At 30.6% G+C, this 57,671-nt stretch carries 46 protein-coding genes and 2 tRNA genes (1 of these 48 running past the window's edge); 26 read left to right on the top strand and 22 right to left on the bottom strand.

Translation table 11 applies throughout. The features are described 5' to 3' along the window. A protein-coding gene (locus L3J35_08310) for a hypothetical protein (protein MCF6366189.1) crosses the window boundary here: on the bottom strand, window positions 1-886 show its 5' portion. Its footprint begins 194 nt before the window's first position; 886 of the gene's 1,080 nt are visible here — the first part of the coding sequence; the start codon lies at window positions 884-886; its stop codon lies beyond the left edge, outside the window. Window positions 887-1,108: 222 nt separating this feature from the next. Between L3J35_08310 and fusA the strand changes: the two genes are divergently transcribed. Next, window positions 1,109-3,175 (top strand): elongation factor G, encoded by a 2,067-nt coding sequence (fusA, locus tag L3J35_08305; GenBank protein MCF6366188.1) that lies wholly within the window; start codon window positions 1,109-1,111, stop codon window positions 3,173-3,175. 62 nt (window positions 3,176-3,237) lie between these two features. Here the strand turns inward: fusA and L3J35_08300 are convergent, their stop codons facing one another. From L3J35_08300 to L3J35_08290, 3 genes are all read right to left on the bottom strand, one after another. Beyond that, window positions 3,238-4,425: an aspartate aminotransferase family protein gene (locus tag L3J35_08300; protein ID MCF6366187.1), complete on the bottom strand. Its 1,188-nt coding sequence runs from the start codon at window positions 4,423-4,425 to the stop codon at window positions 3,238-3,240. A gap of 1 nt (window position 4,426) precedes the next feature. Then, window positions 4,427-5,098, bottom strand: coding sequence for an RNA methyltransferase (locus tag L3J35_08295; GenBank protein MCF6366186.1), 672 nt, complete (start codon window positions 5,096-5,098; stop codon window positions 4,427-4,429). A gap of 117 nt (window positions 5,099-5,215) precedes the next feature. Further along, complete coding sequence (locus L3J35_08290) at window positions 5,216-5,488, bottom strand: HU family DNA-binding protein (GenBank protein ID MCF6366185.1); 273 nt, start codon at window positions 5,486-5,488, stop codon at window positions 5,216-5,218. A gap of 281 nt (window positions 5,489-5,769) precedes the next feature. Between L3J35_08290 and L3J35_08285 the strand changes: the two genes are divergently transcribed. Next, window positions 5,770-5,858, top strand: a tRNA-Ser gene (locus L3J35_08285). Between the two features lie 58 nt (window positions 5,859-5,916). On the opposite strand, the gene L3J35_08280 is transcribed toward L3J35_08285, so the two are convergent. After that, window positions 5,917-6,765, bottom strand: coding sequence for an SDR family oxidoreductase (locus tag L3J35_08280; GenBank protein ID MCF6366184.1), 849 nt, complete (start codon window positions 6,763-6,765; stop codon window positions 5,917-5,919). Window positions 6,766-6,925: 160 nt separating this feature from the next. On the opposite strand from L3J35_08280, the gene L3J35_08275 reads away from it, so the two are divergent. The 6 genes from L3J35_08275 to hisS all read left to right on the top strand — a co-directional run bounded on the left by L3J35_08275 (window position 6,926) and on the right by hisS (window position 16,173). Beyond that, a complete protein-coding gene (locus L3J35_08275; GenBank protein ID MCF6366183.1) occupies window positions 6,926-8,737 on the top strand; it encodes a Na+:solute symporter in 1,812 nt (603 codons plus the stop codon). Further along, window positions 8,721-9,860: a hypothetical protein gene (locus L3J35_08270; GenBank protein MCF6366182.1), complete on the top strand. Its 1,140-nt coding sequence runs from the start codon at window positions 8,721-8,723 to the stop codon at window positions 9,858-9,860. The genes L3J35_08275 and L3J35_08270 overlap by 17 nt, the downstream gene beginning before the upstream one ends. A gap of 127 nt (window positions 9,861-9,987) precedes the next feature. Then, a complete protein-coding gene (gene rimP / locus L3J35_08265; GenBank protein MCF6366181.1) occupies window positions 9,988-10,467 on the top strand; it encodes a ribosome assembly cofactor RimP in 480 nt (159 codons plus the stop codon). Window positions 10,468-10,481: 14 nt separating this feature from the next. After that, on the top strand, window positions 10,482-11,732 hold the full coding sequence (gene nusA, locus L3J35_08260) for a transcription termination factor NusA (protein ID MCF6366180.1): 1,251 nt from the start codon (window positions 10,482-10,484) through the stop codon (window positions 11,730-11,732). A 105-nt stretch (window positions 11,733-11,837) separates the two neighbouring features. Next, window positions 11,838-14,738, top strand: a complete 2,901-nt coding sequence (infB, locus tag L3J35_08255) for a translation initiation factor IF-2 (GenBank protein ID MCF6366179.1) — start codon at window positions 11,838-11,840, stop codon at window positions 14,736-14,738. Between the two features lie 70 nt (window positions 14,739-14,808). Beyond that, window positions 14,809-16,173 (top strand): histidine--tRNA ligase, encoded by a 1,365-nt coding sequence (gene hisS / locus L3J35_08250; protein ID MCF6366178.1) that lies wholly within the window; start codon window positions 14,809-14,811, stop codon window positions 16,171-16,173. A gap of 89 nt (window positions 16,174-16,262) precedes the next feature. On the opposite strand, the gene L3J35_08245 is transcribed toward hisS, so the two are convergent. The 4 genes from L3J35_08245 to wtpA are packed head-to-tail and all read right to left on the bottom strand — an operon-like array spanning window position 16,263 to window position 20,346. Then, window positions 16,263-17,300, bottom strand: coding sequence for an ABC transporter ATP-binding protein (locus tag L3J35_08245; GenBank protein ID MCF6366177.1), 1,038 nt, complete (start codon window positions 17,298-17,300; stop codon window positions 16,263-16,265). A 2-nt stretch (window positions 17,301-17,302) separates the two neighbouring features. Beyond that, a complete protein-coding gene (locus L3J35_08240; GenBank protein MCF6366176.1) occupies window positions 17,303-18,100 on the bottom strand; it encodes an ABC transporter permease in 798 nt (265 codons plus the stop codon). A 5-nt stretch (window positions 18,101-18,105) separates the two neighbouring features. After that, complete coding sequence (locus L3J35_08235; protein ID MCF6366175.1) at window positions 18,106-19,362, bottom strand: alginate export family protein; 1,257 nt, start codon at window positions 19,360-19,362, stop codon at window positions 18,106-18,108. A 3-nt stretch (window positions 19,363-19,365) separates the two neighbouring features. Then, entirely contained in the window at window positions 19,366-20,346 is a 981-nt protein-coding gene (gene wtpA / locus L3J35_08230) for a tungstate ABC transporter substrate-binding protein WtpA (protein ID MCF6366174.1), read from the bottom strand. A 147-nt stretch (window positions 20,347-20,493) separates the two neighbouring features. On the opposite strand from wtpA, the gene L3J35_08225 reads away from it, so the two are divergent. The 4 genes from L3J35_08225 (at window position 20,494) to L3J35_08210 (ending at window position 25,144) form a co-directional block, all read left to right on the top strand. Then, a complete protein-coding gene (locus L3J35_08225; protein ID MCF6366173.1) occupies window positions 20,494-21,618 on the top strand; it encodes a helix-turn-helix domain-containing protein in 1,125 nt (374 codons plus the stop codon). Window positions 21,619-21,798: 180 nt separating this feature from the next. Continuing rightward, a complete protein-coding gene (locus L3J35_08220; protein ID MCF6366172.1) occupies window positions 21,799-22,545 on the top strand; it encodes a hypothetical protein in 747 nt (248 codons plus the stop codon). Window positions 22,546-22,646: 101 nt separating this feature from the next. Next, window positions 22,647-22,784, top strand: a complete 138-nt coding sequence (locus tag L3J35_08215; GenBank protein ID MCF6366171.1) for a hypothetical protein — start codon at window positions 22,647-22,649, stop codon at window positions 22,782-22,784. A 2-nt stretch (window positions 22,785-22,786) separates the two neighbouring features. Then, entirely contained in the window at window positions 22,787-25,144 is a 2,358-nt protein-coding gene (locus L3J35_08210) for a TonB-dependent receptor (protein ID MCF6366170.1), read from the top strand. Here L3J35_08210 and L3J35_08205 read toward each other — a convergent pair. Next, entirely contained in the window at window positions 25,141-25,872 is a 732-nt protein-coding gene (locus L3J35_08205; protein MCF6366169.1) for a hypothetical protein, read from the bottom strand. The genes L3J35_08210 and L3J35_08205 overlap by 4 nt on opposite strands. A 16-nt stretch (window positions 25,873-25,888) precedes the next feature. After that, window positions 25,889-30,049, bottom strand: coding sequence for an ankyrin repeat domain-containing protein (locus L3J35_08200; protein ID MCF6366168.1), 4,161 nt, complete (start codon window positions 30,047-30,049; stop codon window positions 25,889-25,891). 218 nt (window positions 30,050-30,267) lie between these two features. Here L3J35_08200 and L3J35_08195 point away from each other — a divergent pair, with 218 nt between their 5' ends. After that, window positions 30,268-31,647: a tryptophanase gene (locus L3J35_08195; protein ID MCF6366167.1), complete on the top strand. Its 1,380-nt coding sequence runs from the start codon at window positions 30,268-30,270 to the stop codon at window positions 31,645-31,647. A 53-nt stretch (window positions 31,648-31,700) separates the two neighbouring features. On the opposite strand, the gene rimO is transcribed toward L3J35_08195, so the two are convergent. The 5 genes from rimO to rpmB all read right to left on the bottom strand — a co-directional run bounded on the left by rimO (window position 31,701) and on the right by rpmB (window position 34,904). After that, a complete protein-coding gene (gene rimO / locus L3J35_08190) occupies window positions 31,701-33,008 on the bottom strand; it encodes a 30S ribosomal protein S12 methylthiotransferase RimO (GenBank protein MCF6366166.1) in 1,308 nt (435 codons plus the stop codon). A gap of 224 nt (window positions 33,009-33,232) precedes the next feature. After that, window positions 33,233-34,180 (bottom strand): signal recognition particle-docking protein FtsY, encoded by a 948-nt coding sequence (ftsY, locus tag L3J35_08185; GenBank protein ID MCF6366165.1) that lies wholly within the window; start codon window positions 34,178-34,180, stop codon window positions 33,233-33,235. 109 nt (window positions 34,181-34,289) lie between these two features. Beyond that, window positions 34,290-34,445, bottom strand: a complete 156-nt coding sequence (locus tag L3J35_08180; protein MCF6366164.1) for a DUF4295 domain-containing protein — start codon at window positions 34,443-34,445, stop codon at window positions 34,290-34,292. A gap of 12 nt (window positions 34,446-34,457) precedes the next feature. Then, a complete protein-coding gene (rpmG, locus tag L3J35_08175) occupies window positions 34,458-34,643 on the bottom strand; it encodes a 50S ribosomal protein L33 (protein ID MCF6366163.1) in 186 nt (61 codons plus the stop codon). A gap of 18 nt (window positions 34,644-34,661) precedes the next feature. Further along, window positions 34,662-34,904 (bottom strand): 50S ribosomal protein L28, encoded by a 243-nt coding sequence (gene rpmB, locus L3J35_08170; protein MCF6366162.1) that lies wholly within the window; start codon window positions 34,902-34,904, stop codon window positions 34,662-34,664. Window positions 34,905-35,105: 201 nt separating this feature from the next. Between rpmB and L3J35_08165 the strand changes: the two genes are divergently transcribed. Continuing rightward, the gene (locus L3J35_08165; GenBank protein MCF6366161.1) at window positions 35,106-36,827 is read left to right on the top strand and encodes a GAF domain-containing protein; all 1,722 of its coding nucleotides are present in this window, start codon (window positions 35,106-35,108) and stop codon (window positions 36,825-36,827) included. 28 nt (window positions 36,828-36,855) lie between these two features. On the opposite strand, the gene nadE is transcribed toward L3J35_08165, so the two are convergent. Continuing rightward, a complete protein-coding gene (gene nadE, locus L3J35_08160) occupies window positions 36,856-37,692 on the bottom strand; it encodes an NAD(+) synthase (GenBank protein ID MCF6366160.1) in 837 nt (278 codons plus the stop codon). A gap of 121 nt (window positions 37,693-37,813) precedes the next feature. Here nadE and L3J35_08155 point away from each other — a divergent pair, with 121 nt between their 5' ends. The 3 genes from L3J35_08155 (at window position 37,814) to L3J35_08145 (ending at window position 39,833) form a co-directional block, all read left to right on the top strand. Beyond that, entirely contained in the window at window positions 37,814-38,065 is a 252-nt protein-coding gene (locus L3J35_08155) for a type B 50S ribosomal protein L31 (protein ID MCF6366159.1), read from the top strand. A 103-nt stretch (window positions 38,066-38,168) separates the two neighbouring features. Continuing rightward, window positions 38,169-39,356 (top strand): GlmU family protein, encoded by a 1,188-nt coding sequence (locus L3J35_08150; GenBank protein ID MCF6366158.1) that lies wholly within the window; start codon window positions 38,169-38,171, stop codon window positions 39,354-39,356. Between the two features lie 36 nt (window positions 39,357-39,392). Beyond that, window positions 39,393-39,833, top strand: coding sequence for a phospholipase D-like domain-containing protein (locus tag L3J35_08145; GenBank protein MCF6366157.1), 441 nt, complete (start codon window positions 39,393-39,395; stop codon window positions 39,831-39,833). A 6-nt stretch (window positions 39,834-39,839) separates the two neighbouring features. Here the strand turns inward: L3J35_08145 and L3J35_08140 are convergent, their stop codons facing one another. Then, complete coding sequence (locus L3J35_08140) at window positions 39,840-40,889, bottom strand: low specificity L-threonine aldolase (protein MCF6366156.1); 1,050 nt, start codon at window positions 40,887-40,889, stop codon at window positions 39,840-39,842. A gap of 113 nt (window positions 40,890-41,002) precedes the next feature. On the opposite strand from L3J35_08140, the gene L3J35_08135 reads away from it, so the two are divergent. Both L3J35_08135 and L3J35_08130 read left to right on the top strand, forming a co-directional pair. Continuing rightward, the gene (locus L3J35_08135; protein ID MCF6366155.1) at window positions 41,003-41,998 is read left to right on the top strand and encodes a hypothetical protein; all 996 of its coding nucleotides are present in this window, start codon (window positions 41,003-41,005) and stop codon (window positions 41,996-41,998) included. A 160-nt stretch (window positions 41,999-42,158) separates the two neighbouring features. After that, complete coding sequence (locus L3J35_08130; protein ID MCF6366154.1) at window positions 42,159-44,618, top strand: Smr/MutS family protein; 2,460 nt, start codon at window positions 42,159-42,161, stop codon at window positions 44,616-44,618. Between the two features lie 25 nt (window positions 44,619-44,643). Here L3J35_08130 and L3J35_08125 read toward each other — a convergent pair whose 3' ends face one another. Both L3J35_08125 and L3J35_08120 read right to left on the bottom strand, forming a co-directional pair. After that, entirely contained in the window at window positions 44,644-44,868 is a 225-nt protein-coding gene (locus tag L3J35_08125) for a hypothetical protein (GenBank protein MCF6366153.1), read from the bottom strand. 80 nt (window positions 44,869-44,948) lie between these two features. Further along, window positions 44,949-45,371 (bottom strand): DUF1573 domain-containing protein, encoded by a 423-nt coding sequence (locus L3J35_08120; GenBank protein MCF6366152.1) that lies wholly within the window; start codon window positions 45,369-45,371, stop codon window positions 44,949-44,951. A gap of 333 nt (window positions 45,372-45,704) precedes the next feature. Here L3J35_08120 and L3J35_08115 point away from each other — a divergent pair. The 3 genes from L3J35_08115 (at window position 45,705) to L3J35_08105 (ending at window position 48,230) form a co-directional block, all read left to right on the top strand. Next, a tRNA-Pro gene (locus L3J35_08115) sits at window positions 45,705-45,779 on the top strand. Window positions 45,780-46,025: 246 nt separating this feature from the next. Beyond that, window positions 46,026-47,363 (top strand): NADP-specific glutamate dehydrogenase, encoded by a 1,338-nt coding sequence (gdhA, locus tag L3J35_08110; GenBank protein MCF6366151.1) that lies wholly within the window; start codon window positions 46,026-46,028, stop codon window positions 47,361-47,363. A 72-nt stretch (window positions 47,364-47,435) separates the two neighbouring features. Further along, window positions 47,436-48,230: an inositol monophosphatase gene (locus tag L3J35_08105; protein ID MCF6366150.1), complete on the top strand. Its 795-nt coding sequence runs from the start codon at window positions 47,436-47,438 to the stop codon at window positions 48,228-48,230. On the opposite strand, the gene L3J35_08100 is transcribed toward L3J35_08105, so the two are convergent. Next, the gene (locus L3J35_08100) at window positions 48,222-49,172 is read right to left on the bottom strand and encodes an ROK family protein (GenBank protein MCF6366149.1); all 951 of its coding nucleotides are present in this window, start codon (window positions 49,170-49,172) and stop codon (window positions 48,222-48,224) included. The two genes, L3J35_08105 and L3J35_08100, sit on opposite strands and share 9 nt — an antisense overlap. 2 nt (window positions 49,173-49,174) lie before the next feature. Continuing rightward, on the bottom strand, window positions 49,175-50,524 hold the full coding sequence (locus L3J35_08095; protein ID MCF6366148.1) for an MATE family efflux transporter: 1,350 nt from the start codon (window positions 50,522-50,524) through the stop codon (window positions 49,175-49,177). Between the two features lie 222 nt (window positions 50,525-50,746). Between L3J35_08095 and L3J35_08090 the strand changes: the two genes are divergently transcribed. From L3J35_08090 to cas2, 4 genes are all read left to right on the top strand, one after another. Then, window positions 50,747-55,327: a type II CRISPR RNA-guided endonuclease Cas9 gene (locus tag L3J35_08090; GenBank protein MCF6366147.1), complete on the top strand. Its 4,581-nt coding sequence runs from the start codon at window positions 50,747-50,749 to the stop codon at window positions 55,325-55,327. Between the two features lie 92 nt (window positions 55,328-55,419). Next, window positions 55,420-56,052 carry a hypothetical protein gene (locus L3J35_08085; protein MCF6366146.1) on the top strand — a complete coding sequence of 211 codons (633 nt, stop codon included), beginning with the start codon at window positions 55,420-55,422 and terminating at the stop codon, window positions 56,050-56,052. Window positions 56,053-56,106: 54 nt separating this feature from the next. Beyond that, window positions 56,107-57,066: a type II CRISPR-associated endonuclease Cas1 gene (cas1, locus tag L3J35_08080; protein ID MCF6366145.1), complete on the top strand. Its 960-nt coding sequence runs from the start codon at window positions 56,107-56,109 to the stop codon at window positions 57,064-57,066. Between the two features lie 10 nt (window positions 57,067-57,076). Then, window positions 57,077-57,418, top strand: coding sequence for a CRISPR-associated endonuclease Cas2 (cas2, locus tag L3J35_08075; GenBank protein ID MCF6366144.1), 342 nt, complete (start codon window positions 57,077-57,079; stop codon window positions 57,416-57,418). The last annotated feature ends 253 nt before the right edge of the window (window positions 57,419-57,671 follow it).

Here is a 57,671-nt window from a genome sequence, read left to right as displayed (position 1 = left end):
TCGGAACAAAAACTTCACCGAAGAAAGAAAATCCTTTATTCAAATTAGGATTTCCGTTAAAATAATATATTCCGTATGTATCTCCGTTGCCGATGTAATATTGCCCCGTTAAAGTTAAATATTTACTTTCGGAAGAAACAAAAAACAAATGCATACTAAAATCCGGCGGATTTTCATCAATATTTGCTTTCCCGAAAGAAGTCCCGTATGTAAATTGCAAACCCGGCATAAAATCGGGTAAAGGTCTGTAAGAAATTCTTGCTTCAACTGTTTTATTTGAATTTAATTCATTATCGTGATACCCTGCACCGTTAAAAACCCCGAAAGAATAACTTCCGTATTTTCCCGCATTATGTTTTCCCGTAATGTTGTTGTCAAGTTTTTTTCCTATTAAACCGCTGCAAAAAATTCCAAAATCTGCCGAATTAATTATTCCCGATTTTTCAATATACATTCTGCCTTGCGACCTGTAAACATTTATTCTTTGCTCAAATTCTAACCAAGGTCGAGGCACTAACCCAAATTCAGCATAAGAATTTTTCATAAAACCCTTATCAAAAGGCTTTACTTGCATATATAAATACTTCATTCTTATTTCAACATTTCCGGCATCTGAACCCTCTCTGTCTAATGTAATATCTTGTGTATATCTTACAGAAATATTAGGATTTAATTCTGACCTAATTGTTAAATACCCCCGTCTTAAATAAAACTTATCAAGGTTATCAGTTATGTTATATTGATTTGCCAGAAACCATTGACCTGAAATTTCAGTTTTTTTTATAAAACTTTCAATTTTAGAAGTGTCATTTTGTGAAAATAAAGAAGTAAACCCGAAAAGAATAAATAAAATTACCGTCAAGAACTTCTCATTTGTTAATTTCATAACCGAATATTTTTATCTTAAATTCGGAATACAAAATTACAAATGATTTGTGTTGTTTAAAATTATTCTTATTAACAAATTATTAATTAATCATTAATCAAGTTAATATTAAAAAAACATTTACAATAATATGTATATTTAAAAAAAAGTCTTTCCTTTGCGAACTTTTTAATCAAGGATGTTAAAAAACATACAAATAATTTAATGAATATTATATAAATAATGAAACTTCAAAAATTAAGAAACATTGGTATTGCTGCTCATATTGATGCAGGAAAAACAACAGTAACAGAGAGAATATTATTTTACACAGGTGTAACTCGTAAAGTAGGAGAAGTTCACGATGGTGAAGCTACCATGGATTTCATGAAACAAGAACAAGAAAGAGGAATTACGATTGCCTCTGCTGCAATTTCTTGTAATTGGCAAGATTCTCAAATAAATATTATTGATACTCCCGGGCACGTTGATTTTACTATAGAAGTTGAACGTTCACTTCGTGTAATTGACGGTATGGTTGCATTATTTTGTGCTGTCGGAGGGGTTGAACCTCAAAGTGAAACTGTTTGGAATCAAGCTGACAGATACCGAGTTCCGAGAATAGCATTTGTGAATAAAATGGACAGAACAGGTGCTGATTTTGGTGCCGTTGTTTCTCAAATGAATGAATATTTAGATGCAAACGCTGTTCCTTTTCAACTACCTATGGGTTCGGAAGAGGACTTTACGGGCTTAATTGATGTAATTAAGAATAAAGCATATACATTCGGAGAAAATGAAAGAACTGAAATTGAAGTTCCTGAACAATACAAAGCGGAAACAGATAAAGCAAGAGAATTTTTAATAGAGAAAATTTCTGATTTTAATGATGAAATAATGGAACTTTTTCTTGATGAAAAGGAAATCCCTTATGAGTTATTGAAGAGTGTTGCACGAGAAGCAACCTTAAAGCTTATGATAACTCCTGTTTTTACCGGAGCTGCATATAAAAATAAAGGTGTCGAATTATTATTAGATGCAGTTGTTGATTATATTCCTTCTCCGATTGATGTCGGAGCTGTTGTGGGAACAGATGTAGATGACCCCGAGAAAACTCATACAAGAAACCCTTCTTGTAAAGAACCTTTTTCCGGCTTAGCATTCAAATTAATAAACGATCCTTATGTAGGTCAACAAACTTTTATCAGAATATTCTCAGGTGAGATAAAAAGCGGAATGCCTTTATTGAATTCAACCAAAGGAAAAAAAGAAAGAGTCGGTCGCATTTATAAAATTCGCGCAAAAGAAAGAGAGGAGATTTCTGTTGCCGGTGCCGGTGAAATAGTTGCTTTAATAGGAATGAAAACAACAAAGACAGGTGATACATTATGTGATGTTAATGATAAAATTTTATTAGAAAATATTCATATTCCGCCTTCGGTTATTGAAATGAAGATAAATGCCGCTAATAAAAATGAAAGGAAAAAACTCGGAGAAGGATTGGCAAAACTTTCAAACGAAGACCCTTCATTTCATGCAAGGTATAATAACGAAACAGAGGAGACTATTGTTGCCGGAATGGGAGAATTACATTTAGAAATAATTATTGACAGGTTAAAGGATGAATTTAAAGTTGATGTTGAAGTCGGAGAACCTGCGGTTGCATTACGAGAAACTATTTCAACGGCAATTGAACATAAATATCGGCATTCTAAACAATCAGGAGGTAAAGGTGAATTTGCAGAAGCAGTTATCAGATTTGAACCGAATAAAGGAAGCGGATATGAATTTGTAGATTTAATTAAAGGAGGTGCTATTCCCCGAGAATTTATTCCTTCGGTAAGTAAAGGTCTTCAAAAAACTATGGCAGAAGGTATATTGGCTAAATTCCCGATTGTTGATATTAAAGCCGTGCTTCTTGACGGCGGTCATCATGCAGTTGATTCGTCTGACAGAGCATTTCAAACTTGTGCTTCTGTTTTGTTTAAACAAGCATTTGCTAAAGCAAGACCTATTTTATTAGAACCTGTTATGAAAATTGAAATTACAACACCCGATGATTATATAGGAAATGTTGTCGGAGATTTAAACAAGAGAAGAGGAAAAATTGATGTAATGAGACGTTTCAGAAAAGGTTCGCAAAAACTCAGCGGTTATGTTCCTTTAATGGAAATGTTCGGATATGCAACTACATTAAGAAATATAACAAGCGGGCGAGCAAATTATTCTATGGAATTTTACCAATATGAGCCGCTTCCTAAGGCAGTTCAAGAAGATTATATGAAAAAGCAAGAGGAAAAGGAAAATTAAACAAATAAAAAACCGGTCTTGAAAAAGATCGGTTTTTTATATTTTAAGAAGATATTGTAAAATTAAATACAGTTCAAAGCTTTTATCACTAATTCAACAGATTCTGAAATTTCATCATCGGTAATAGTTAACGGAGGAGCAATACGAAATCGCTTATTATCAAATAAAAAGGGATCGCTTATAAAACCGAGTTCAACACCTTTATTAATTACTTTTTCAACAGTTTCGGAACCTTCTAACTCAAAAGCCAAAAATAACCCTTTGCCTCTTACTGATTTGATTTTCGGATTATTTTTTAAAGCATCAATATAAATTTTACCTTTTCTGCTTGCTTCTTCTGCTAAATTTTCGTCAAGAATAATTTCTAAACTTGCTAAAGCACCGGCAGCAGAAACCGGATGTCCGCCGAAAGTAGTAATATGCCCGAGCATCGGATTATATGTTAGAGTGTTCATAACATCTTTATTTGCAATGAAAGCACCAATCGGCATTCCGCCGCCCATTCCTTTTGCCGTTGCAATTATGTCCGGAACAATTTCATAATGTTCAAAGGCAAAAAGTTTCCCTGTTCTTCCGAATCCTGTTTGAATTTCATCAATAATTAATAAAGTATCGGTTTCGGTACATCTTTTTCTTAATTCAGTCATAAAAGCTTTATCGGCGGGAATTATTCCGCCCTCTGCTTGTATTGCTTCAATAATAACGGCTGCCGTTTTCTTTGTAATTTTATTTAGTTGAACAACATCATTAAAATCAAGAAAAGATATTGCCGGAACCAGCGGTCTGAATGCTTGTGTTAAACTTTCATTATTCATCAAGCTTAAGGCTCCGTGTGTACTGCCGTGATAAGCATTTTTGAAAGCAATAATTTCAGCATTCCCGGTATATCGTTTAGCAAGTTTCATAGCACCTTCAATTGCTTCGCTGCCTGAATTTACAAAATATACCGAATTCAAATTTTCAGGGAGATTATCAGTAAGTAATTTTGCATATTTAACCTGAGGGCTTTGAATATATTCACCGTAAACCATAAGGTGCATGTATTTATCTATTTGGTTTTTAACGGCTTGTACAACTTTTGGATGTCTGTGTCCTACGTTATTTACCGAAACTCCGGAAACTAAATCAATATATTTTTTTCCGTTTTTGTCATACATATAAATTCCTTCAGCTTTCTCAATCTCGAGAGCAAGAGGCGAACCTGATGTTTGCCCTACATGTTGAAAGAATAATTGTCTTTGAGAAATCATTTTACTGTGTTTTTGAAAGAAAATCTGTTACAATCATATCTGATTTTTTTATACTTCGCTTTAACCATTCAAGAATTATTTCGTCTTGCTCTTTTTCAGAAAGTTGATAATTAATTTTTGAATGTCTTATTTTTGAAGTTAAAGAATTTAAAATTATTGCTGCCGAAACGGAAATATTAAAACTTTCCGTAAAACCGTACATAGGTATTTTTAAGAATTCATCAGCATTATTTAGCGCAATTTTACTTAAACCCGGCTGTTCAGAACCGAACATCAAAGCAAATTTCCCTTTTGTTATATCAAAACTTTCTAAATTTACATCTTTTGTATGAGGTGTTGTGGCAATAATTCTGTATCCTTTTTCTTTAAGTTTATTAATTGTGTTTAAAGTATTATTTTCATTTTCGTTATACTTAAATAAATTTAACCATTTTGAAGAACCCAAAGCAACCAGCGGGTTTACATTATATTCATTTTCATTTTCAATTATATGAACATCTTGAACACCGAAACAGTCACAAGAACGCAATACCGCACTGGCATTATGCGGCTGAAAGATGTCTTCAAGTACAACTGTAATATAACGAGTTCGGTCTTTAACAATTTTGTTAAATAATGTAAATCGTTCTTGAGTAATGAGTTGACTCAAATGTGTAATTATTTTTTTTCTCATTACATATTAAAAGTAATAATTTTGAATTTACAAATATAGGAAAGAAATATTTGTTTTTTGAAAATAAAAAAAAGGAACACATTGTGTTCCTTTTAAAATTAGGTTGCAAATAGTTGCTTAATTAACTTTTCTGCTTAAATCAGAACCTGCTTTAAATTTTACAACTTTTTTAGCCGGGATGTTAATTTCTTTACCTGTTTGAGGATTTCTTCCTTTTCTTGCTTCTCTTTTGTTTACTGCAAAAGAACCGAAACCAACGAGTGCTACTCTTTCGCCTTTTTTTAATGCTCCTTCCGTTGCTTCAATAAATGAATCTAAAGCTCTTCTTGAGTCAGCTTTAGTTAATCCTGAACCTGATGCCATTGCATCAATTAATTCTGCTTTGTTCATAAAAATAATTTTTTAGTGATTAGATAATATTAATTCGTATGCAAATATAGACTAATTCTACTATATAGCAAATTTTGAGCAATGTTTTTTCATAAAAAAGACAAAAAAAATATTCTCGCTATCCTTGTGTTTACAAGGCTTGCCAAATAACATGCTCATAATCAGCGCTATGCCAAGGCAAATGTGTTAGTCGTTAATTATCAATGTTATAAAACTTATTTAAAAAAAATAAATATTTTTGTTTGTTTTTAAAGATAGTTTATATATTTGCAGCCGCTTTCGGAGAGATGGCAGAGTGGTCGAATGCGGTAGTCTTGAAAACTATTGTACCCACAAGGTACCGGGGGTTCGAATCCCTCTCTCTCCGCCACAAAAAAACTCGAAACAATTTGTTTCGAGTTTTGCTTTTTTAAACTTTATGAAATTTCCTATTCAAGACTTTCGATATCTATTGGGTTATCCAAAGCTTGATTATACATTGTCATAGCTTTTAAACTCATTCCCATACTAGAGAAACCTCCGTCATGAAATAAATTCTGCATGGTAATCTTTTTGGTTAAATCAGAAAATAGAGTTATACAGAAATCAGCAAATTCGTCGGCAGTTGCATTTCCAAGAGGAGACATGCGCTCTGTGAAATCAAGCAAACCGTCAATTCCTTTAACTCCGCTTCCGGCAGTTGTCATGGTAGGAGATTGTGAGATTGTGTTTACTCTGATTTTTTTCTCTCGACCATAGATGTATCCGAAACTTCTGGCAATGGATTCCAACATTGACTTTGCATCTGCCATATCATTGTAGCCGTATAAGGTTTTTTGTGCAGCAACATAAGATAATGCAACTACTGACCCCCATTCATTTATTGCATCTTTTTTTTTTGCAACTTGCAATAATTTATGAAAAGAAATTGCAGAAATGTCTAACGTTTTATTCAAATAATTGTAATTAAGATTATCATATTTTCTGCCCTTCCTTACATTCATAGACATTGCAACAGAATGCAAAATAAAATCTATTTTACCTCCGAAATGCTCCATAGTTTTATCAATCAAGTTCTCTATATCTTCAACATTTGTAGCATCAGCCGGAACGACAATAGAATTACATTTTTCGGCTAATTCATTAATTTTACCGAAACGCATTGAAACGGGTGTATTTGTAAGTACGAATTCTGCACCTTCTTCATAAGCACGTTCTGCAACTTTCCATGCTAATGACTTGTCATTCAGTGCACCGAATATTATTCCTTTCTTTCCTTTTAATAAGTTATACATAATTTATTTCTGTTTAATATTACATTGCAAATATATAAAGAAATCTAAATCTCAATGTTTTTTAACATGTTTTAAGTTTTTATGTTTAAAAAAGCTTTATTGTTATTATTTTAAAATTATTAGTTTTGTTGAAATTATTTCTTACTAAAAAAATAAACAAAAGATGAACCTGGTAATAGTTGATTGGTTAATTATAGGAGTATATTTTATAATTAGTTTAGGAATTGGCCTATTGATGTCAAAACGTGCCGGAAAAGGAATGGATGATTTCTTTTTAAGCGGAAGAAAATTGCCTTGGTATATAGCCGGAACAAGTATGGTTGCAACTACTTTTGCAGCAGATACACCTTTGGCTGTTACAGAACTTGTTGCACAAAACGGTATTGCCGGAAACTGGTTATGGTGGAATATGCTGTTCGGCGGAATGTTAACTGTATTTTTCTTTGCAAGATTATGGAGACGCTCCGGTATTTTGACCGATGCCGAGTTTGTCAGTATCAGGTATTCAGGCAGACCTGCAAATTTTTTAAGAGGGTTCAGAGCTGTTTATATAGGAATTGTTATGAACACAATTGTGATTGCATGGGTAAATCTCGCAATGGTTAAAATATTAAAAGTTTTATTTCCTGAATTTACTGTTTTCGGTGCACAAGAATTTTCTTTTCTCGGAATTGAATTTAGTTCTCATCTGATTGCAGTTGCAGGATTAATGTTGTTCACAACAGTATATTCCGCTTTGTCCGGCTTATGGGGTATTTCATTAACGGATAGTTTTCAATTTATAATTGCAATGACCGGTAGTATTATATTGGCTGTTTTTGCGGTTAATCATATTGATGTAGGCGGAATTCAAGGTTTAAAAGAGAAATTGCCTGAATGGAGCTTTGATTTCTTTCCTGATATAACTTCCGGTTCTCCTGAATCCGACGGAGCATCAGGAATATTAAAAATGACTGTAACAGCATTTGTTGCTTATCTCGGTGTTCAATGGTGGTCAAGTTGGTATCCGGGAGCAGAACCCGGCGGCGGCGGATATATTGCACAGCGTATGATGTCTGCCAAAAATGAAAAGCATTCTGTTTTAGCAACACTTTGGTTTCAAATTGCACATTATGCTTTACGACCTTGGCCTTGGATTATCGCAGCTTTTGCCGCATTAATTCTTTATCCGGATGCTGCAGATAAAGGTTCGTCTTATGTTATGTTAATCAGAGATTTATTACCTGCAGGCTTGTTGGGTTTACTTTTTGCCGCTTTTCTGGCAGCTTATATGTCAACTATTGCATCACAAACAGTATGGGGAACTTCTTATATAGTTAATGATTTGTATAAACCGTTTATAAATAAAGATGCAGGTGAAAAAAAGTATATTAAAATATCCAGAATAACAACTTTTATATTAATGGCTTTTTCATTAATTATTACGACACAGTTTGACAGAATCAGTGATGCATGGAAATTTGTGATTGTAATGAGTGCCGGCATCGGTTTAGTTTTATTGTTAAGGTGGTTTTGGTGGCGAATTAATGCTTGGTCTGAAATTTCTGCTATGATTGCACCTTATATTATATATCCTGTCTTAACTTTCGGATTTGATTTGGATGTGATTCAAAAAGACTTTGAAATTAGTTTAATTATTATTGTTATATGGTCAACGATTGTATGGTTATCGGTTACTTTCTTAACAAAACCTGAGAAAAAATCAAAATTAAAATCATTCTATAAAAAAGTACATCCGGGAGGAAGAGGTTGGCGTAAAATATCGGTTGAAATGCCTGAAGTAAAAAGTGATACCGGATTCGGAAGAATGTTTTTCAATTGGTTTGCAGGCAGTTTAATGGTAATGTCAGCCTTATTCGGAATCGGTAAAATTATTTTTGCAGAATATATTGCAGGATTTTCATTTGTTGCACTATCAATAGCCTTAGGGTTTATTATTTCATATAATTTATCAAAACTTGAATCGGAAGAATAATAAAAAAATATTAATAGCACCGCTTGATTGGGGATTAGGGCACGCAGTCAGAGATATTCCTTTGATACATAAATTAAGCGGTGCAGGTTATGAAATAATATTAGCCGGCTCCGGATCTTCTTTAGAATTACTTAAATCAGAGTTCCCTGATTTAAAACATTATACATTGCCTTCTGTATTAATGAAATACTCAGGGAAAAGTTCTTTTTTTATATTTAAACTTTTGATTCAAACTCCTAAATTTATTTTTAATATAAAAGAAGAACAAAAACAACTAAAAAAAATAATTGTAAAAGAAAATATTGATTTTATAATCTCAGATAATCGATACGGAGTTTATTCAAGAAAAATTCCGAGCATTTTTATTAGTCATCAAATTTTCCTTAAGCTACCGAAACATTATAAGTTTTTTGAGAAACTCATTAATAATATTCAAAAAAGATATATACATAAATTTGACAAATGTTTAATACCTGATTTTAGTGGTAAGATTAACTTATCAGGAGAATTATCTCATAAAACAAAACTGCCGGATTTTTATAACTTTATCGGTACTATTTCAAGGTTTAAAACAAGTACAAAAAAGTATGAAAAAAAATATGATATTATTTTTATTCTTTCAGGTCCCGAACCTCAAAGAACTATTTTTTATGAAAAAGTATATTCGCAAATAAAAAAAACAACTTATAAAACTTTGATTGTTTCCGGTAAACCTGAGAATAAATTAGCGTTCAAAGATAAAAATATTGAACATATAAATCATTTGTCCGGAAATGAACTTCAAGAAGCAATTTTATCTTCCGAAATTGTAATAACTCGTGCAGGTTATACTTCCGTTATGGATTTTGTGAAATTAAGAAAAAAAGCAATATTAATACCCACTCCCGGACAAACTGAACAATTGTACCTCGCAGAACATCTTAAAAATAAAAGACTCTTTGTATTTGAAAATCAAGATAACTTTAAATTAACCCAATTAATTAATAAATTAAACAAATTAACACCCGATTTCAGTATATTTGATAATCTTCAAAAAGAATCTTTTATTGATATTATCAAAACTTCATTTAATCCCGATTATTTAGATACTGAAAAATGCATTACAAAAAATCGAAAAAGCTGAAAACCAAAAAAATAAAAAACTATATATAATTTTGATGTATTAACATATTTATTTACCTTTGCACGCAGAAAATGGTTTGATTGTTTCAGGGGGGCTTGCATTAGTCCCCTGTTTTATTATCAAATAAATGATAAACAAAGAACAAATTGTAAATATTTCAAATAAAATATTAAGTCTTGAAATTGATAAATTTCAAGATAGTGATATATTTTTTGTAGATGCAAAAGTTTCTAATGATAACAGAATAACTGTTTTTATAGATAGTTTTAACGGAGCAAAAGTTGCAGATTGTGCAATGTTGAGCAAAAATATTGAAGAAAAATTAGATAGAGAAAATGAAGATTTTGAACTTGTCGTTTCTTCTGCAGGTATAGACAAACCATTTAAAGTTTTAAAACAATACAAAAAAAATATCGGAAAAACGGTTGAAGTGCAAACAGCAGAAGGAGACAAACACATAGGGGAACTTATAAAAGTTTCTGATTCTGAATTCACAATTAAACCGAATAATAAAAAAGTAAAGAAAAAAGCTGAGACTGAACTTGAAAAAGAACAAATTTTTAAGTTCGAACATATTAAACAGGTAAAAGTTATAATAACATTTTAAAAATATTACAAGCAATGGATAATCTTAACTTAATTGATACTTTTGCTAATTTTAAAGAAAATAAAGACATTGACAGAGCTACAATGATGGGAGTTCTGGAAGAAGTTTTCAGAAGTGTATTTGAAAAGCAATATGGTACTTCCGATAATTATGATTTTATTATAAATATAGATAAAGGAGATTTTGAAATCTGGCGAAATCGTGAAGTAGTTGAAGACGGTAAAGTAGAAGATGAAAATATGCAAATTTCAATAAGCGATGTTCATAAAATTGATGAAGATTATGAAGTTGGTGAAGAGTTTGCGGATGAAGTAAAATTAGCAGACTTCGGAAGAAGAAGTATTCTGTCTTTAAGACAAAACCTTTCATCTAAAATTTTACAATTAGAAAGAGAGAATATCTATTTAAGATACAAAGACAGAGTCGGAGATATTGTTACCGGAGAAGTTTATCAAGTATGGAAAAAAGAAATGCTAATACTTGATGATGAAGAAAATGAAATGATATTACCTCGTACAGAGCAGATTCCTTCTGATTTTTTCAGAAAAGGAGATACATTAAGAGCTGTTGTTGAGAAAGTTGAAATGAAAAACAACACACCTTTAATTATATTATCCAGAACATCATCGACTTTTTTAGAACGACTTTTTGAACTTGAAGTACCTGAAATTTATGACGGTTTAATCACTATCAAAAAAATTGTAAGAGTAGCAGGCGAAAGAGCAAAAGTTGCAGTTGAATCTTATGACGACAGAATTGATCCCGTCGGTGCTTGTGTCGGAATGAAAGGAGCTCGTATTCACGGTATCGTTAGAGAACTTAAAAACGAAAACATTGATGTTATTAATTATTCCGAAAACCTGAAATTATATATTCAAAGAGCTTTAAGTCCCGCTAAAATTAATAAAGTAATAGTAATTGAAGACGAATCAAGGGTTGAAGTGTACTTGGATCCGGAAGAAGTTTCAAAAGCTATCGGAAAAGGAGGGATGAATATCAAACTTGCCGGAAAATTAGTAGGTTATGAAATTGATGTTTTTAGAAATGTCGATGAAGGAGAAATTGAAGAAGATGTTGATATAATGGAATTTAGAGACGAAATTGATGAATGGGTTTTAGAAACATTTAAATCAATAGGATGCGACACGGCAAAAAGCGTTCTTAAAATATCAAGAGAAGAATTAATAAAAAGAACTGATTTAGAAGATGAAACAGTTGACAAAGTGCTTGAAGTTCTTAATAAAGAATTTGAAGAAAACAAGTAAATTTGTTTTCATAAAAGAAAATTTGTATTAATATTGCCTGATACAGAGGTAAATTGATTTTAAATAGAGTCATTTTAAAAGATTCTGAATTTGTTAAAAATTTATATGGCTGAGATTAAAAAAATAAAAAGATTAAATCAAATAGCAAGAGAACTTAATGTTGGTATTGAGCATCTGATTGAACATCTTCAAAACAACAGTATTGAAGTTGAGGCTCGACCTAATGCAAAAGTTTCCGCAGAAGGATATGAATTGTTATTGAAAAAGTTCAGTTCAGATAAACTGGTAAAAGAAGAATCTGAAAAATTATTAAGACAAAAAAAAGAAAGAGAAGAAAGTGTTGAAGAAAATCCAGAAGAACTTATAGAAGATGGTGTTGAAGAAATTGTTTTTGATAACGAAAAAATTGTTGAAGAAAAAGAAAATAAGATAACCGAAAAAGATAAAAGTGAAGAAGTAAAAAAAGTTGAAGTTTCAATGCCGGTTGAAGAAGAAAAAAAGTCGAAAAAAACCGCAGATAAAGCCGAAAAAAAAGAAACAGAAAAAACTGCAACTAAAAAAGTCGAAAAGAAAAAGGAAGATGTTGTAGTTGAAAAGAAAGAGACAGAGAAAGAAGAAAATGCAATAAAAATTAAAGGAAAAATAGATCTGGATAAGATTAATACAAAAACAAAACCTGATAAAAAAACAGCAAAAGAGAGAAAAGAAGAAAGAGAAAAAAGAAAATTAGCTACAATAGAAGCAAATGAAAAAGCATTAATTGAAAAGCAAAAAGCAGAAAAAGAGCAAATAAAAATTGAAGCAGAAAAAATTGAAGCAGAAAAAATATTAGAAGAAAAAAGGAAAATTGAAGCAGAAGAAAAAAACTTTATAAAAACAGAAGTTAAACAACTGACAGGACCCAAAGTTGTCGGAAAAATTGTAATAGAAGAAAAAAAGAAAAAAGATCCGAAAGCTGCAAAAGATAATAAAAATGCAAGTATTGAAAGCAGAAGAAAAAAACGCAGAAAAAGAATAAGAAAACCGGTTAATGCCGCCGCCGGTGCTGTTGCAGAAAAAACCAAACAAACAAGTAAAAACCGAAGATACAAGAAAAAAGAAGAAGTCAGCCAAGAAGATGTTCAAAAACAAGTAAGAGATACTCTTGCAAAATTAACCAATAAATCCAAAAAAACATCTGTAAAACACAGACGTAAAAAAAGAGAAGAAGTTCAACAACATATTCAAGAAGAAATTCAACTTCAAGAAAAAGAAAAGTCTATTCTTAAAGTAACAGAATTTATTTCTGCCAATGAACTTTCAAAACTAATGGATATTTCTGTAAATGAGGTAATTAAAACAAGTTTTGATCTCGGAAAAATGGTTACGATAAATTCACGATTAGATGCCGAAGTAATAGGTATCATTGCTGAAGAATACGGATTTGAAATACAATTTATTTCAGCAACAGAAGGTGAAGATATTGATACATTCGTTGATAAAGAAGAAGATTTAGAATCAAGACCCCCTATTGTTACGGTTATGGGGCATGTAGATCACGGAAAAACATCACTACTTGACTTTATTCGAGATGCAAATGTAATTGCAGGCGAAGCCGGAGGAATAACTCAACATATCGGTGCATACAGCGTTGTTATAAAAGGCGGTAAAAGAATTACTTTTCTTGATACTCCCGGTCACGAAGCATTTACCGCAATGCGTGCAAGAGGTGCAAAAGTAACAGATATTGCAATAATTATTGTCGCTGCCGATGATAATATAATGCCGCAAACAGAAGAAGCAATAAGCCATGCAAAAGCTGCTGATGTTCCGATTGTATTTGCAATTAATAAAATTGACAAGCCCGGTGCAGACCCTGAAAGAATTAAACAAGAATTAGCAGAAAAAAATCTTTTGATTGAAGAATGGGGAGGTAAATACCAATCTGCCAACATTTCCGCAAAGCACGGAACAAATGTTGACAAATTAATGGAGGAAGTAGTTTTAGCCTCAGAAATGCTTGAATTAAGAGCTAACCCTAACAGACCGGCAAAAGGAACAATTATTGAAGCTGAACTTGACAAAGGCAGAGGCTATATATCAACAATTTTAGTTCAAACCGGAACATTAAAAATCGGAGATATTTTATTAGCAGGTGCTCATTCAGGCAAAATTAAAGCAATGTATGACGAGCGAAATAATAAAGTTCAGGAAGCAGGACCTTCTACTCCCGTCCAAATTCTCGGTTTAGACGGAGCACCGCAAGCCGGCGAAACTTTTTATGTAATGAAAAGCGAGAAAGAAGCAAGAGAAATTGCAATTAAAAATAAACGAATACTCAGAGAACAAACATTCCGTACACATAAACACATTACACTTGATGAAATCGGAAGAAGACTTCAATTAGGAAACTTCCAAGAAATTAATATTATTATAAAAGGTGATGTTATCGGTTCTGTTGAAGCAATTGCTGACTCATTAGTAAAACTCGGAACAGACGAAATTCAAATAAAAGTAATACATAAAGGTGTAGGTCAAATTTCAGAAGCAGATGTTATGTTAGCAGCAGCTTCCGATGCAATTATTGTAGGATTCCAAGTAAGACCTGCTCTTGCAGCAAAAAAACTTGCAGAAAAAGAAGAAGTTGATATCAGACTATATTCTATTATATATCAAGCAATTGAAGAATTAAAACTCGCAATGGAAGGTATGCTTTCTCCTGAAATTAAAGAAGAAATTACTGCTACTGTTGAAGTTCGTGAAGTATTTAAAGTTTCAAAATCAGGTAAAGTTGCAGGTTGTTTTGTTCTTGACGGAAAAATTCACAGAGATGATAAAATCAGATTAATTCGCGAAGGTATCGTAAAGTATCAAGGAGAACTCGGTTCGTTACGAAGATTTAAAGATGAGGCAAAAGAAGTTGTTTCAGGAATGGAATGCGGTTTAAATATCGAAAATTTTAATGATATTAAAGTCGGAGATATTGTCGAATCATACAGAGAAACTGAAACTGCAAGAAAATTGTAATAAATATTTTTAATACATAAAATGCTCTGTATCTTTGCAGGGCATTTTTTTTGAATTACGAAATTTTAATATGGCAAATTTACCCGGAATACCGAAAGGAACAAGAGATTTCTCCCCAAGAATATTAGCAAAAAGAAATTATATCTTCGATACAATCAAAGATGTGTTCAAAAAATTTGCATACAAGCAATTAGAAACACCGGCAATGGAAAACTTATCAACCCTAACCGGAAAATACGGTGAAGAGGGAGATAAGTTATTATTTAAAATATTAAATTCAGGCAATTTTTTAAAGAAAGTTACAGATTCCGAACTTTGCGACAGAAATACTGCAAAAATGGCACATCTCGTTGCCGAAAAAGGTTTAAGATATGATTTAACCGTACCTTTTGCACGTTACGTAGTTCAACATCAAAATGAAATAACATTTCCGTTTAAACGTTTTCAAATTCAGCCTGTTTGGCGTGCCGACAGACCTCAAAAAGGACGTTACCGAGAGTTTTACCAATGTGATGCAGATGTTGTAGGAAGCAATTCTTTAATAAATGAATTAGAGATTGTTCAAATGATTGATGAAGTTTTTACAAAACTGAACCTAAAAGTGACAATTAAAATAAACAACAGAAAATTGCTTGCCGGAATTGCAGAACGAATCGGTTATCCCGAAAAACTAACGGCAATTACGACAGCAATTGATAAATTAGATAAAATAGGACACGAAAAAGTTTATCAAGAATTAGAACAAGCAGGAATTACGGGCGAAGCACTTAATTTGCTCGAACCGATGTTTAATATCGGTGGAACTTATAATGAACAAATGCAATGTATCGAAAAGTTTCTCGGAGAAACCGATTCGGGTGTCAGCGGAATTGTTGAAATTGAAAAATTATTTTCGTATTTAAGTCTGTTTAAATTCAACAATAAAGTTGAACTTGATTTAACACTGGCAAGAGGTTTATCTTATTATACCGGTGCAATTTTCGAAGTTGTTTCTGATGAAATTCAAATCGGAAGTATTTGCGGAGGCGGCAGATATGATGATTTAACGGGTATTTTCGGTCTTAAAGATGTTTCAGGGGTGGGAATCTCCTTCGGAGCTGACCGCATATTTGATGTTTTAGAAAATCTTAACCGATTCCCGAAGGAAACTTCATCAAACGTGAAATTAATGTTTGTAAATTTCGGCGATAAAGAAGAAAAATATTGTTTGGCAGCTTTACAAAAACTCAGAGAAAAAGGTATTAACTCTGAAATTTTTCCTGATAACAGCAAAATGAAAAAACAAATGAAATATGCAAATAACAATAAAATTCCTTTTGTTGTACTTGCCGGAGAAAATGAAATAAATGAAAATAAATTTACATTGAAGAATATGGAAACAGGAGAGCAGAAATTGGTTTCTGCCGAGGAAATGATTGAAGCAGTTTTATTGTAAGTTTTACGGTTAACCAAAATATCTTTTTATGTATATTTACCACAGCATATAACAATAAAGGGTTGCAAATTTTATATTTTACATGAAATTTATATAAATTTAACCGAATTAACTTTAAAACTTAGCCAAATTTCTTTTCCTTCTGCTAAATTGAGATTTTGAGTTGATTCTTCCGTAATATTAACTGAAATAGGAATTCCTATATCAACTATAATTTCTTTTCCGTATCGTGAGGATATTATATTTATTATTATACCTTTAAAATTGTTAATTGCACTTGACTTTTGCTCTTTCTCAGACAAAACAATTGTTTCGCCGGGAATCATTACATAACCTTCATGCATTTTTTCATTCGGATTAATTCTGATACTTAATTTATTCTCAACTAATACCTTATTTATTGAAGTATATTTTGCTTTAAAGAAATTTTTAATACCCGTAAATTTAGCTACAAACTCATTTTTAGGATTTTTAAAAATATATTCAGGTTTTCCTTCTTGAATAAGTTTTCCTTTATGAATAACTGCAATCTTGCTTGCCAAACTTAAAGCTTCTTCGTAATCATGCGTTACATGAATAATTGTTTGACCTTGTTTATTCAACTTTCGCAATAAGTTTTGTAAACTTTCTTTTATTTTAATGTCTATTGAGCCAAAAGGTTCGTCTAATAATAAGCATTTAGGTTTTAAAATTAAAGTTCGGGCAAGAGCAACTCTTTGCAGTTCTCCGCCTGAAAGTGTTGTTGTTTTTCTTTTTATTAAGTGTAATATCTCAACTTTTTCGGCGATTTCTTTAACTTTATTTTTAATTTCCTTTTTTGACAGATGTTTGTTTTTGAGGGAATAAGCAATATTGTCAAAAACATTAAAGTGCGGAAAAATTGCATAGTCTTGGAAAACAAGTCCGAAATCTCTTTTCTGAATGCTCGTTTTTGTAATATCTTGTTCTTTAAAATGAATAGTTCCCGAATCAGGCATAAACAGACCTGAAATAAGTTCTAAAATAATTGATTTTCCGGCTCCTGATTCACCCAGCAAAACAAAATAATCTCCTTCATTTACTGAAATTGAAAAGTCATTTAATGAAAAATCACCGAAATCTTTATAAATATGTTTTAAACTAAGCAAATCTATACAGTTTTATTTATTCTTAATTGATTTTTTTTAGAAGTCAACATTCTTAATCCTATAAAAACCACCACACAAACAATTATAAAAACCACAGAAACCGGACGAGCATATTTTAATCCGAATGCACCGAAACGTTCATAAATTAACACCGGTGTAATCATCGGATGATATGCAACAATGACAACAGCACCGAACTCACTCATTCCTCTTGCAAACATCATAATTAAACCCGAAACAATATTTCGCCACGCTAAAGGCAATGAAATCGTGAAGAAAACTCTTGCCGGCGATGCCTTTAAAGTTAATGCCGCTTGTTCTAACCGAATCGGAACAGCTTTAAAACCGTCGTGTGCGGCATTAATTAAAAACGGAATACTTACAAAAGCCATTGCTAAACCAATTCCGATAGGATGCCCCACAAAATTAAGTCCTACCGAATCAGCTGCTTTACCGAGCATTGAATCTCTTGAAATAATTCCGAGAATAGCAATACCGGCAGCCGAGTGCGGAATAACAATCGGTAAATCAATAATGCTTTTTACTAATTTCTTAAAAACGAACTCTTTTCTTGCTAACAAATATGCAAAAGGGATTGATGCTGTTGCAAAAAATAAAGTTGCCCCCATTGATATTCCTATTGTCAGCCAAATACTTTTTTGAACTTCTTCATCTTTTACCGTTTCAACAATTTCAATCGGAGAAGTTGCAATGAACATACTTACAAGCGGTCCGACTATGAACAGCAAAACTAATGCTCCCAAAAATGTAAAGAATAAATGTAACAGGTTAAATTTCAAAATGTTTAATTATTTTTTGATTTAAAGAAAGTTGGGTTAATCGAAAGCATCATATAAAACCAATGATTAAAAAGGTCCTTATTCCCCCCTTTAATAATTTCAAGACTTTCGGTTCCTATTATAAATGAATAACCTGTTTCAAAACTTACATCTTTGCTGAGTTTATGTTTAAGCACAAAATCAATTTCGTGAGCAAGAAATTTATCAATTACGGTATTATTACTTAAATAATTATTTTGTAACATAAAATGATGATATTCGGCAAGCAAGCTTGTTTGCTTTGAGAATTTATAATTTGCTTTAAAGTATGAATCAATTAAACCTGCACCTTTTGTAGTGGCAGGAATACTGAAATAATCAATTCTTCCGTTAAATTTATGCCGTCCTCCGTAAATAATATCAAATGCTTTACTTGTTTTATTTAATGAATCGAGAGCATTATTTCCGCTTTTTATTTCATTTCCTGTTGCAAGTTTAATTTTATCGGAAACCGAATAAATAAAATCAATATTTGTATAAAATGCTTCAACTTTTTGTGTATTTTGCAATTCTCCGGTTTGCCCGAAAATACGTGCAGTTATATGAAATTTATTTGTTTTATATTCCGGAACAATTCCTCCCGTAAAACGAAAATGTTGTAATTCAGGTTTTGTTAAATCTTGATTTCCGTCTAAAACATTTAATGAAGATATTGTAAATTTATTAAACTTCTTCCGTAGCCATAAAAAATTTAGCGATTTATAATATGAGTCGCTGAAAGTATAGTCTGTTCCGAATTTGTTTTGAGTAGATTGATTCCAGGCAGTTCCGAAATCAATTAATAATTTTTCGCTTCTGTATTTAATTAAAAGAGCATCGTGTGCTGTACCTATTTGATTCCAATTTACGGGTGAAATTAATCGGCTGTTATCGTATTTAAGTTCTTGCCTTCCCAATTTTATCGACCACGCCTCATTAAAATTAATTTTTGCCCACGCTTCGTGCAAGCCCATTGATGCAATATCTTTTTTCCAAACTTGATCGCCCCAAACTCGAAAATCAAATATTGAAAATTTTGTTTCTAATTTATCAGTTTTATATGCAAAATTCAACCTGCTTCTTTGAGAAACAAAGGCTGCCGGAGTGGTTGTATCATTTCTCATGCTGCTGTATCCGTTCCTGAATTCAAATCTCGGACGAATAATACCTTGAACTTCAAATTGGGCTTTTGTTGATGCACTTATAATTGTCAGAAATAGCAGAATTAATAACTTTATTTTCATAATTTATTGTTTTACAAATTTTTTTAAAGACTCAGGTATTTTATTGTATATTTCACTTTTAGAGGGTATTAGAGAAGGTTGTCCGTTTTCTTCCATTATTTTCATACCTTTATTTTTTTCTAAAACAAATTGAACAAACTTTTTAGCTAACTCGGGGTTCGGTGCATTTTTAGGAATTGTAATTCCGTAAACCATAGGAGCTCCTTTTTTTGTAATCATTTCGCCCGGTTTTTTGCCGGTAATTTTTGTGTTTACGTTTGCATAATAATCTTTTAATTCAGGTAATTTTAAATTAACAGAATCCGGAAGAATAAGATATTGCATTCCGTGTTGTTGGGCAACAGAGCGATAAAGAAAAATGTAATCAATTGTATTTGATTCTAATAAAGCCAATAAGTCTGTTTCTTTCGGTCGAATATAATTAATGTCTTTTTCTAATATCTTTTTGCTTAAACCTTCTTCTTTATAAAAGTTTTCTGCTAATTTAGAAGTTAAAACTGCTCTGTAACCGCAAGGGTCAGAGTTCGGGTCTGAACGACCGAATGCTGCATCATCTTTTAAAAGTATTTCATACCAATTATTTGCATTAATCTCTTTTGAATATCTCGAATTTTCATTAAAAACTATTGTCATTTCATTGCTTGCAAATTTAATATTCCAATCGGCAAAATTAGGAATTAATAGTTCATCAATTACTGTATAATCTGCTGATGCCATTACATCGCATTGTTTATTTAAATCTGTGATTTTTCTGGCACATTTTCGGCTGCCGTCTGCTTCAAGCAAAACTTTAACCCCGGGATTTTCCTTCTCAAACTCTTTTGCTATAAGTTTAAACGGAACAGACAAACTGCCGGCATGGAAAACAATAAGTTCTTGTTTATCGTTTTTGTTTGTTTCTTTTTCTGAATTATTTTCTTTGCAAGAGGGCAGTATTAATACTGTTGTAATAAATACAAGTGTTATTTTTTTGAGATATTTCATATTTTAAGATTTGGATATGCAAATATAAACATATCGGTTTCAGAAAAAATATGTTATAAATCATATAATGATAAAAAATAGTATTAATCAAAAACTGTATTAGTTTTATCCGGAATATTATATTTTTGTATGCAATAATTTTTTTCAATGAAAGCAATTTTCTTAGTAGGAGCAGTACAGGCATTTTTTCTGGCAATTTTATTAGTTTCAAAAAAGAACAAAATAACTGCTGATTATATTCTTTCTGTTTGGCTTATTATAACAGCAATTCCGCTATTTTTATATTTCATTAACTATGAAAGTTATTCATATATTCTGAATAATTCAAAGAGTATCCCTACTTATTTAATGATTATTAATATTCCTTTCTTACTTGTTCAGAGTCCGTTTTTATTTATTTATGTGAATACAATTATAAAAGGAACAAAGAATTTTAAATTATCTTATTTATTGCATTTTATACCTGTTCTGTTATTTTTTCTAAGCTTCTATATCGTAATTGGTTTTAGGGCAGAAGATAAAATGACATTTAACCTTTTTGATTATAAATACCACCAACTTATTATTTCCTTTTTTCCGTTTACTTTAATTTTGGCATTCTTCTATATTATTAAGTCTTATTTAAAAATTGAAAAATATAAAAAAACACTTTACAAACAATTTTCATATACTGAAAATATTGATTTTAATTGGCTGAAAAACTTAATTTTAATTACATCTTCCGTTTGGATAGTTCTTGGAATTTTTGCATTTATGTTTAAAAAAATACATACCGAAGTTAACATACATGATATTGTATTAATTTCTGCTTCAATTGCAATATTTATAATCGGATATTTCGGCTTTTTAAAAACAAATGTTTTTTTTAACAAAGAACTTCTGATAAAGAAAAACAGTATTGAAAAAAAGAAAAATGTTATTCCCGATGAAAATATTGAAAAATTGATTAAAAAAGTTAAAGCATTTATGCTCGAAGAAAAACCGTATTTAGAAAGTAAATTATCTATTAAACAGTTGGCTGATATGTTATCAATACAAACTTATCAATTGTCCGGTATTATTAATGACTATTTACACAAGAATTTTTTTGATTTTGTAAATGAATACAGAGTAGAAGAAGTTAAAAAGCAAATGCAAAAAAATAAAAATTATACATTATTAGCCATTGCTTATGATTGCGGTTTTAATTCAAAAAGCTCGTTTAATCGAATTTTTAAGAACCTCTCCGGATTGACCCCCTCCGAATATCAAAAAAAGAATAAACTTCAATAGACTGTATGTGAGTTGGCTAAAAGTCCCGTTTTTTTATCGGGACGTATTTAAAGCTTCAAAATTGTCCCATATTGCTTATTGGGACGACCGGTATTATATTTCAATATAGTTTTGCTTGCAAGAAATTTGAAGATCAACTTTCATGTAAACATTTTATTAATTATTAAATTTAAAAAGATTATGAAAAAAACAATTAAGTATTTGGCAATTATTATTATCGGAGCAAGTTTTTACGGATGCAATAAAAATGATAAAACAGAACTTGATAATGTTTCGTCAGACGAAGCAGCAGAAATTATCGCTGCATCTCTCAGTTCAGATAACGGAGGAACAACTGCACAATTTGAAGATGCCGCAAAACTTTCAGAAGAAATAAACAGCACACAAAAAGGAATTGCGGAAGAAGTTTTTGATACAACATTTATTGTAAGTAACAGAGAAGGAGCAAGAATTACATTTGAATATACCATACACTATGAATACGGTATTACTTATAATGCGGATTCCGGACAATTTCAATTTTATGCAAACTTCGATACAGACGGAACATTAGAATCTCCGAGAGTAAGTATGATTGATAATTCCTACGGAACACTTACATTAACCGGATTGGAACAAAGTGATGATTTTTATACAATTTCAGGTTCGGCATCAAGACAAGGAAGTCAAACCACAAAAACAAATGACGGGAAAACTGTAAAAAGCACAATAGACTTAAATTTTGATTCAATTAAAATAAATAAAACAGATTATAGTATTGACAGCGGAAACGGAGAAGTTACAATTACCGGAAAAACTTCGGAAGGAAATGATTTTTCATTTACGGGAACTTTAGTTTATAAATCTGACGGTACAATTATTTTAACTGTTAACGGTGAGGAATATATTATTAATACTGCATCGGGAGAAATAGAGAACTTATTATAACTATTGAAAAGCTAAAAAGGTAAGTTTTATATAAGATGTGACTCCGAGAACTTACCTTTCGGCTTTTTAAAAATAATTTCAACAATATAAAACCTAAAAGAATGAAAAAATTCATTATTATTGTTAGGCAGTTTAATTACGAAGAAAGACGGGCAACTACTAATGAATATAAAATTGCCGTAAGATATGCCTTAGAAGCAATACTTGCAAATAAAGGAAAAAGTGTAAAAATTAAATGAATATGAAATATAGGCTTCTGTATTTAGTAATATTGTTCTCGATTTGTTCTCCTGCAACTTTTTCTCAAAATCATTATACGCAAAATATAAGAGGAAAAGTTATCGATCAAGATTCTCGAAGTTCAATTCCCGGTGTAACTGTTTTAGTTGCAGGTTATAACAATAAATTTGTTTCCGTTACTGATTCGGAAGGAATATTTCGGATTGAAAATGTACCCGTAGGAAGAATAACAGTTCAAGCAATGTTTATAACTTATAATTTTGTTGAATTAAGAGATATTGAGCTAAAATCGGGGAAAGAACTTATTTTGACAATAGAAATGGTTGAAAAAGTTGAAAATATTGAAGAAGTAATTGTAACTGCAAACAGAAAAGACAAAGCAAGTAACGAAATGGCAACCGTAAGTGCTCGCTCTTTTACGGTTGAGGAAACTGAACGATATGCAGGAACATGGCTTGACCCCGCACGTATGGCTGCAAATTATGCCGGTGTTATGGCAGTAGGCGACCAACGCAATGATATTATAATAAGAGGTAATTCACCCTTAGGTTTATTGTGGAAGTTGGAAGGTGTAAGTATTCCTAACCCCAACCATTTCGGAACTCTCGGTACGACAGGAGGACCTATAAGCATACTGAATAATAATTTATTGGATAATTCTGACTTTTTTACGGGAGCTTTTCCTGCTGAGTACGGCAATGCACTTTCAGGGGTGTTTGATTTGAAATTAAGGAAAGGAAATAATGAAAATTATGAATTTACTGCACAAGCCGGAATGAACGGTTTGGAGTTCGGTGTCGAAGGTCCTTTTTCAAAAAAATCAAAAGCATCTTTTTTAATAAATTACAGATATTCTACATTAGCAATTTTTGATTATTTAGACATCCATTTTGGTGTAAGCGGTGTTCCCGAATTTCAAGATTTATCATATAAAATAAATTTTCCGACAAAAAAAGCAGGTACTTTCTCTTTTTTCGGTGTAGGAGGCATAAGTACTATTGAAGTTTTTTATGAAGATAAAAAAGAAGATGACTGGACTTTCGGAAACAATAATTTAAATTTTAAATTTGCTTCGGGAATGGGTGTAAGCGGCGTATCTCATTTTTATGCATTTGATAATACTTCCTATTTAAAAACTGTTGTTGCAGTTTCCGGAACAATGTCTTCCGCAAGAGCAGATTCTGCAACAACGGAAACCGAAACAGTTTATTACGGAGACAATTCAAATGAAGTTAAATATTCGCTTACTTCAAAATATACGAAAAAGTTTAATGCAAAAAACACAATGAATATCGGTTTCAACATTGATGTATATGATGTTCAATATGAGGACAGTGTTTTAAGACCCGATGAAACTTATTATTACCTGTCGGAAGTAAGTGATGAAAAAATGATGCTGATAGGAACATATTCGCAAGTTAAACATAAATTTACAAATGATTTAGCTTTAACGGCAGGTGTTCACTTTATTGATTTTACAATGAACGGAAGTTATTCTGTTGAGCCGCGTTTAGGTGTTAAATGGAATTTAAATTCAAAACAAAGCCTGAGTTTCGGAGCCGGAATTCACAGCCAATTACAACCTCGATTATTTTATTACCAAAGAACCGTAATAAATGATGTTGATTATTATACTAACAAGAATTTAGATTTTTCAAAAAGCAACCAAGCTATTTTGTCTTATGATTACTTGATTAACAGAAACTTACGTGTTAAGTTTGAAGCGTATTATCAGTATTTGAATCAGATTCCTGTTGAGCAAAATTCTTCACATTTTTCAATGATAAATTACGGAACTTCTTTTTTTGAAGCAAGAACAGACAGTTTAATAAACAGCGGGACAGGAGAAAATTACGGTATTGAATTTACATTAGAAAAATTTTTAAGTGATAATTATTATTTTTTGTTTACATCTTCAATATTTGAATCTACATACAAAGGAAGTGATGAAGTAAAACGTAATACAATTTATAACGGAAATTATGTGTTTAATTTTTTAAGCGGCTATACCTTTAAAATAGGAAATCATGCAAGTTTAAATATTGACGCAAAAACTGTTTATGCCGGAGGTAAGCATTATATTCCGGTTGATTTGGAAAAATCGGAACTTGCAGGTACAAAAATATTGGATTATTCGCAAGCTTATGAACCTAAGTTTGATGATTATTTCAGAATAGACGGAAGAATAGGTTTTAAATTAAACAGTAAGAAATTTAATACTGAATTTGCATTTGATTTGCAAAATATTACAAATCATAAAAATATATTATTGCAATCTTATGATGTTGATACAAATTCTGTTGTTTATGATTATCAATTAGGTTTGTTTTATGTCTTTTTTATAAGGTTTCAATTTTAGTTTAAAGGTTTTATATAGTTCTTATAATAGTCAACTGCAACATTCGTATATGAATATTGATTTCCGGGATACTTTGTTCCGTACGGAAAGAATTTTGCGTTAATATGGTTTTGTATTTCTTTTTTAGATTTATCAAAACCGAAATTATATGCAGAAGCAATAAATTTTATTTTTTCAACTTTTGATTTTTTGCTTAAATCAAACCGATTTGTAATAATATCATAAAATGCTGAAATATAGTGTATTTGATAAGATATTTTTGTTAGTCGGATTACACGTTCTTCCCTTTCTTCTTTTTTTGTTAATTTATTTATAGGTAAAAAAGAGTATTTTGTTTTTAGTTTATCATTTTTAGTTATTTCGTGTTCAATTTTTTCTGCAAACGACGGTTTTAATTGAAAATCTCCGATTGAAAAATCTACATATTTTGAGCCGTATTCTACATAAATAACTTCTAAGGCTTTTGTTTCTAAATAATTTTTGATTATTGAATATCTTATTCTTTCCGGAAAAATAACAGGTATAATAATTTCTTTGTCAATATTGTGTTTGTTAAAAGTTAAGTTGAGTAAAGGCATATTTTTATCAAAATAGTTAAGAGCCTCGGTATAATCTTCCTTAAATATTTCGTAATATTTGCTTTGTGCTTCATTAATATTCTGTGAAAATACCTTACTGTTTATATTTATAATTAAGAATAAGCAAAAGAAAATGATTACATATTTCATAAGAACTTGAGATTAATTAAAACCTTTTACTTTCATCAAAATAAACAACAAAAGGGATTATCTTTTTATATTTATTATTTTCTGAATAATAAATAACGGGAGCAATACCTACAACTTCTTTTTTCATACTTAAATTTTTTTCATCAACATACCAATTCTCAATAAAAATAAATGAATTAATATCTTTCGGATTAATTTTGTCTTGAACTGTTTTCTTGATAAAATCACCTGTTTCAGGATCAACATCTTCAATTATATAAGCCGGTAAATTTAAATTTTGCATTAAATCATCAGAAGATAATTTTTTACCTGAGTAAAAATTATATGCATTTATTTCGCCTTTTACGGCAGAATTAAAAATCACTTCTTTAAATGTACTTTGATTATAACTGCTCCAAAATAAAGGTCTGTTTTTTTCAATTTCAGGTATTACGGGAATTTCTTTCTGCATCGGATTTTCTGTCCAAAATTCATATTTTACTTTTTTGAATAAACTCATTTTATTTATCGGCTTATTGCTTTGATTATTAAGGATATATCCGATTAGTTTGTATTTCGGTTCATCGAAATAAATATCATCATCACGGTAAAATCTTATACCCGGTGAATATGCAAATATTTCTTTATTGAAAGTAAAGTTTTCTTTATTGAAATTCCATTTTTCATGTGAATGAATTACCGAAACAGAATCAGTTCCGTATCCTTCTCGTTTTACTATTTTTTCTATGTTTTTATCTGTTTCGAGGTTTGTTTCATAAATTGTATCGTTATAAATTCCTATATTTTTTAGAATATCAATAGTATTGTATAAAAGATAATTGGATTCTGTATAATTCCCGAATTTATCTTCAAAAATTTCTTGTTGATATAATTTTACTTCGCCTGATGTTGTTTTTTCAATAAATAGTTTTTTGAAATCAACTTTATTTATATTTTTTTCAAAATAATAGTTATCAAAACAAAAGAATGAGTTTAAAGTTCCGGTGTTATTGTCAATCGGAGTATTTACGGTAATTTTTCTTTCATCATAAACATTTTTATTTACATCTTTAAAATAAACAACAAACGGAATTGAAACTTCTGACTCGGGAATATCAGATTCTTCATAGTTTTCATAACGCCTGACGGGAGCAATACCGATAACATTTTTTACAATTTGCAATGTTTTTTTATCTAAATACCAATCTTCAATAAAAATTACCGATTTTATTTCATCAGGATAAATTTCTTTTTTATATTTAATTACTATCTCATCACCGGTATTATAATCATAATCCCATACTTCAATTTCTTCATTTGCACCAAAACGTTCGTATATATCCGTAATTTTTAATTTTTGTCCGGTATAAAAATCATAGGCATCAATTTTTCCCGATAAAACTTTATTTAAAACAGATTTTACTATTTTTTGTTTAGAAAAACTTGACCAGAAAGGTGCTTCTTCTTTTTCATATTTTGATAATTGAAAATTAATATCAGGATTAATATTATTTTTATTTAAATAAGCATCTTCATTATAAAGAAAGAATTCGTATTTTACCTTTTTAAACAGTTCAGCTTGTTTTTTTATGCTTTTCTTAGATTTTTTATTATTATATTTTTCAAAATTAATAAATGCAATTTTTTTATATCTTGATTCTGCTTCATCAAAATAATCTTCGGGAAGATAGTGCCTTATCGGGCTATATGAGAATACATTTTTATTAAAAATAAAATCTTTGTCATTATAAAACCAATCATCGTAAAATTCAATTCCGTCAATCTCATTAAGATTTGCTTCCGCAGTAACTTCAATGGGGTATTCTTCTCCGGTTTCAACATCTACCATGTATAATGTAATTAATCCTGCTCCGAATTTTTCATTTATTTCTTTCTCAGATAAGGCAGGATTATAGATATTGTTTTTTTCAAATTTTGTTAAATATGGTTTGTAATTTGAATAAGCTTTAATTTCTCCTTTTGTAATTTTATTAAAATATAAGTTATTGAAATTTACATTTCCGAAATCTTCACAATAAAAATGCAAGTTGTTATGTAGGTCATTATCATATATGTATGATTTGTAATATGTAGAATCTAATGGTATTATATCATTTAAGATTAAACAATCGGGGAACAAGTTATTTTTATTATTTTCGTTTCTTTTGCTTGAAAGTTGTTTTTTTAATAATTCTGCGGATTCAATATTTTCGTTTCTTAAAGCATAATGTAAAGGTGTTTTATAGTTCTCATCAATTGCGTTAATATTTGCACCGTTTTCAATTAAAATTTTCACAGTTTCGTAACCGTCTTTGTATTTTGCAGCATAATGTAAAGGTGTTGTGGCTGAGTTTCTTAATTTAACATTTGCACCGTTTTCGATTAATAGCTTAACAATATCAAGTTTTTCATTGATAATTGCAGCCAAAACAGGTGATTTATAATTATTGTCTGCTACATTCAAATTTGCACCTGCTTTAATTAACAGTTCAATGATTTCTTTATTACCTTCGCTTGAAGCAATTATAATGGGTACATTTTTGTTTTCGTCAGGTTTGTTAACGTCAACTCCTTTTAGAATCAATAATTTTACAATTCCGAGATTATTATTTCTTATGGGTTCAATAAGATTTATATTGCTTAAATCTGCATTTTTATTTATTAAATACTTTGCAATATTTGAATAATTGTTTTTTACGGCAATTTCTGTTGCATTGCCTGAATAATACCTTTTTACATTAATGTCGGCATCGGCTTCTGCAAGAATCTTTACAATTTCAAAATTATTTCTTTTAACGGCATTAATTAAAGGTGTAGAATTATTTGTACTCCTTGCATTAATTTCAGCACCTTTTTCTAATAATAATTTAATCGTATTAATATCTTTATAATTTGATGCAAGATGTAAAGGTGTTTCCGATGAAGAGTTCTCAGCATTAATATCTAAACCTTTTTTTAATAACAATTTCACTAAATCAAATGAGTTATTGTTTCTTACGGCTGTATGCAATAATGTATTATCTGATAAATCTTTTGTATTAATATCAGCTCCGTGTTCAATAAATAATTTTACGGCTTTATTGTTTCTGCTTTTAATTGCGTAATAAAAAGGTGTTTTTCCGTTATTATCCGAAATTTTCTGATTTGCTCCTTTTTTTAACAGATATTCAAGTGCTTCAGTTGCTTCAGTATTTTCTGCTGCATAGTGTAATGCTGTTTTGTTTTCATTATCAACAGACTCAATATCAATTCCCTTTTTAATAATTAATTTTATTGTTTCAATATCAGAGTAGCTGTTTTCTGCATAATCATATTCAAAAGAACAAAGTATATGAAGAATTGTTTTTTCTTCCCGGTTTTCAGTATTAATATTAACACCTTTGTCAATCAAGTATTTAATTATATCTTTATTTTTTTCTTTATCTCTGCAGGCATAAAAAATAGGAAGATAGTCTAAATAATCTTTTTTATTAATGTCGGTTCCTTTTTCAACAAGTAATTTTACCATTTCAAAGTTATGTTCTCCTATAGCAACATTAATCGGTCTTATGTGTTTTTTTAATGAGTCGGGAGAGCTGTAATGCCTTGCAATTTCAAAGTTGTCGTTCAATATTGCAATATCAAGAACATTGATATAATTAAAATTAAGGTCAACGCCTTTTTCTGTTAAAAAATTAACAATTTTGATTCCGTCTTTTTTTCGACAAACGGCATAATCTAAAACTGTATATCCTAATTTGTCAGGTTTATTTATTTTATAAATATTTTTATTTATTGCATCTTTAAGCTCATCAAAAGTTCCGTATTTCGCATAAAAATAAATATCATACTTTATATCTTTCAAAAAATTGAATATAGATTTATTGTATTTCTTTTCTGAAATATCAATTGCTGTTTCCCCTTTATTATTCTCAATATTAATATTTGCATTATTAAAACACAGCAATTTAGCTAAATCAAGATTATTATAGTTAACTGCCAAATGTAATAAAGTATTACCGTTTTTATTTTTTGCGTTAATATCGGCTCCTTTCTTAATTAAATCAACAACATTTGCATAGTTATAATATCGATTATAATAATATCTATAAGGAGTTTTGAATAATTCTTTATTTAAACTATCTGTTTGAGAGTAACTTACATTAAGCAAGGTTGTTGTCAATATAAAAATAGTTAATAGGTTTTTTGCTTTCTTCATAACCGGAATTTTATTGTAAATTACTTCAAATATACTAAAATAAAATGTAAATTTGTATATTATATTTTACTGATATGTTACTTTATAAAAACGATTTAACAAGAAAACAGTTGTTTAAATGCATTAAACAAAGAGATAGTTTTATTTTTCTTGCCTCTTAATACTTTTCATATTCTTATTTGATTATCAGTTTTATAAATTCTAAAAAAAGAAATATTATGCAATTACCTTATGCAGAACCCTATAGAATAAAAATGACGGAGCAAATTTACCGAAGCACACAAAAAGAGCGTGAGCAATGGATTAAAGATGCAAACTATAACCTTTTCAATTTAAGAAGTAATCAAGTTTATATTGATTTATTAACTGATTCCGGAACAGGAGCAATGTCTGATAAACAATGGTCGGCAATGATGCTGGGAGATGAAAGCTATGCAGGAGCATCATCGTATTATAAAATGAAAGACGCAATTAAAAACATTTTCGGTTTTGAATATTTTCTGCCTACGCACCAAGGCAGAGCAGCAGAGAATGTATTATTTTCGGCAATGGTAAAAGAAGGCGATGTCGTTCCCGGAAATTCACATTTTGATACAACAAAAGGGCATATCGAATTCAGAAAAGCAAAGGCAATTGATTGCACGATAGATGAAGCTTTTGATACAACATTAAATTATCCCTTCAAGGGGAATTTGGATTTAAACAAGTTAGAAGCAGTTCTGAAAAAATACCCGAAAGAAAAAATACCCTTAATTATTGTAACAATTACAAATAATTCATCAGGCGGGCAACCTGTTTCTTTGCAAAATATGAAAGACGTTAAAAAACTTGCAGATAAATACGATATTCCGGTATTTTATGATTCTGCACGATTTGCGGAAAATGCATATTTCATTAAACTGCGTGAAGATGAATATAAGAATAAAACAATTAAAGAAATTGTAAAAGAAATGTATTACTATGCCGACGGAATGACCATGAGCAGTAAAAAAGATGCAATTGTTAATATGGGCGGTTTTATTGCAATGCGAAGTAAAGAATTGTTTACAAAAGCATCTGTTTTTAATATTATGTTTGAAGGTTATATTACTTACGGCGGTATGTCAGGAAGAGATATGAACGCATTAGCACAAGGGTTAGATGAAGGAACTGAATTTGAAGTTTTGGAAGCAAGAATAAAACAAGTTGAATATCTCGGGAATAAACTTATTGAAGCAGGTATTCCGATTCAGCAACCGATAGGCGGACATGCAGTTTTTATAGATGCAAAACGTTTCTTGCCGCAAATTAAAAAAGAAGAATACATTGCTCAAACTGTTGCAGTTGAGTTATATATCGTAGGCGGAATAAGAGGAGTTGAAATAGGAACTATTTTAGCTGACAGAGACCCGGTTACACGTGAAAATCGTTATCCGGATTTGGAACTCGTAAGACTTGCAATTCCCAGAAGAACATATACAAACAGCCATATGGATTATGTTGCGGCAGTTTGTAAAAAAATATTTGACACAAGACACGAAGCAAAACACGGTTTAAAAATTTTGGAAGAAGCATCTATTATGAGGCATTTTACGGTAAAATTGGATAAGATTAAATAATAATTAATCAAATGGTTTAAGCATTTATCTCGAAAACTGTGTAAAGTCGATATTTAAATCGGCTTTTTTTTATGGTTTAATTTACCGTATAAATCAAAATCTTCCGCAGAAATTATTTTAACGGAATAAATCTCACCTTTTTTAAGTTCTTCTGTTTTGCTTATTAAAACTTCGTTATCAACTTCAGGCGAATCAAATTCAGTTCTGCCTACATAGTATTCTTCGGTTTCTTTGTCAATAATTACTTTGAAAGTTTTGCCTATTTTTTCTTGATTTATTTCATAAGAAATTTGTTGCTGAATTTCCATTATTTCATCGGCACGTTTTTGTTTTATTTCCTCCGGAACGTCATCATTATAATTATTACCTCCATATGTGTCTTCCTCTTCCGAATATGTAAAAACTCCGAGTCTGTCAAAACGCATTTTTTTTACAAACTCTTTTAATTCTTCAAAGTCCTTTTCGGTTTCACCAGGATGCCCCACAAGCAAAGTAGTTCGAATTGCAATGCCGGGAACTTCTTTTCTTATCTTGCTTATAAGGTTTATTGTCAGCTCCTTATCATGTCTGCGTTTCATCTTTGCTAAAACATTATCGCTTATGTGTTGAAACGGAATATCAAGATATTTTGCAACATTTTTTTGTTCTCGCATAACTCGCAAAATGTCTTCCGGAAAGTTTGCCGGATACGCATAATGCAACCTTATAATCTCAATTTCTTTAACTTCCGACAGTTTTTTAACCAGTTCGGGAAGTTTTTGTTTTTTGTAAATGTCAATACCGTAGTAGGATAGGTCTTGAGCAATTAAAATAAGTTCTTTTACGCCTTTTTTTGCCAAGTTCTCAGCTTGACTGATTAATAATTCTTGCGAAACAGAAATATGCTTTCCTCTGATAAGCGGAATGGCACAAAACGCACAAGTTCTGTCGCAGCCTTCCGATATTTTAAGGTATGCAAAATGTTTTGGTGTTGAAATAACTCGTTCGCCGAGAAGCTCTTTTTTATAATCGACTTCAAGTTGTTCTACAATTTCTTTTATATCGTTTACTCCGAAAAACTGATTAACTTCGGGCATATCTTTTTTAAGTTCATCTTTGTACCTTTCTGACAAACAGCCCATAACATATAAGTTCTTAATTTTGCCTTCAATTTTCGCTTGTGCAAATTCAAGAATTGTGTTTACAGATTCTTCTTTTGAATCATTAATGAAACCGCAAGTATTTATTACAACGGTATCTGCATCAAAATTAAACTCATCAAAAGTAAATTCAATATTTTGATTGTTAATTTGAGTTGCTATATTTTCGCTGTCAACTATGTTTTTTGAGCAACCTAAGGTAATTATATTTATTTTGGGCATATTTATATTTAAGTTGAAAAATTTAAAGTATAATATAAAAGTTATTTTATACCAATCGGTATTATACCAAAAGGTATAAAATTAATTAGTTATTGTCTTTTCCTTATCGATTAACTTAATGTTGTATTTTTCAATATCGGAAAGGTAAATGTCAACACTATTTTTGTTAGAATGTTACCGGTTCAATTGTTTGAAATATCCGTATTTCTTTTGGCAATATGTATTTAATTAAATAAAGAATCCACAAATTCATCTTTATCAAATAGCTGTAAGTCTTCTTTTTGTTCACCGATTCCGATATATTTTACGGGTATCTTAAATTGGTCGGAAATTCCTATAACAACACCGCCTTTTGCAGTTCCGTCTAATTTTGTAACGGCTAATGCATTCACTTCTGTTGCTTTGGTAAACTGTTCAGCCTGTTGAAAGGCATTTTGACCTGTTGAGCCGTCTAATACCAGTAAAATTTCATGTGGTGCTCCCGGAATTATCTTTTCCATTACACGTTTAATTTTTGTTAATTCATTCATTAAGTTAATTTTATTATGCAGTCGTCCGGCTGTGTCAATTATTACAATATCGGCATTATTTGTTTTTGCAGAACTTAAAGTATCAAATGCAACAGAAGCCGGATCGGAACCTGTTTTTTGTTTTATAATCGGAACATCAATACGTTTTGCCCAAATATCTAATTGCTCAACGGCAGCCGCTCTGAATGTGTCGGCAGCACCGAGATAAACTTTTTTACCGTCGTTTTTAAATTGCCAAGCTAATTTACCGATTGTTGTTGTTTTTCCTACGCCGTTAACTCCTACAACCATTATAACGTATGGATTTCCGTCAGTTTTATTCCATTTAAGGTTTGTTTCGGCTTCATTTTCAGAGAGTAATCTTGCAATTTCTTCTTTTAACAACAGATTTAATTCTTGTACCCCGAAAAACTTATTTTTTGCTACACGTTCTTCCAACCGATCAATTATTTTTAATGTTGTATCAACACCTACATCTGAACTGATTAGTATTTCTTCCAAATTATCAAGAAATTCATCATCAACCTTTGATTTGCCTGCAACTGCACGAGATAGTTTTTTAAAAACACTTTCTTTTGTTTTTTCCAGACCTTTGTTAAGACTTTCTTTTTTGTTTTTTGATAGTTTCCCGAATATTGCCATTTCAATTTAATGTAGATGTTTAAAAATGTAATTTTGTAAATATATAAAAAATGCTTTTCTCCCGAAAGGAAAAAAGCATCTCAAAAAATGATAACTTTAAGACTAAAGATTATTTCTTTGCAAAAAAATCTTTAACATGGTCATTGTGAACAATCTCTTCTTTAAAAGAGTAAGCTCCTGTTTTCGGAGATTTTACCATTTTAATAACTTTAGAAAATGTTTTTCCTTCTCCCTTCTGTAATGATGCAACAACTTTCTTTGCCATATCTCTTAATTTTTATTTAATTTCTTTATGAATTGTATATTTTCTCAAAATAGAATTGTATTTTTTCAATTCCATTCTGCCGGTTGTATTTTTTCTGTTTTTTGTTGTAATATATCTTGATGTTCCGGGCATACCGCTTGTTTTATGCTCCGTACATTCTAATATGACTTGTATTCTGTCACCTTTCTTTTTTGCCATTTTTCCTAATGTTAAATATTAGTATTTAGAAATAAAGCCTTTTTCTTTAGCATCTTTTAATGCTTTGCTTATTCCTATTTTGTTAATTATTTTCATTCCTTTTGCTGATACTTTTAAATCAATCCACCTGTCTTCTTCTGTAAGGAAGTATTTCTTTTTGAATAGATTCGGTTTAAAAGTTCGTTTAGTCTTTTTATGTGAGTGAGAAACATTATTTCCTGCAACTACACATTTTCCTGTTATTTGACAAACTCTTGACATCTTTCTTTATGTTTTGTTGAATTCTTCTTTTTAATTTCGGACTGCAAAGAAAATTAATTTATTCTTAAAATTCAAATAAATAGTGAATTATTTTCAATTATATAAAATATATTGAAAATTGATTGACAAAAATACCACTTTTCCTGAATAATGAATAATCTTTTTCTATTTTTGCTTGTTATTCGTAATATTTGATGTGAAATGATAAAAAAAATATTAACAAATACCGGAGTTCAACTTTTAAGTTTAATTTCAATACTTATTCTTTCCACCGCTTTTATTATATTTTACATTGGGATAAATGTAAATACATTAAGTGATATTAATACTTTTTACGAAAATTTAAATCAATTTACTATTGTTTCGGTGCAACTTAAAGATGACTTGAGTTTCTTCAAAACGGAAAAACATACTGATGACTTTTTTGAAACAAGTACCGATGAAAGTACCAAAAACGTCTATAACACAAAAAATGACTTGTCAGAAATTAATCGTAAACTAAAAGAATATAAAAGTGCAGAAAGATATGAAGTGTTGCCTCATTTTAATTTGAATGAAACTTTGTTAAGCGAGTATAGTGAAAAGTTTAATTTATTAATAAAGAATACCGTTGAAACAGGAAATGTCAAATATGGTTACTTACAAAAATTAAATTATGAAGAAAGTCGTATTAATGATATTGTCAGCGAAACAGAAGATATTTATTTTGAATTTAATGACATTAAATCTTTAAAGCAACAATACTTTTTATCATTAAAACCGAATATTGCTGACGAATTTATAATAAAACAACAGGAACTGATTAGGAAAATAAAACAAAATGATAACGAAAGCAGTTATGATACGAATAAACGATTAATTATTGATGCATTAGCTGAGTATTTAAATTACTTCAAACAAATAGTCAGACTTCATCAAATTGCAGGAACTTCATATTACGGAGGCTTATATAATGAGCTTGATATGTTGTCGGAAGAAATGATTATTAATATTTCGGATGCGGCTCAAATTTCCAAAAACCATATACGACAGGATTACAGGCAATATAAACAAGTTCTTGTTTTATTTATCGGTATTTATATTGTTGTAATTTTACTGATTTTATTTCTATTATATAAATATTTGAAAAAAGGCTTTGTTGATATTAAAAACAAAGTTAATAAGCTTGTTTTTGAGGATAATAGTTTGCCCTTCTTTAAAACAGAAAAGTTCTTTAATAACGTGCTAAATATGCTAAGAACCCATGAATCAGATTTAGGAATAAAAAAAGAAGTGGTAGAAAATTTAACTTTAGGAAAGATAGAACATTCTTATACATTTAACGAGAAGGACTTATTAGGTCAATCTATTGTAAACCTTCAAAATACAATGATTGAGAATAAGAAAAATGCCCAAATAGAAGAAGAAAAACGAAAAATTGAAGATAAACACAAAGAAGGAACTGCAAAATTCGGGCGTATTTTAAGAAGACATGTCGGAGATATTGATTCGCTTTCTTATGAGTTAATTTCTGAATTAGTAAATTTTATTGATGCCGAAATCGGAGGAATATATGTAATTGATAAACAAAAAGGTAAAACTGTTTTAAGATTACGAGCTTCTTATGCCTACAATGAAAAGAAGATGATTCAAAAAGAAATTGAACTCGGTGAAGGCTTAATAGGAACTTGTGCAGTTGACAAATCTACTTTTCATATTGATAAAGTTGACGATGATTATATTAAAGTTGTTTCAGGTTTCGGACACACAAAACCTACAAGTATTATTATAAGCCCAATTTTGGTTGATGAAGATGTTTACGGAGTTATTGAACTTGCTGCTATGAGAATGTTTAACGAAGATGATATCAGGTTTATTGAAGTATTGGCAGAAGATATTGCTTATACATTATCATACTTATTGTCGCTTGAAACACCTAAATAAAAATGTCCGGTAAAATTTATTGATGGATTTAATTATTTAAAAAATAAGGCTTATCAGTAATTTTTTTTCGAGGAATATTAAAAGGGTTATTCCTTTTAAATTCAGAAGCAATTTTTCGTTGAACAACTTTATGATTTAATATATTTTCGTTATCAGTATTTTTTAAATATTCAATTAATATTTCATCAACTTCTTGATAAGATGATGCCCCTATTTGGTCTAAATCACTGTTTGTGATTCCCAAGCCGTCTGTCGGAACTGCATCAATACAAGCATCAAGCGAATTTGCCTGTTCTTTATTTTTAAGAACTTTCACTAAATATGCAGACATTGCATAAACTTCTGTTTTCCAGATGTTTTGAATCATTCCGTAATCACCTACATCGCCGTGTAAAGTCCAAAATCCGAGTAATAATTCAGTATAATTATCTGTTGAAAGAACCATTCCTCTGTGCTTTGCAGCGAGTTCATATAAATACATCATTCTCATTCTTGCTTTTACATTTCCTTGTCTTATTTTGTAGCTGTGTTCTGTTTTATCTGTTGTTTCAAAATCTTCAACAATTCCCGTAATAATATTATCAAATGTATCAGATAAGTTTACTTCTTTAAAATCATGTCCGAATGCTTTTCCGATAAGTTCAGCCCTTTTGATTTCATCAGGTTTATTGGTTGAAATTGTAATACTTCTGCAAAACAACTTTATATTCAGCCCATCGCAAACAGGGCGAGCCAAAGCAGCAGTCAGAGCACTGTCAATTCCTCCCGAAACTCCTAAAATTAAAGATTTCAATTTGCTTTTTACTAAATATTCTTTTAATTCACTTTGAATATTATTTATTGCACTTTCATAGTCCTTAATCATTTGTTTTGTTTTTAATAATTTTGTAAAAGTAAATATTTCAATAAAAAAACTAAAATATTTTTGACTTATTTAATAAAGATATATATCTTTGCGAGCCGAATTCAGAAAATATTTTATTAAAATGAAAAAAGATATACATCCTAACAATTACAGAGACGTTGTTTTTAAAGACATGTCAAATGATGAGATAACAATTACAAAATCAACTGTTAATACAAAAGAAACAATTGAGCTTGACGGAAAAGAATATCCACTTTTTAAAATGGAGATTTCAAGCAGTTCTCATCCTTTTTATACAGGTAAAATGAAATTTGTTGATTCAGCAGGTCGTGTTGATAAATTTAATCAACGATACAAAAAGAAAACGAAATAATTTATTTTTAATAATAAATTTAAAGCTCTGCAATGCAGGGCTTTTTTATTTTTGAATGTTTCCTGTTTTTAGATTAAATTAGCAAAATCAAAAAACAAATCTGATGAATACTATTTTATTTGATAAACTTAACAGACAAAATCTTCTTCCTTTAACTTTTACAAAACCTGTATCGGAATTAAGAGTAGGAATATTAAAAATTAAAGAAAAATGGGAATATTATTTGAGAAAATCGGTTTCAAATTTAACGGAAGAATACCTAAAAATAAAATTCCCGGTTAAAACAGAAGGTGAAAATTTATTAATAAATGCTTCAATTATTCCGAATAAAAATATTATTAATGAAATAAAAAAATTAGAACCGGGTCAATTATTAATAAAAAAATCAGTTATTGTCGCAATAATCTCAAAAGATTCCGGAACAGAAAAATTTGATTTTAACAATATTGAAGGTTTTAAGCACATTGAAGCAACTTCCGATTTTACACAAATTAGTTATCCCTGGGATATTTTTAAAAACAATGAGGAAGAAATAAGAAATGATTTTCAGATACTTACCGAAGGAAGAACTTCTCAGAAGTTAAGCAATAATGTAAATGCTCTTGAAAAAGAAAATATCTTTTTAGAAGAAGGTGCAAAAGTTGAATTTGCAACATTAAACCCGAACGGAGGATATATTTATATAGGAAAAGACGCTGAGATAATGGACGGCTCAGTTGTAAGAGGCTCTTTTGCTTTATGCAAAAATTCAAGTTTGAAAATTGGAGCAAAGATTTACGGAGCAACAACAATAGGACCTTATTCAAAAGTTGGCGGAGAAGTAAATAACTCTGTTATTCAGGGTTATTCAAATAAAGGGCATGACGGTTTTCTCGGAAATTCTGTTATAGGAGAATGGTGCAATCTCGGTGCCGATACTAACAATTCAAATTTGAAAAATAATTATGCCGAAGTTAAACTTTGGAATTATAAAAAGAAAGGTTTTGTAAGGTCCGGTTTACAATTTTGCGGTTTAATAATGGGCGACCATTCCAAATGCGGAATAAATACAATGTTTAATACAGGAACAGTTGTAGGTGTCAGTGCAAATATTTTCGGAAGCGGATTTCTTCGTAATTTTATTCCGTCATTTTCTTGGGGCGGTGCATCCGGTTTTACGACTTATAAATTGAATAAAGTATTTGAAACAGCAAAACTTGTAATGGAGCGAAGAGGAATTGAACTTGACGATACAGAAAAAACAATTTTAGAAGAAATTTTTAAACAAACTGAGGAATTCAGAGCAAAATAATTGCAAAAATTAAAACTTTTCACTTTAAACTTTATTATGACAAAAATATATTTCAGCCCCGGACATGACTGCCTTAATGCAATAACAGATGTTCTGAAAAATGCAAAACGTTCTGCAAATATTTGTGTTTTTACGATAAGCGATAATCGAATTGTTGATGCAATTAAAGATATGCAACTTAACGGTGTAAATATTAAAATTATTTCTGACAACGATAAACGTTATGATAAAGGCAATGATATTGACTATATTGCATCAAGATTAGGGATTGATGTAAAGTTAGATACAACTTCTGCACATATGCATCATAAATTTGCAGTAATTGACGATGAAATAACAATTACCGGAAGTTATAACTGGACACGCAGTGCAGAAACAAGGAATTATGAAAATATTTTAGTTACCGACAGCAAAGATGTTGCAAAAACTTACAACAAAGAATTTAATAAACTTTGGCAAATAACCGAGCAAATATGAGAAACCTTAGGATGTTGATAATTTCCCCATTTGTTTCACAAGTGAAGGTAACAACTTAATAAACTTATCAATATCACATTCTTTAACATCGTAGTGCAAAACAAAACGGATTCCTCCGTTTCTCGGCGGATAAACTAAAATGCCATTTTCAATCAATAAATTATAAAATTTTTGCAGAACAGATTTATCTTTTGTGCTGAATTTTAAAAAGAAGATGTTAGTTTTAATTTCATCAGGGTTAATATCAAATATGTCATATTCAGCAAATTCTTTTGCAATACGTTTTGCATTAGAATAATCAATATGTAATCGTTTAGTCATTTCTTCCAAAGCAATAATTCCGGGAGCGGCTAAAATACCGACTTGTCGCATTCCGCCTCCCATTAATTTTCTGTTTTTTCTTGCTTTAAAAATAAAATCTTTTGTTCCGACCAACATAGAGCCTACCGGAGCACCTAAACCTTTTGATAAACAAAACATAACAGAATCACAATATTGTGCAATTTCGGCTGCTTCAACTTTTAAATATTCGGCAGCATTAAAAATTCTTGCTCCGTCAAGATGAACAGGAATATCCAAATCTTTTAGATTATTATATATTAGTTTCATATCTTCCAAAGGCATAACATCACCGTTTCCCAATGAGTTTTGTAATTCAAGCATTCCCGTTTCGGGTTGATGAATATCATAACCGCTTCTTATATATTTTGAAATATCATCCCAAACCATATAGCTTTTTTCAACATTTACTGTTCTCAGTTGAACCCCTGCAATAACGGCAGATGCACCAACCTCATGTTGAACAACATGCGTATCGTCCTTTACTATTATTTCATCTCCTCTTTTTGTGTGTGTTAATATTGCAAGCTGATTTCCGAAAGTTCCGGAAGGAACAAATAATGCTGCTTCTTTTTCGAGCTTTTTTGCAGCCAGATGTTCTAATTTATTAACCGTGGGGTCTTCTTGCAAAACATCATCCCCGACTTCGGCATTTAACATTGCCGCTCTCATTTCTTTTGTCGGTTTTGTAACGGTATCTGATCTGAAATCTGTCATTTTATTAAGTTTTTTTTGTTGTTACAAAGAAAACCATTTATTTAATAAAAAAGATATATATTTGAAAAGTAATAGTTTCAATTCATAACATTTTATAACTCAAATCTTTTCTTATGAAAACTAAATTATTTTTTTCAATATTGTTATTAACAGTGTTTTTATCTTGTAAAAAAGACAATCAAGACATCAGCAATAAACCGGATAATTTACAATATTATCAGGCTTTCAGTTCTAATTCCGTATTTTACAATCCCATTGGCGATAATCCGCAAATTGACCCGAATTCATCAGTTATGGTCGGAAGCCTTATCGAACAACAAGAAAGTCAAGGTTTTTTAATTGCAGTAAAAGAATGGACTGTTCCTGTTTATTTTACCGATGCATTAACAGAAAAACAAGATGTTTCCATGTCTGCTTCGTGGGCTCCCATGAAAACTTTAAAAAATGTCCCGATTCCTGAATATGCAGAACCTGACCCTTCCGGTGACGGACACATGGTAATTATAGATGAAACAGGGGGCTGTATATATGATTTTTGGGAAATGCAACTTAAAAGCGGAGGTTGGCAAGCCGGGTGGGGCAATGCTTTATTGTTGTCCGGGGACGGTATTTTCCCGAAAGGATTATCAGCAAGAGGTTCCGGTTTTGAGCTACTTCAAGGAATTATTTGGCCGCAAGAATTAGAAGCAGGAGAAATAAACCATGCTCTTATTTTTAGTTATGATCATACAAAAGCAGGCGGTCCTGTCAGTCCGGCTACAGAAAGTGACGGAACATCCACCGATGATTGGGCTATTCCCGAGGGAGCATTAGTTCAATTAGATCCGGCTCTTAACCTAAGTGCATTAGGTTTGAGTGACTATGAAATGACTATTGCAAAAGCATTACAAGTTTACGGAATGTATTGTGCAGACGACGGCGGCGGTCTTTCTTTATATGCAATCAACCCGCTTTCTTGTAAAACAAATCCTTATGAGAATATTTGGGGCAATGATATATTTGTTTATCTTACTAAAATACCTGTTGATAAATTCAGAATTTTATTATTACCGCAACAAAATAATACAGAAGCAACACTTGTAAGTAATTCTTGTGCTGATTTTGAATGAATGTATTTTATTGCTTTGTAATAATTTAGGAGTTTTATTTTCAGAACTTAAACCAAAGGTTAGGCTCGAAGGAAAATATTAAAGGAATAAAAATAAAGAAATTGCATCTTGCTTTTAAAACTTTAATAATTTTGCATCAATTCTAAGTTGAATATTTCCTATGAGCAAGATATACCCGAAAGATTTTGAAATAAAAACCGAGTTTACTAAAATACGTGAACTTATTAAAAGTCAATGCCTCAGCCATGCCGGAAAAGCAAAAGTTGAAGAGATGAGTTTTTTAACTGATGTTAATACAATACAATATCTTTTAAACCTAACTTTTGAATTTAAACACATTGTTCAATTTAAAGATAACTTCCCGGTAAGCTATTTTATTGATACAAAATCATATTTTGAGAAAACGCAAAACATAGGAACTTTTTTTTCTGCAAATGAATTATTTGATATTATACGCTCATTAACAACCATAAAATCAATCGTTAATTTCTTTAAAAACGATGAAGAAAATAATTACACTACTTTAAAAAGGTTAAGCAAAGAGGTCTCATTGTTCCCGTTTGTTATAAGCAGAATAAGCTCAATATTAGACAAATACGGAGAGATAAAGAACAATGCATCACCTGAACTTGCAAAAATCAGAAATGATTTGTCAAAAAAACAATCAAGCGTTTCACAAACAATTCAAAGAATTTTCAGAAAAGAAATTGCTGCCGGAAATGTTGAAAAGGATTCCGAAGTTACCGTGCGGGAAAATAAATTATTAATCCCTGTCGAAGCAAAAAACAAACGAAAAATAAAAGGAATTATTTATGACGAATCCGCAACGGGTAAAACATCATATATTGAGCCTATTGAGGTTGTTACGCTTAATAACGAAATCAGAGAACTTGAATTTGCGGAAAAACGAGAAATCAGGAAAATATTAACGGAAATAACCGATGAACTGAGACCTTATTTCGATGATTTAAAGCAATCATACGATTTTATGGCAACTATTGATTTCATAAGAGCAAAGGCAATTTTTGCAATTAGTATAAATGCCGAAAAACCGAAATTAAGCAATCAAAATAAAATTGAATTTTTAAATGCCGTGCATCCTCTTTTGTTTATTGCATACAAAAACACTAATAAAAAAGTCATTCCTTCAGATTTCAATTTAAATGAAGAACAAAGAATTTTAATTATTTCAGGACCTAATGCAGGCGGTAAATCAGTAAGTTTAAAAACTGTTGCAATTTTACAATATATGTTGCAATGCGGTTTGCTGATTCCCGTAAAAAGTATTTCCGTAACCGGAATTTTTAACAATATATTCATTGACATAGGCGATGAGCAATCAATTGAAAATGACCTGAGTACATACAGTTCGCATTTAAAAAACATGAAGGTTTTTACAGAAAATTCCGATAAGGAAACTTTAATTTTAATTGATGAATTCGGAACGGGAACCGAACCTATGCTCGGGGGGGCTATTGCAGAAGCCGTTTTGGAAAGTATTCATAAAAGCAATGCAAAAGGTATCATTACTACGCATTATACAAATATTAAGCATTTTGCCGATAATAACGAAGGAATTATAAATGCCGCAATGTTATACGACAATGATAATATGCGTCCGCTGTATAAAATGGAAATCGGGAAACCTGGAAGTTCATTTGCTTTTGAAATTGCCGAAAAAACAGGTTTAAACCAAAATATTCTTAAAAATGCACAATCAAAAGTAGATAAAAACCAAATTGATTTTGAAAAAGCCTTAAAACAAACCCAAAGCGAAAAGCGAAAACTTAAACAAAGCAAACGAAAAATCAGAATAACCGAAAGTAAACTTACCGAAACTCTTGAAAAATATGAAGAAGAATTAGAAAAGTTGCTTTATAAAAAGAAAGAAGTTCTTAAAAATGCAAAAGCAGAAGCGGAAGAAATTTTAAATTCAGCAAATAAAAAGATAGAAAAAACAATACTTGAAATAAAACGAAAAAATGCTGAAAAAGAACAAACAAAGGCATTAAGAAAAGAATTGAACGAATATATAAAAACAGAAAAGGAAAAACAGCGAATTAGTGATGAAAAAATACATGAAAAAATCGAAAAAATAAAACAGAAAAAGACAAAAAGAAACAAAATGCAAAATATTGTCGGAGAGAAGATGCAAAAAAAGGAAGAAATACAACAAGGTGATTTTGTGAAGATTACAGGGACTAATACAATTGCAGAAGTTTTATCCGTCAAAAAAAATAAAGCAATAGTAATAAGTAATAATATACAATTAACTGTTGATAAAAATAAGCTGGAATTAACAACACAAAAAAAGCAAAAATCAATAAAAACAAGCGTAAAAGTTATAAGAACAAATGAACAGAATGCCGAAGATTTTTTTGATCGACTTGACATAAGAGGCAAACGTGCAGAAGATGCCTTGCACACAGTTTCTCGATATTTAGACGATGCAATTGTAAATCAAACACGACATTTGAAAATTCTGCACGGTACAGGCAACGGAATTTTAAGAGAAGTTATAAGAGATTATTTACGTTCACAGGATATTGTAAAAGACTACAAAGACGAAAGGCTTGAAGCCGGCGGCTCGGGAATTACTTTGATTGAGTTGGATTTATAAATTTAAAAAATAAGACTGACATTATTCAGCTTATTTTTTCAAATGCTTCTGTTTTTGTTAAGTGAGAATATTTTTTTGCTGTTTTATAATGTTTCTCACAAAACCAAAAAGCATTTTTTGGATGTCCTACAAACCCTTTTTGTTTAAATCTTTCGTTAAAAGTTTTATCCTCTTCTGTTTCTTTAAAATAGATTAAACCTCCGGTTCCGAAAAAATCTTTATCGCATATAGCACAAACAGGCGGCTTCATATTATAAAATTTAGTTAAAAAAACAGTAAATACTGAACATTTCGTTCAATATTTACTGTTAAAAAATTATTAAACAATAATTATTTTACTTCGCCTGCTACTACAAATGTAATTTCTTTAGTCGTAACAATATTCGGCTCTTTTTGTTGAGTCGTAATTACTATTCTTTCTGCAAATTTTCCTTTTTCTTTAATAGTAGGGTCAATGTTTACGATAATTACACCTTCTTTTCCTTTTTTAATGTGCATATCAATAACTGTTACGCCTACTTTTTCAGGAATTTTGATGTCGGTAATGTGCATAGTCGTAGCACCTTTGTTAGCAATTTTAAAATTGTAAGACTCAGTAGTTCCGCTTATGTCACCAAAGTTATGACTGAAAGCAGCATTTCCGCCTCTTACATTTCCGAACATAGGAGCTTCTGCGGGTTCAACTTGTCCGTATCCCATAAATGAAAAAGCAAATATGGCAACTGACAACATAAGTAATCTCTGTAATTTCATGATTTCAAATTTAAATTAATAGATATAGTTTCTGAATTTTATATAATGATGACAAGTTACATCAATTTCCACAAAAAAAATAATTTATTTTACAAATAAGTTAATTGTTGTTGTAATTTACTCAGTTGCGAAGTTATTGATTTTTTAAAACAAATTGATTTTTTTAAATATTATTTTTAAATTGATTGAATAATTTAAATTTTCATATTACTCCCGGGAAATTATTCATAAGAAGAAACCACATTAAATATAAAAGTCAAAAAAACATAAAGAAATAAATAAATATTTTTTTCTGTTAATAAATAAAAAAATATAAATTTGCATTCCCGAAATCGGGGTGTGGCGCAGTCCGGTTAGCGCGCTGCGTTCGGGACGCAGAGGCCGCAAGTTCGAATCTTGCCATCCCGACTGCTGATTGTCAGAGGTTTATGCTTTTTGTGTAAACCTTTTTTTATTAGGAATTATTTTATTCTTACACTTTGTAAATCAAGATTAGTAATGCATTAAATATAAATTATGTCGATATTTTTTATCGTAAATATTGATTTTTGCAGATGCCTGAATTTTATAATGTATGTTTAATAAAATATTGTTATTTATATAAATATAATATATTTGTCTGACTAAAATTTTAAACTTTAAAAAATATAAAAAATGAATCAAAATGTAAAACAATTTATGGACGGCGTTATCGCTAAAAACAGATGCGAAACTGAATTCCATCAAGCTGTAGAAGAAGTCGTAGAGTCGGTACTTCCTTTTATTGAAGAGAACCCGAAATATAAAGAAGCAAAAATCCTTGAAAGAATGACGGAGCCGGAAAGAGTTATTATGTTCAGAGTTCCATGGACAGACGACAGCGGCGAGATTCATATTAATAAAGGTTACAGAGTTGAGATGAACAGTGCAATAGGACCGTATAAAGGAGGCTTACGCTTTCACCCTACTGTTTATTTAGGTCTTTTAAAATTTTTAGCTTTTGAACAAGTATTTAAAAATAGTTTAACAACTTTACCTATGGGCGGCGGTAAAGGCGGTTCTGATTTTGACCCTAAAGGTAAAACAGATTCTGAAGTTATGCGTTTTTGTCAAAGTTTTATGACAGAACTTCAACGACACATAGGGCCTAATACTGATGTTCCCGCAGGAGATATAGGAGTAGGAGGACGTGAAATAGGTTTTATGTACGGACAATATAAAAGATTAAGAAACGAATTTACCGGTGTTCTTACAGGTAAAGGAATAGAGTGGGGCGGTTCATTAATTCGTCCGGAAGCAACAGGATACGGAACTGTTTATTTTGCTGAAGAAATGCTTAAAGTAAAAGACGACAGCTTAAAAGGAAAAACTGTCACTATTTCAGGTTCAGGTAATGTTGCTCAGTATGCAACTGAGAAATGTATTGAATTAGGTGCAAAAGTTGTTACATTGTCAGATTCAAAAGGATTTATTCATGATCCTGAGGGAATTGATACTGCAAAATTAGACTTTGTTCTTGACCTCAAAAATGTTAAAAGAGGAAGAATTAAAGAATATGCAGATAAATACGGATGTGAATATCATGAAGGCAAACGGCCTTGGAGTATTAAATGTGATGTTGCTCTTCCTTGTGCTACCCAAAATGAAGTTAATAAAGAAGAAGCGGAAACACTGATTAAAAACGGATGTTTTGTTGTTGCGGAAGGTGCTAACATGCCTTCAGAGCCGGAAGCAATTGAAGTTTACCAAAAAAATAAAATACTTTATGCACCGGGTAAAGCTGCAAATGCTGGCGGTGTTGCTGTTTCAGGTCTTGAAATGTCTCAAAATTCTATGCGTTACAACTGGACAAGAGAAGAAGTTGATGCAAAACTTCATCAAATTATGAAAGATATTCACACAACTTGCGTTAAACACGGTAAAGACGGTGATTATGTTGATTACGTTAAAGGTGCAAATATAGGCGGCTTTGTTAAAGTTGCAGATGCAATGTTAGCACAAGGATTAGTATAATTTTTTTTACTGAATATATTTAAAAGCCTCTTTTTGAGGCTTTTTTTATATTATTTTCTAATTTTTAAAGATATGCTCAATTATAAGAATATTTGTAATCAAGTTAAAGAAATTTCAATAAAAACCGGAGATTTCATTCGAAACGAAAAAGGGAAAATCAACCGGGATAATATTCAAACAAAAAGTTTACATTCTTATGTGACTTATGTTGATAAAAATGCAGAACAGATAATTGTTGATAAGTTAAAAGAAATTTTACCCGAAGCCGGTTTTATTACCGAAGAAGAAACTGAAACTATAGAATCAGATACTTTCAATTGGATTGTTGATCCTTTGGACGGCACAACAAATTTTATTCATGGTTTAGAGCCTTTTTCCGTCAGTATTGCTTTGGAAGAAAAAGGTAAAATAGTTATCGGTGTAGTTTATGAAGTAGGTAAAGACGAATGTTTTTATGCCTATAAAGATTCTCCGGCTTTTCTTAACGGCAAAGAAATAAAAGTTTCTACAAACAAAACTCTTGCAGATTCTTTAATTGCAACAGGATTTCCTTATTACGATTATTCAAAGAACTCTGCAATATTAAAAAGCCTGGAATACTTCATGAAAAACACACGAGGAATAAGAAGATTAGGCTCGGCTGCAACAGATTTAGCTTATGTTGCTTGCGGACGATTTGATGCTTTTTACGAATACAGCCTAAACGTATGGGATGTTGCGGCAGGAGCTTTTATTGTTCAACAAGCAGGAGGGAGAGTTGCAGATTTTAATAAAGGAGATAATTATTTGTTCGGCAGGGAAATGGTTGCAACAAACAGTTTTGTGTATAAAGAGTTTTCAGACATAATTCAAAAGTTCTTAGGATAACTCATCCCAAACCAGTGCACTTGCTCCCAAAACAGCAGCAGAATTGCCTTCTAATTGTGACGGTAAAATATTTACTTTATTTTTATAAACTTCTAATAAATTTTCTTCCATATATTGCTTTGCGGGTTTTAATAATAAATTACCGGCATTAGCCAAGCCTCCGAAAAGAAAAATAGCTTGCGGACTTAAGTAAGCAACTGAATCTGCCAAAGATTTTCCCAAGATTTCAGAAGTATAATCGAAAATTTGTAAAGCAATCCTGTCTTTTTTAACAGCTGCATCAAAAATATCTTTCGAAGAAAATTCAGGAATATTTCTTAAAATACTCTTTTCTTTTGTTTCTTTTAGAAATTGATAAGCTGTTTTAACAATTCCTGTTGCTGACACATAAGTTTCTAAACAGCCTTTTTTTCCGCAACCGCATAATCTGCCGTCGGGTATTGCGTTTGTATGTCCTATTTCTCCGGCAAAACCGTCACAGCCGTATAATAATTTACCGTTTGTAACAATTCCGCTTCCGAGGCCTGTTCCGAGGGTAATAAAAATAAAATGATTCATATTTTTTGCCCCTCCGTATAACTTTTCGCCCAAAGCTCCGGCATTTGCATCATTTGTAACAAAAACGGGAACGTCAAAGTTATTTTTAATCATTTTTGCAAGCGGCAATATTCCTTTCCAATTAAGGTTTACGGCATGTTCTATTGTTCCGTTGTAATAATTACCGTTCGGTGCACCTATTCCGATTCCTTGTAAGCCGTAATTCTCATTAAGTTTTGAAAGGTTCTTTTTAATTAATGTTGACAGGGCAAAAATGTAATCTTCAAAATTGATGTAATTTTTTGTTAACATTTTATCTTCGGCAATAATACGCCCCGATTTATCAACAATTCCGAAAACTGTATTTGTACCGCCTATATCAATTCCTATTGCAACTTCTTTCATAATTATTCAATAACTGTTTCAACTTTAAGTACAACTTTTCTCTTCCATTTTCCTGTGAAATAGTAAATTGCAGAAGCGGTCATGCCAAATGCCCAAGTAACAGGCAGTGCATACCAAATGCCTAGTTCATTGTAAATTCCGGATAAATAATCTGAAAGAGGAACTCTTATTCCCCATAGGGTAAGTATTGTAATAAACATAGGGAATAATGTATCTCCTGCACCTCTGAATGTTCCCATTAATGAAAACATTATTGAAAAAATAAAATAGAATGAACTTACAATCAATAAATATTCCGTTCCTATTCTTATTATTTCTTCGTCGGGTGTGAATGCTCGCATTATAAATTGTGCCGTTGACATAATTATAAGGCTTATCAAAACAGCAACAGTTCCTGACATTAAAATTGTTGCTTTCAATCCTTGCTTTACTCTGTCAATTCTTCCGGCACCTATGTTTTGCCCCGTAAATGCCGTTAATGCCATAGAAAAACTCATAGCGGGTATCATACCGAAAAAGTCAATTCGCATAGCTACGGAATAAGCATCGGTTACTGTTGTGCCGAATTTCCCAACAATACGGTAAATTGCCATCATACCTATTGCAACAACCATTTGTTGTATTCCGGAAGGTAAACCTATTTTTAATCCTTTAAGGAATATTACTTTATCGAATTTTAAACCGAGTATTCTGAGATTTATTAAATCATATTTTTTTCTGATATAGATAACCGCCGAAAGAAAAGCACCTCCTTTTGAAATTAAGGTTGCATAAGCGATTCCTTCAATTCCCATATTCAGATATTTTATAAAAACAATATCGAGAATTATGTTTGTAATTGTAGCAATAATCAAAAAATACAAAGGTGTTTTTGAATCTCCGAGGCTTCTGAAAATTGCAGCTGTTCCGTTATATCCGAAATCTAAAACTAAGCCCGAAAGTAATATTGTAAGATATATTTTTGCTGATGCGGAGGTTCCGTCGGGAAGTTTTACCAAACTTAAAATATCTTCTATAAATATTATTCCGAAAACACCGATAATTACAGATGACAGAAACAATATAATATACATTGTATCAATTGCTTTTTGTACATTATTATATTGCTTTGCACCGAAAAATTGTGAAATAACAACACCTGCACCCGTAGCCAAACCGATACCGAGAGATATTAAAGCAAAAAATACCGGAAACGAAGCTCCGACTGCTGTTAAAGCTCCTTTTCCCAAGAAATTTCCGACAACAATGCTGTCCACAAAAATATATAATTGTTGAAACACATTTCCGAGTAACATCGGCAATGCAAACAATAATATTAACTTCCCTTCTTTTCCTGAGGTTAGGTCTTTCAAAATTTATTTTTTAGAAACTGTAAAATAAAGATATTATATTTTAAAAAACAATAATCTTTTATGCAAAAAAGCGACAACCGAAGTTGCCGCTTTAAATGTTTTCACAACGGAATAATCCTTATTGTGAATTGCTTCATTTTGTATTTACAAACATAGCGAAAAGAAATGTATTAACAAAAATATTTATTAAATTTATACTTTATTTTTTAAAAGATTATTGTTATGAAAAAAATACTCGGACTCGATTTAGGAACCAATAGTATTGGTTGGGCAGTTATAAAACAAAAGTTTGATAAGAAAATAGGAGAAATTGAAGGTGTCGGAAGTCGAATAATTCCAATGTCGCAAGATATTTTAGGAAAATTTGATTCGGGTGTTTCTATTTCTCAAACTGCTGAAAGGACAGGTTATCGAGGAGTAAGACGATTGTATCAAAGAGATAATTTACGCAGAGAGCGTTTACATAGGGTTTTAAATGTTTTAAATTTTTTGCCAAAGCATTATAAAAACTCAATTGATTTTGAGCAAAAGTTAGGACAGTTCAAAGAGTTAAATGAAGGAGAAAAAGAAACTAAATTAAACTACAAAAAAAATGATGATGGTAAATATGAATTTATTTTCATGGATGCTTTTAATGATATGTTGAATGAGTTCAAACTAAATGGACAGGAAACGAAAATCCCTCTTGATTGGACACTCTATTATTTAAGAAAAAAAGCCCTTTCACAAAAAATAGCAAAAGAAGAACTTGCATGGATAATTCTTAATTTTAATCAAAAAAGAGGTTATTATCAATTAAGAGGTGAAGAAACTGAAAATGATGAAAACAAAGATGAAAAATTTTATTCTTTAAAAGTTATTCGTGTAAAAGCAACTGATGGTAAAAATGAGAAAGGAACTTGGTATGAAGTTATTTTAGAAAATGATTGGATTTATAAAAGACAAAGTAAAACCTCTTTAGCCGATTGGGTCGGAAAAGAAAAAGAATTTATTATAACAACAAAAAAAAACAAAGACGGAAGTATAAAGCGTAGCTTTAGAGCCCCTAAAGAAGATGATTGGAAGTTAATAAAAAAGAAAACAGAGCAAGAGATTGAGCAATCCGGCAAATATATTTGTGAATATATTTATGATACCTTATTACAAAATCCGACACAAAAAATTAGAGGAAAACTTATTAAAACTATTGAACGAAAATTTTATAAAAAAGAATTAGAAAAAATCATAGACACACAAATCAAACTTCATAATGAGCTGAAAAACAAAAAACTATATAATGATTGTATCGAAGAACTTTATCCAAGAAATGAAGCCCATAAAAGCAATATAAAAGAAAAAGGGTTTAAATATTTATTTATAAATGATATTATTTTTTATCAAAGACCGTTAAAAAGCAAAAAATCAACAATTTCAGGTTGTCAGTATGAAAGTAGAATTTTCAAAAAAAAGACAATTGATAGTGTTACAGGAAAAGAAAAAGAGGAATGGGTCAATGACCCTTTAAAAGTAATATCAAAATCACATCCTTTGTTTCAGGAATTTAGATTATGGCAATTTTTAAAGAACTTAAAGATTTACCAAAAAGAATTAGTTGAAAATGGAAAAACACAAATAGATGTTGATGTAACGGAACAATTTTTAAAAACAGAAGATGAGTGGGTAAAATTATTTGATTTTCTTAATACAAGAAAAGAAATTGAGCAAAAACAGATTATTCAATACTTTGTATCTGAAAAAATAATTACTAAAAAAGAGAAAGATAATTATAGGTGGAATTATGTAGAAGATAAAAAATACCCGTGTAATGAAACCAAAGCTCAATTTATTTCAAGATTAAAGAAAGTTAAAGATATAGATGTTGAAAACTTTTTAACCTATAAAAAAGAACTTAATTTATGGCATATAATCTATTCAGTAAAAGATAAAAATGAATATGAAAAAGCGATTGAAAATTTTGCAATAAAAAACAATATTGACAGAGAAACATTTATTGAAAATTTTAAAAAATTTCCACCTTTTAAAAATGAATACGGTGCATATTCTGAAAAAGCAATAAAAAAACTTCTCCCTTTAATGAAAAGAGGTAAATATTGGAACGAAAATGAAACTACAAAAGAAATAAAGGAACGTGTTAATTCAATAATTGAAAGGTTAAAAGTTATAGGATTTGATAAACAAAAAATTGATAATAATATAACAGATGATGATATACCAAAACAACTATTAAAAAGTTTCATTGATTTTAAAGATAAAAATCCGCTTCAAGCATTAAATACTTATCAAGCATGTTATGCGGTTTATAATCGACATTCAGAAGTCAGTGAAATTCAACATTGGAAAGTTCCAAAAGATATTGATAAATATTTGAGCGAATTTAAACAGCATAGTCTAAGAAACCCAATTGTTGAACAAGTAGTTACAGAAACATTAAGAGTTGTTAGAGATATTTGGAAGAAATATGGTGATTTTGATGAAATTCATGTGGAACTTGGCAGAGAAATGAAAAACCCGGCTGATAAAAGAAAACAAATGACACAGCGGGTTACTGAAAATGAAAATACAAACTATAGAATTAAAGAACTTTTAAAAGAATTAGTAAACGACCCAAAAACACAAGGTGAGGTACGTCCATATTCACCAAACCATCAAGAAATATTAAAAATATATGAAGAGGGTATTTATCAATATGATGAAAATATAGATGAAGGTATCGAAAAAATCAGGAAAAAATCATCACTTTCAAAATCGGATATAAACAAATATAAACTTTGGCTTGAACAAGGCTACAATTCTCCCTACACAGGCAAAGCTATTTCTTTAAGCAGATTATTTACAACTGATTATCAAATTGAACATATTATTCCGCAATCTCGCTATTTTGATAACTCTTTAAGTAATAAAATTATATGCGAAAGTGAAGTTAATGCGATTAAAAGTAATCAAACAGCTTACGAATTTATTAAAAATCACGGAAGTGAAAAAGTAAATTTAGGCAACGGCAACACAGTAGAAATTTTAAAACTGGCAGAATACGAAAATCATTGTAATAAATATTTTAAAAAGAACAGAACAAAACTAAAAAAGTTACTTTCAGAAGATATTCCGGAAGGTTTTATTGAAAGGCAACTTAACGATACTCGGTATATAAGTAAATTAGTTAAAGGTTTATTAAGTAATATTGTAAGAGAAGAAGGCGAAAAAGAAGCAACCTCAAAAAACTTAATTTCAGTTACCGGTACAATTACATCAAAACTGAAACAAGACTGGGGCTTAAATAATAAATGGAATGAAATTATTGCCCCCAGATTTAAACGGCTTAATGAATTAACCAATTCCGATGATTTTGGTTATTGGGATAAAAAAATAAATACTTTCAGAACACAAGTGCCGGATAATATTGCAAAAGGTTTCAATAAAAAAAGAATTGACCATAGACACCACGCACTTGATGCATTGGCGATTGCCTGTACAAACAGAAAACACATTCAATACTTAAATTCACTAAGTAATGAAAAACAAAAGTATGAATTACAACCGTCTATACTTACTAAAAATAAGGAAGGACATTATACAAAACATTTTTTAATGCCTTGGAAAACATTTACAACTGATGCAAAAGAACAATTAGAAAAAACTATTATAAGTTTTAAGCAAAATTTACGAGTAATAAATAAAACAAACAACAAAACATGGCAATGGGTTAAGCAAAAAAATGGTAAGTATAAAAAACTACAAGTAAAACAAACAAAAGGAGAAAATTGGGCAATCCGAAAACCCATGCACAAAGAAACAGTTTCAGGAAAAGTCTCAATTCGAGAGATAAAAAGAGTTTCATTTAATCAAGCAATTGATAATAATTATATCATTGTAGAAAAAAAACTGAATAATAAAATAAAGAAACTAAGAAAACAAGATTATGATAATGCAAAAATTAAAACGTATTTTAAAAAGTTAAAAAATAAATTTAATGATAAAGATATAAGTAAAGTTGAAGTGTATTATTTTATTGAAGCAACTGCAAGCAGAGTCTCATTATCTGATATAAAAACACTTAAACATATTGAAAAAATAACGGATAAAAGTATTCAAAATATATTAAAAAAACACATTAAAAATTACCTTAGTGAAGACGGGGAAGTGCAATTTGATCTAGCATTTAGTCCGGAAGGAATCGGAGAACTCAATAAAAACATTGTAGAGCTGAATAAGGGCAAACAACATAATCCAATATATAAAGTAAGACTTTATGAAGAAGGAAATAAATTTAATGTAGGGTATTCAGAACATAATAAAAACAAATATGTAGAAGCAGCAAAAGGAACAAATCTGTTTTTTGCAATTTATGAAACTGAAAATAAAAAAGGTGAGAAAATCAGAAGTTACGAAACTATTCCGTTAAACGAAGTAATTGAACACCAAAAACAAAATGCTTATTTGCCAAATGATGATAAAAAGCCTATACCGATAAATTCAGAAAAAGGAACATTCTTATTTTCACTTTCTCCAAACGACTTAGTTTATGTGCCTACTGATGAAGAAATTGAAGACCCAAGTTTGTTTAATATTGAAAAAGTTACAAAAGAACAAATTAATAGAATTTATAAAATGGTAAGTAGTTCAGGAAGTCAATGTTTCTTTATAAAAAACGAAGTTGCAAATACGATTAATGACAAAGAGAAAAAAAGGTATGAATTTTCATCATTAAATAAAATGGAAAAAGATATTAAAGGCAATATGATTAAAGACATATGTTGGAAACTAAAAGTAAATCGACTTGGTGAAATTATAGGGTATAAAAAATAATTAATTCCAACAAACAATTAAAATGAAGTAAGCATCGGTGTTGTTTCAAACAACGCCGATGCTATGAAAACTTTTGGTAAAAAAAAACTAAAATGCAATTCGAAAAAGGCTACATATACCATATCTATAACCAAGGAAATAATCGGCGTAAAATTTTCTTTAACAGAGAAAACTATCTTTATTTTTTACGAAAAATAAAAACACATATTACGCCTTATGCCGATATTTTAGCTTGGTGCTTAATGCCTAATCATTTTCATTTAATGGTTTATGTTCGTGAGGTGGAAGTAAGTGCTAACATTTGGAGTGCAACTCAAAGTTGCGCTCCAAATAGAACACCAAATAGCAATAAAAAAATAAGCATAAATCACTCATTAGGTATTATTTTATCATCTTACACAAAAGCTATAAACAAACAAGAAAAAATAAGCGGTAGTTTATTTAGAGGAAAAACCAAAGCCGAATGCATAAACTGCCCAAATGGTATTGAACCAAGTTTTATTACAAAAAACGGAATAACAAATATAAACATACAACATCCCGAGAAACAATATCCGAAAATTTGTTTCGATTATATTCACAAAAACCCGACAAAAGCAAAACTTGTGAAACAAGATATTGAGTGGGAATTTTCTTCAGCGGCTGATTATTACGGAGACAGAAAAGGTAAATTGATTAATAAATTGCTTGCTGTCGAATATGGATTTATTTCTGAAAATAACTGAAATGTTTTTTTGGCATAGTTGTTGGTTTTGTAAGTTGAACAAAATCAGTGTAATATGATAAAAAGAACACTGTATTTCGGCAGCAACACATATTTAAGCACAAAAGAAGAGCAACTTGTCGTAAAATTTGAAGATATTAATAATCCTTCAGCAAAAATTCCGATTGAAGACATAGGTGTTATTATTCTTGATGCTCACAGACTTACAATCTCGCAAACTCTTATAAGCAAACTGTTGCATAATAATGTTGCTCTTATCACCTGCGATGAAAAACACATGCCGCAAGGGCTGATGCTTAATCTTGACGGTAACACCGTTCAACAGGAGCGTTATAAATATCAAACAGAAGCAAGTTTGCCTTTAAAGAAAAATCTTTGGCAGCAAACCATTAAAGCAAAAATAAGAAATCAAAGAACTTTGTTAATGAATATAGGGATTGATACGATGACTTCGAGTCATCGTATCAATAAAAAACCATTTGAAAATATGCAATATTGGGAACAATCCGTAAAATCCGGCGACCCCGATAATTACGAAGGACGTGCCGCCGCATTCTATTGGAAAACATTATTTGCCGATATTTTTGATAATTTTAAACGCGGACGTTTTGAAAAAGCACCCAATAATTTATTGAACTACGGCTATGCCGTTTTAAGAGCCGTTATTGCTCGCAGCTTAACGGCTTCCGGATTATTGCCGCTTTTCGGTATTCATCACCATAATAAATACAATGCCTATGCTTTGGCAGATGATATTATGGAACCCTATCGCCCTTTTGTTGATGCAATTGTAAGAGATTTATGTGAGAAATATTATTCGGATGATTGGAACGAAAAAGATTTTGAACTTACTCCCGAAATAAAAAAAGAATTGTTGCAAATTCCTGTTCTTGATGTTATTATTGACAATAAAAGAAGCCCTTTAATGAATGCATCACATCGAACGGCTGCAAGTTTATTTCAATGTTTTGCCGAAAATTCCAGAAAAATATTATATCCCGAATTTGTAGAATAATTTTTATATAATGCCGGAACTTAAGCGTTTAAATCAATACCGAATTATGTGGCTGCTCGTTTTCTTTGATTTACCGACCGAAACAAAAAAAGACCGCAGAAATGCCGGCCTGTTCAGGAAAGGACTTTTAAAAGACGGCTTTTCAATGTTTCAGTTTTCAATTTATATGCGACATTGTGCAAGCAGAGAAAATGCCGAAGTACACATAAAACGCGTAAAAAGTTTTTTGCCTCCCGACGGTTTTGTGGCAATAATGCAAATTACCGATAAACAATTCGGGATGATTGAACTTTTTCACGGCAAAAAGAAAGAAAAACTGCCGGAAATGCCGCAACAACTTACACTTTTTTAGATTTTGGGTAGTATCCTATCACTTTTGACAATGATACGATGGTTCTGCAAATAAAAAACCGACTGAGAAATCAAATCTCAATCGGTTTTTAACACAGTTTTTTTAATTCAAAACTTTAACGTAAAGAGCACAAACTCAGCATAATATATGCACCTGTGCTGTGTTCAATACGTCAAAGATACAAAATGAAAGCAATTCACAACGAAACATAGTGTGAGAATAGATTAAACTTAGCTGTGTTCAATACGTCAAA

The sequence above is a fragment of the Bacteroidales bacterium genome (assembly GCA_021648725.1).
Classification (GTDB): domain Bacteria; phylum Bacteroidota; class Bacteroidia; order Bacteroidales; family JAADGE01; genus JAADGE01.
The sequence above is the reverse complement of the archived record's forward strand: the minus strand, read 5'-3'. Positions and strand labels throughout refer to the sequence as shown.

Bases quoted from the DNA above. Each gene is read 5' to 3' on its own strand.
- fusA (MCF6366188.1), top strand. From the start codon at position 1,109: ATGAAACTTCAAAAATTAAGAAACATTGGTATTGCTGCTCATATTGAT.
- L3J35_08300 (MCF6366187.1), bottom strand. From the start codon at position 4,425: ATGATTTCTCAAAGACAATTATTCTTTCAACATGTAGGGCAAACATCA.
- L3J35_08295 (MCF6366186.1), bottom strand. From the start codon at position 5,098: ATGAGAAAAAAAATAATTACACATTTGAGTCAACTCATTACTCAAGAA.
- L3J35_08290 (MCF6366185.1), bottom strand. From the start codon at position 5,488: ATGAACAAAGCAGAATTAATTGATGCAATGGCATCAGGTTCAGGATTA.
- L3J35_08275 (MCF6366183.1), top strand. From the start codon at position 6,926: ATGAACCTGGTAATAGTTGATTGGTTAATTATAGGAGTATATTTTATA.
- rimP (MCF6366181.1), top strand. From the start codon at position 9,988: ATGATAAACAAAGAACAAATTGTAAATATTTCAAATAAAATATTAAGT.
- nusA (MCF6366180.1), top strand. From the start codon at position 10,482: ATGGATAATCTTAACTTAATTGATACTTTTGCTAATTTTAAAGAAAAT.
- infB (MCF6366179.1), top strand. From the start codon at position 11,838: ATGGCTGAGATTAAAAAAATAAAAAGATTAAATCAAATAGCAAGAGAA.
- hisS (MCF6366178.1), top strand. From the start codon at position 14,809: ATGGCAAATTTACCCGGAATACCGAAAGGAACAAGAGATTTCTCCCCA.
- L3J35_08235 (MCF6366175.1), bottom strand. From the start codon at position 19,362: ATGAAAATAAAGTTATTAATTCTGCTATTTCTGACAATTATAAGTGCA.
- wtpA (MCF6366174.1), bottom strand. From the start codon at position 20,346: ATGAAATATCTCAAAAAAATAACACTTGTATTTATTACAACAGTATTA.
- L3J35_08225 (MCF6366173.1), top strand. From the start codon at position 20,494: ATGAAAGCAATTTTCTTAGTAGGAGCAGTACAGGCATTTTTTCTGGCA.
- L3J35_08220 (MCF6366172.1), top strand. From the start codon at position 21,799: ATGAAAAAAACAATTAAGTATTTGGCAATTATTATTATCGGAGCAAGT.
- L3J35_08215 (MCF6366171.1), top strand. From the start codon at position 22,647: ATGAAAAAATTCATTATTATTGTTAGGCAGTTTAATTACGAAGAAAGA.
- L3J35_08210 (MCF6366170.1), top strand. From the start codon at position 22,787: ATGAAATATAGGCTTCTGTATTTAGTAATATTGTTCTCGATTTGTTCT.
- L3J35_08205 (MCF6366169.1), bottom strand. From the start codon at position 25,872: ATGAAATATGTAATCATTTTCTTTTGCTTATTCTTAATTATAAATATA.
- L3J35_08200 (MCF6366168.1), bottom strand. From the start codon at position 30,049: ATGAAGAAAGCAAAAAACCTATTAACTATTTTTATATTGACAACAACC.
- L3J35_08195 (MCF6366167.1), top strand. From the start codon at position 30,268: ATGCAATTACCTTATGCAGAACCCTATAGAATAAAAATGACGGAGCAA.
- rimO (MCF6366166.1), bottom strand. From the start codon at position 33,008: ATGCCCAAAATAAATATAATTACCTTAGGTTGCTCAAAAAACATAGTT.
- ftsY (MCF6366165.1), bottom strand. From the start codon at position 34,180: ATGGCAATATTCGGGAAACTATCAAAAAACAAAAAAGAAAGTCTTAAC.
- L3J35_08180 (MCF6366164.1), bottom strand. From the start codon at position 34,445: ATGGCAAAGAAAGTTGTTGCATCATTACAGAAGGGAGAAGGAAAAACA.
- rpmG (MCF6366163.1), bottom strand. From the start codon at position 34,643: ATGGCAAAAAAGAAAGGTGACAGAATACAAGTCATATTAGAATGTACG.
- rpmB (MCF6366162.1), bottom strand. From the start codon at position 34,904: ATGTCAAGAGTTTGTCAAATAACAGGAAAATGTGTAGTTGCAGGAAAT.
- L3J35_08165 (MCF6366161.1), top strand. From the start codon at position 35,106: ATGATAAAAAAAATATTAACAAATACCGGAGTTCAACTTTTAAGTTTA.
- nadE (MCF6366160.1), bottom strand. From the start codon at position 37,692: ATGATTAAGGACTATGAAAGTGCAATAAATAATATTCAAAGTGAATTA.
- L3J35_08155 (MCF6366159.1), top strand. From the start codon at position 37,814: ATGAAAAAAGATATACATCCTAACAATTACAGAGACGTTGTTTTTAAA.
- L3J35_08150 (MCF6366158.1), top strand. From the start codon at position 38,169: ATGAATACTATTTTATTTGATAAACTTAACAGACAAAATCTTCTTCCT.
- L3J35_08145 (MCF6366157.1), top strand. From the start codon at position 39,393: ATGACAAAAATATATTTCAGCCCCGGACATGACTGCCTTAATGCAATA.
- L3J35_08140 (MCF6366156.1), bottom strand. From the start codon at position 40,889: ATGACAGATTTCAGATCAGATACCGTTACAAAACCGACAAAAGAAATG.
- L3J35_08135 (MCF6366155.1), top strand. From the start codon at position 41,003: ATGAAAACTAAATTATTTTTTTCAATATTGTTATTAACAGTGTTTTTA.
- L3J35_08130 (MCF6366154.1), top strand. From the start codon at position 42,159: ATGAGCAAGATATACCCGAAAGATTTTGAAATAAAAACCGAGTTTACT.
- L3J35_08125 (MCF6366153.1), bottom strand. From the start codon at position 44,868: ATGAAGCCGCCTGTTTGTGCTATATGCGATAAAGATTTTTTCGGAACC.
- L3J35_08120 (MCF6366152.1), bottom strand. From the start codon at position 45,371: ATGAAATTACAGAGATTACTTATGTTGTCAGTTGCCATATTTGCTTTT.
- gdhA (MCF6366151.1), top strand. From the start codon at position 46,026: ATGAATCAAAATGTAAAACAATTTATGGACGGCGTTATCGCTAAAAAC.
- L3J35_08105 (MCF6366150.1), top strand. From the start codon at position 47,436: ATGCTCAATTATAAGAATATTTGTAATCAAGTTAAAGAAATTTCAATA.
- L3J35_08100 (MCF6366149.1), bottom strand. From the start codon at position 49,172: ATGAAAGAAGTTGCAATAGGAATTGATATAGGCGGTACAAATACAGTT.
- L3J35_08090 (MCF6366147.1), top strand. From the start codon at position 50,747: ATGAAAAAAATACTCGGACTCGATTTAGGAACCAATAGTATTGGTTGG.
- L3J35_08085 (MCF6366146.1), top strand. From the start codon at position 55,420: ATGCAATTCGAAAAAGGCTACATATACCATATCTATAACCAAGGAAAT.
- cas1 (MCF6366145.1), top strand. From the start codon at position 56,107: ATGATAAAAAGAACACTGTATTTCGGCAGCAACACATATTTAAGCACA.
- cas2 (MCF6366144.1), top strand. From the start codon at position 57,077: ATGCCGGAACTTAAGCGTTTAAATCAATACCGAATTATGTGGCTGCTC.